This window comes from Alloiococcus otitis ATCC 51267 (genome assembly GCF_000315445.1).
Lineage (GTDB): Bacteria > Bacillota > Bacilli > Lactobacillales > Carnobacteriaceae_A > Alloiococcus > Alloiococcus otitis.
In genome coordinates, this window is the sequence record NZ_JH992958.1 from 194,180 (window position 1) to 251,850 (window position 57,671).

Below are 57,671 nucleotides of genomic sequence, written 5' to 3' on the forward strand. Positions count from 1 at the left end.
TTGCCGTCGGCTCCATCTTCACCATCGTCACCGTCTTGACCGTCTTTTACGAAGGTTCGGTTGGTTTCTTCATAAGTGACTTCCCCAGTGATTGGGTTGGTGAGTGGACTTTCTACGATAATCCATGAACCAGCATTACCATCACTATCAAAGCCGCTTTCCACAGTAACACGTGGAGTAAGGCCGTCTTCGCCATCTTGAATAAACTCACGTTGAATTTCACTATAAACAGGTTCGTTGTTTACTGGATCTACTACAAGTTCACCAGTTGTTGGGTCGATGACTGGGTATTCCACAATCACCCATTTGCCTGAGTTATCCAAGGCATCTGATCCATCTTCAAGACGAACACGTGGTGTAAGACCATCGCGACCATTTTCACCATTTTGACCATCTGGAATGAATCGAACGTCTTCTCTGTATCTAGGTTCCCCAGTGCTAGTTCTACCAATTGGAGAATAAATGGTGATCCATAAACCTGAAACATAAGGTCCATTGTATTTTCCTGGTTCGTTAATAACTTCCAGAGCATAACTTGGATCTGCTGGTCCTTGACCTCTGGCGGTTAGAATGACTGGATTTATTCCGTCTTCACCTGGGTCACCTTTGGCACCGTGGGAGACAGTTTCACGATCAAGTTCTTGACCCTCTCCATCTAGGATAACTACGTCAAAGCCTTGGGGTGTTCTATTCTCAATAACAACTTTGTGACCATCTTGGCCATCTGGAATAAATTCACTATCAATCAATTCGCCTTGGTTGCCTTCAAGATCAAGTTGATAGACAAAAACCCATGTGCCTTCTCGACCTTCTACTTCACCATCTACCAAGTCGATAGTAACTGAACGGCCATCTTTACCTCTTTCACCATTTGCACCATCTGGAATAAAACGATAACTTTCAATAAATTCTGGTTCGCCGGTAATAGTATAGTTACCAGTAGGGTTTTTAATGGTTACCCATGTACCAAGACGTGTGTCACCATTGTAATTGTCAGTCAAATAACTTCGAATATTATCGTCACTTGGATTTGATGGACCTTGGCCTCGGTCAGTCTCTACAACCGGAACAAGGGTCTGAGGGGTAGGAGCTGGCGGAACAGTAAAGGTGTGTCCATCGTTATAAATAAATTCAATGCTACCGTCTGGTCTTCTAATTGAATTGACAATTCTTGGTAGGGAGTATTCGACAATTTGGTCTTCTGACTCTTGGATAACTTCACGGGAGACTTCTTGGTAGTATTGGCCGCGGATATTGACAAAATCATCTGGGGTAAAGCCAGGAATTTGGTCTGGGTTAACGTGAACGTATAAAACTCGGACGCGTCCATTTTGACCAGGTCTAACTTCTCGAATACCTGTCCAACCGGGCCTATCTGATTCTACAAATTTAGTACCATATCCAGTATCCTCAACGGTCATTTCAAAAAGAGGGCCTTTTTCTTCTTCTTTATCTTCGCCTCCACCTTCGATTATATTATTGCCCTCACCGGATAGGGCTTCCACAGAATATACTAGGTATGATGTATGTCCAGCCTGCTGGCCTGTCTCATAATCAACATCATTTGACTGTACTTGCATACCAAATTCACCTTGAGGCCCTAGACGATCGGGATCAAATGTTCCATGGACTACCATAATATAGGTGTCAGAGTTATTGGTTGGCGCGTCAATCCAGTAGTCTCCATCTTCTGTCGCATTATCACTTGTTAAATAACTTTCGACATTAACTTGATCAGTAATATCCTCTGCTCCAACTGCAACTGGATCAAAAGCTCTACTTTCTGGTAATACCCTACCATCTGACACGCGGTAAACCCGTATGTCCAATGAATCCATATTGATAGCATTCGGAGCTCCGGGTTCTGTTCCTTCCGTAGCTGTGATATAAAAAACTCTGCCTTCTGTTCCAATATAATTGTTGTCAATGTTGAAATAGGCTGTTGCTCTAAATGTATTAGTTTTATCATCGACCCAGTTTATGACAGACGATGTAGATGCTGGTCCATTTCTTCTGACGTTTTGACGATAGTCTATAAAAGTATCCTCTCTGAAAACTTCGTCACCAATTCTATAATATAAAGGATACTCCCCAGTGTTCTGTGCTTCTCCTAAATCAATCCAGTGATTTAATGTGTGAGAAAATCGGACATTCGATTTTCTATCAACATAATCTGTGAAAGTATAACGGATGATATTGTTTTCACGATCATCTTCTATATAGGCAATGATATCGCCATTTCCATCAGTAATTGTTGGTCTAGGAGTGCCATATATTTGTTCGTGTAATCTACGTTCTCTAAAAGATAAGCCTGTGCGAGCATTTACATCAACCTGACCAATGGCAATTTCTGGAGCGTAATGCAAGTCAATATAGTCTCCACTAGTAACAGTTTCAGGAACTTGAACTGAAAGTGTGAAATAAATACTGTCACCACTAGTTGGTTGGATATAATTACCAGTCTTTTTAATTGGTATTCCCAAAAATCTAGCAACAGTGTATGAATCAGTTGGGACTTGTAAATTACCTTCAACTATTACCTCATTACTCACATCCCGGCCACTTTGGGGAGAAAGGTTGTCATTGGCAGCACGACTTAAGGTGTTAGCTGATCGAGTTGTGCCTGCGGTAGGTTGTGGGTTGGCAGCACGGTTAGAATATTGGCTTGAACTGTCAGCAGTAGAATCTTGTAACCGGCCATTTTCGAGCTTGTTCTCCACAAGTTTAATGGGGTTGAGTGTACCGTCTTCTTTTAGGTCAAAATCCCGTCGGTTGGTTACCCCTGCCGCGTTAATGGCTTCTAGTTGTAATCTGCCATTTGTTTGGAGAGGTTGGTTGAGCAAGAGGTGACCGTCTTGTCGGACAATATCTAATTCTTGATCGTCCAGGGTCGCTTTGACGAAGCCATCTGTGATGATTTCAGTCAGGCTTTTACCCTCTGGGTCTATGTAGTTTCTCAAGGAGAGTTCAGGTTTAACTGACCCTTCTTCACTACTATCCCCCGAATGGTCAGCTGGTTTGCTTTCATCTGTTTTGTCGCCGTCTAGGTCAGGTCTTGTAACAGCTTCTTGATCCGGTTGACCTAAGTCTTCTCGATTTTGACCTTCTCTGTTATCATCTTGGTCAGTCTGGTCTTCTTCCCATTGACCGGCTTCATCAACTTGACCCTCTTGATCATTTTGGTCAGCTTGGTCTTCCTCAGGGTCATCCTCGTCTGGATCCTCGGTCAGGGTTTCTTCCAGCTCGTTTTGGTCCAGCTCGTTTTGGCTAGGTGTATGGTCTGAGTCGTCCTCAGTTTCGATGTCTTGGCTTTCTTCTTCATGACCCTTGGCTTCTTCTGGCGCTTCCTCCGGTGATTGGCCTTCTACTTCTTGTAGAAGTTCCTGGTCGTCGTCAATGCCTTCGAGGAGTTCTTCGTCTAGATCAGGAAGTTCAGTACCGAATTTACTAGGAATTTCCCAAGTCTCCTGGTCTTCTACACCAGAACCTTCACTTAAGGCTGGGTTTTGGTCTGGGTCAAGTTCTTGACTTAGGGCCTGATTTTCGTCTGAAACTTCAGCCGCCTTAACATTGACAGCCTCCCGTCCAGCAAACAAAAAGCCTGCTGAAACAGCAACAGACGCTACCCCAATGGACAAGCGTTTGATGGAATAACGGTAGAATTTGTTCCCCATTTTCTCCCGTCTTAGTTTAAAGTTATTTTTACCAACCATTAAATCTCTCCTTTAATTTTGAGTCGTTTCATTGCGAATGATTCTAAGGACTGCTGTTTTGTTAACTTCATTAGATTTTACCCTAATCCCCCTGTCACAAATGTTCGGAAAAAGGTTATCCAATTGTTATCCTTACTCATTATTTGATTATATGACCCTTTTCCAAACATGTAACTAGTTTCACATTACTGGATTTATTGTATGACTAAATTAAATTTTTCTAGGCCAATAAGGTTCAATTAGTCCGATTTGATCTTCTAGCTGATATAAATAGAATTTATCAGACTAATACCCTAAAAAATCCAGTAAAATGCCACCAAGATCAACGATTTCCAATGATAAAACAAACTACGTTTTCTAATATATCATACTTATAAGAATCAATCCATGGTAAATTCCATTCTTTTCCTAAAACTATTATTAAAAAGCTGGTATTGAGAAGGCTATGGAATAATTGATAAGGCTTACTTGACTGAAACGCTAGGCTAGCCCATCCCCACAAAATCAATAAGATTTTCTTAAAGCCATTCAATTCTGTCTAGTCCTGGTGTATGATAATGGAACGTGAGATTGTTAATTATTACACTTAATTGAGATAGGAAGGTTCTAATGAAAAATCCTGATGGTAAAAAAGACCAACTCTATGAAGTCTGGGGCGATGTCATTGCCGTCAAGCCCCTCCTCTTTTCCTTGGCCTTGGCAACGGTAATGGGACTGGGCTTCTTTCTGGTCGCTCCAGCTAGTGACTCTCTCAAACTCTTGGCAGGGATCTTTGGTATCGTCCTGGCAACTGTCATCAACTCCCTCCTCTTCAAACCCAAACGGCAGATTGACCGAGTTAAGCCAGGCAAGGAGGAAGACTAGCTATGGACCTTGTACTTGTCGGCCAAATGCTGGCCATGGCAGTTTTCGGCGCTCTCCTTTACACCTTGCTTGGGGTCATCCCTGGTACCGATGAAACAGCTGTCCTGGCCCCGGTCACCCTGGTCTTGGCCCTGACCGGAATCCCGCCCCAAGTCCTCCTCTGCTTTTTTATCGCCGCCATTGTCTCCAAGATGATTACGGGCAATATTCCAGTCGGCGTGGTCGGCATCCCCTCAGGTGTCATGTCTGCTCCCATGATTCCAGCAGCCATGGACTTGAAACAGGAAGGTCTAACCGACACCAGCATCCGGAAAATGTCAGCTGGGTCCTTGGTGGGAACTGTTTTGGCCATCCCCCTCAGTTTTTTACTGGCCTCCTTTTTAGTCCCCTTTGGCCAAGCTATTTCAGACAATGCTACTTTGATCTTTATGATCGGAACCCTCTTTTTGGCCCTCATGTCCAAAAACAAGGTCATGTCCCTCCTAGCCATCCTGCCCCTGTCCATCCTCTTCCAAGGGCTCAACCAGCTCTATTGGGGCCTGGAAATTTTGCCAGAGGGGGAGGAAGTCTTTATTTCTTTCTTCCTGGCCATTACCATTGGCCCCTTGATGGTCAACCTCTTGGAACTCTTAAGTGGTGGGTCGGTTGCTGAGAAATTTAAGCGAGACACGTATCTAAAGACGACCATCAGCCAAACGGAGACCAAGTCCAGCCTCAACCCCCTTCAGATCTTGTCCAGAAGGGAATTGGCCTCCAGTGTTTTGGCCACCGTCTTAGGGGTTATCACCTTCTTCATGTCCCCCGTGGGGATGATGGTTTTTATCGGCGAAAGCCTGGCCCAGCGCGAAAAAGACCAGCTGGACCGGTCCAAGATGACAGTCACAGTCATGAATGCCTTAAACAATGCCTCTTATATTGCCGGCATCCTAATCCCCCTGCTGGCTATTGGGATTCCTTTAAGCGGGGTGGCGATTGGTCCGGGCAATGCCCTCTTTAACGCTCCCCCCGTCTACACCCTAGACAACAACCTCTACCATCAGTTGACTACTGGCGAATTTGTCCTGCCGGTTGTCTTAGGGGCTGGGGTGGCTATTGCCATCACCTACTTTATTACTGTCCGCTATGCCAAGGAAATTACCCTCTTTATTTTTTCAAAAATCCCCCATGAAGCCATATTAGGCCTCTTCCTTGCCCTTGTGGTAGTCCTGGCCTACATGGATGCTGGCTGGTTAAACGTCTTCGGTGTCTTATTGATCGCCAGCATTTCTGGAATCTTCAACCGCTGGGGCGTCAACTACGGTGTCCAATTCATGGTCCTCTATGCCTCCAGTGGCTTTATCGGCCTTTTGGTCTAGGGTTTAAAGAGTCAGTGGGGGTGGCAAATGATTGGCCTTCTAGCCTGGATGGTTGGACTGTAATATTTTCACTTTTTAGGGGAGGTCTGGTCCAGCTAAGAGGCGACAATGGCAGATGTTTGCCGGTAAACAGACGTAAGGCGACAATTCGGCTGCGGTAAAGGAGTTAGCTGGCCATAACGCGACAATTGCTGAGTAATAAAGGAGTTAGCTAACCATAACGCGACAATTGCTGAGCAATAAAGGAGTTATGAAGTCATAACGCGACAATTGACTCGCAATAAAGAAGTTATGAAGCCATAACGCGACAATTGACTCGCAATAAAGGAGTTAGGAAGCCACAACGCGACAATCGCCCAGAAATAAAGGAGTTAGGAAGCCATAACGCGACAATTGCTGAGCAATAAAGGAGTTATGAAGCCATAACGCGACAATTGCCCTGCAATAAAGGAGTTAGGAAGCCATAACGCGACAATCGCCCAGCAATAAAGGAGTTAGGAAGCCACAACGCGACAATCGCCCAGTAATAAAGGAGTTAGGAAGCCATAACGCGACAATTGCTGAGCAATAAAGGAGTTATGAAGCCACAACGTGACAATTGCCCAGAAATAAAGGAGTTAGCCGGCCGGGGCCACTTATGATAAAAGACTTGAGTGGCAGGCCCATTTCTCTCCCAGCCCCTGCGCCAATGTCCTAGCACAAAAGTGACTACACAATAAAAGCGACCCAGATACAAAAAAGGCCAGCTGAATCGTCAGCTGGCCTTTTTGTCTGGTCTTATTCTTCTAATTGACCTAATTGGGCTTGGTCTGGGCTTTCCTCTTCAGGGGGATTGGCTTGGGCTTGTTTTTCTTCTTTCAAGATGGTCTTGATATCAGCCAGGAGTTCTTCAGCAGTTGGGGCAGACTCTTCTTCTTTTTCCTCTTCGTGCTTGAACTGCCGGGTGATGGTGTTGACTCCCTTGATGATGATAAAGAGGACGATGGAGATTAGGAAAAAATTGATGATGGATTGTAAAAAGGCTCCCACTCCCAACTCGGCTGACCCAATGGAAATGGTCATGCCACTGATGTCCGAGTTACCTGAGAGAGCTGCAATAATCGGTCCAATCAGATCTTCAACGAGGGAGTTGACGATGGCGGTAAAAGCTGCCCCCATGACAACCCCAATGGCAAGGTCTAAAACATTCCCCTGCATGATAAACTCTTTAAATTCTTTAAACATGGTTGCGCTCCTTTGAATGGTCAAGTCTCATAGGTCTATTCTAGGATAAAAAACCGACCCAGGCAATGCGCTTGCCTTTGAAAAAACCTTGTTTCCAAGCCAAATGAAAAGAGAAGGGGTTAGCTTGTCTTTTGTCTGGTCTTTAAAATCGGCAGGCAGGCTCAAGCTCTTCCCCTTCCCACTTGCCTCGGTCAAGTCGGCACAGTCTAGGCAAAAGCTAATCAACTGGCAACTAAGAAGCAAGTCCCGCTTCCAAATCCAAGGACCTAAGCTAAGCCTGGTTCGCCTTGTGGACTTGGCCTTGTTCGACGTAAACCATGAGGATAGAAATGTCTGCTGGGTTGACCCCGCTGATCCGGCTAGCCTGGGCAATGGTTTCCGGCCGGATAAGGTCCAGTTTTTCAATGGCTTCGGTCGCCAAACCGTTGATTTGGGTGTAGTCGATCTGGTCTGGAATCCGCTTGTTCTCCATCCGCTTGATCTTATCCGCCTTGCGTTTGGCTTTTTCGATGTAGCCTTCATACTTGATGGAAATTTCAACCTGTTCTGCCTCGTAACGTCCCAGTTTTTCTGGAGCGGGGACAAATTCCATCAGGTCCTCGTAAGTCACATAAGGGCGTTTCAAAAAGTCATAAGCCTGCTTGCCGTCCTTGAGCTGGGGTTCGCCTTTTGCTTCCAAGTAGTCGTGGACATCGCTTGGGGTCAGTCGGGCTGACTTGAGCCGGGCCAGTTCTTTTTCCACGATAGCTTTTTTCTCCAAGAAGCGGTCATAGCGGTCCTGGGAAATCAAGCCAAGTTCATAACCCTTTTCGGTCAAGCGGAAGTCGGCATTGTCGTGGCGGAGGAGGAGCCGGTATTCCGCCCGGGAGGTTAAGAGACGGTAGGGTTCGTTGGTTCCCTTGGTGACCAGGTCGTCGATCATGACCCCGATATAGCTTTCGTCCCGCTTCATCACAAAAGGCTCTTGGCCTCTTATCTTGCGAACAGCGTTGATGCCGGCTACAATCCCTTGACCTCCTGCTTCTTCATAGCCACTGGTCCCGTTCATTTGGCCAGCCGTAAACAGACCGTCAACGAGCTTGGTTTCCAAGGAAGGGCGGAGTTGGTGAGGGGTGACGACATCGTACTCAATGGCGTAGCCGGTCCGCATCATCTCCACGTCTTCCAAGCCGGGGATGGTCTTGAGAACTTCCAGTTGCACGTCTTCTGGCAGGGAAGAAGACAAGCCTTGGACATAGATTTCGTCGGTGTCCAGGCCTTCTGGTTCCAGGAAAATTTGGTGGCGGGGCTTGTCTGAGAACCGGACCACCTTGTCTTCAATGGAAGGGCAGTAACGGGCCCCTACCCCGTCCACAATCCCGGTGAACATGGGGGCTCGTTCCAAGTTGTCCCGGATAATATCGTGGGAGTCAGAGTTGGTGTAGGTTAAAAAGCAAGGCTCTTGGTCTTCTAGGTAGTCTTCGTCCTTGCTTTCATAAGAAAAGTGGTTGGGGGTCTTGTGGCCTTCCTGGATTTCGGTCTCACCGTAGTGGATGGTCCGCTTGTTGATCCGCGGTGGGGTCCCTGTTTTAAACCGGTCCAGTTCAAAGCCTAGGTCCAAGAGGTTTTCAGAGAGTTTAATGGAGGCTAGGGTGTTGTTGGGGCCGGAGGAGTATTTCAAGTCGCCTACCACAATTTGCCCTCTTGAAGAGGTCCCGGCTGTTAAGACCACAGCTTGGGCAGTGTAGGAAGCACCTGAGTGGGTGACAACTCCTTTGACCACTCCGTCTTCGACAATGAGTTCGTTGACCACACTTTGTTTGAGGTCCAGGTTTTCTTGGCGCTCTAGGGTTTTTTTCATTTCATTGGAGTAAATATGCTTGTCGGCTTGGGCTCTTAGGGCACGGACTGCTGGGCCTTTTGCGGTGTTGAGCATCCGCATTTGGATATAGGCCTTGTCGATATTCCGCCCCATTTCCCCGCCTAAAGCGTCAATTTCTCGGACGACAATCCCCTTGGCAGGGCCACCTAAAGAGGGGTTGCAGGGCATGTGGGCCACCATGTCCAGGCTGATGGTTACCAGCAAGGTCTTAGCCCCTAAACGGGCAGCTGCCAAGGCTGCTTCTGACCCGGCATGACCTGCTCCTACTACAATGACATCGTACGATCCAGCTTGGTATCTTTCCATCAATGACTTCCTTTCTATTTCCAGGGTCAGTCTTGTGTTTCGTTTGAAAATCTTAGGCTTGCTTGGCAAAAAATGGCTTGGAAGGAGGCCGGTCTGGCAGTCAGCTTTCTCTTGACTTAAGTAAAATCAGCTGATACTTTTGGCCTTCAGCTAAAGGGTCAGGGGCGGTTTTTCCCCAACTGAACTAGCGGAATCATATTTCTTCTGCACAGCAAGCAGGTTCAGTTTTCACCCTTCAAACCAATCTAGCTCTTTCATTTGTTTCTGCCAGGCAAGCCAGTCCAGTCTATTTACCCAAGCAGAACTGGCTGAATAGTTGGGTAATCAATTCATCTTGGACACTGTCGCCGGTGATTTCCCCTAAATAGTCCCAGGCCCGGGTCATGTCGACCTGGACCAGGTCAACCGGCATACCTAAGTCAATGCCTTCAATCACCTCATCCAAGGCATCAACTGCCTTGTTGAGGAGGGAAATGTGGCGGGTGTTGGAGACATAAGTAGCGTCCCGGTCCCCTGTTTGGCCGGAGAAAAAGAGGTCAGCAATCTTGTCCTCTAAGTCAGTCAAGCCTAAGTCGGTCATGGCAGACGTTGTGATAAAGTCAGCATCCGGCAGGGCCTGGCTGAGCCGGTCTAAGTCCAAGTGTTGGTCAAGGTCAGACTTGTTCAAGATGACAATCCGCTTGTGGTCTTTGGTAGCTTCAATCAAGGCCAGGTCTTCATCGGTCAAGGCTTCATGTTGGTTAAAGACCAACAAGACCAAGTCAGCATCCTGGATGGCCTTGCGGGACCGCTCGACCCCGATTCGCTCCACCTGATCTTCCGTGTCCCGAATGCCAGCTGTGTCGATCAAGCGGAGGGGGACCCCCTTGACACTGACATACTCTTCGACAATGTCCCGGGTGGTCCCGGCTACATCCGTCACAATAGCCTTTTCTTCCCGCAAGAGTTTGTTAAGCAGGCTGGACTTGCCCACATTGGGCCGGCCGATAATGGCAGTAGCCAGGCCTTCTCTAAGAACCTTGCCTTGTTGGGCGGTTTCCAGGAGTGCCTTGACCTGGCTTTTGACAGACTGGGCCTTTTCCAAAAGCATTTGAGAGGTCATCTCTTCCACGTCATCGTATTCTGGGTAGTCAATGTTGACTTCCACCTGGGCCAGGGTATCCAGGATTTCCTGGCGTAAGTTGCGGATCAACTTGGACAGGTCCCCGTCCATCTGGTTGACCGCCACCTGCATGGCCTTGTCCGTCTTGGCCCGGATCATGTCCATGACTGCTTCAGCTTGGGAGAGGTCGACCCGGCCGTTGAGAAAGGCCCGCTTGGTAAATTCACCCGGTTCAGCTAAGCGGGCGCCATTGTTTAACACCAGCTGGAGGACCTTGTTCACGGCTAAAATGCCCCCGTGGCTATTGATTTCCACCACGTCTTCCTTGGTATAGGTTTTGGGGGCCTTCATCAGGGTCACCATGACTTCATCCACCACCTGGTCCGTTTTAGGGTCTACCACCCGGCCGTAGTGGATGGTGTGGCTGTCCTGGTCCGAAATTTTTTTGCTCCCCATCTGGTAAACCCGGTCTGCTATGGCAATGGCTTCTTCACCGGAAATCCGGACGATCCCAATCCCCCCTTCACCTGGTGGGGTTGAAATAGCCGCAATGGTATCAAAATCTAAAGACATCACTTTACCTCCTCAATGCACAAGAATGCTCGTCGCCTAGGTCAATAAAAAAAGCACTTCCCACCAATAGCGACCAAATCCAGCTGGTCAAGTTTTGATAGGACGTACTTTCACTACGTCGATCTTATTTAACTAATTCCTCAATCTCATTTCAGCAGGTATATTATATAGAAAGTTACTTGGCATTGCAAGGCTTTTGTTTTGAAAAGTAAAAACATCAGATAATCTTACAATTTTATCATATCGTTTACGTCTTTTACCTCTATTGCTTTCAGATCCTTTTAAATATATAATAAGTTTAAAATTATAAATTATTTTATTTAAATGATATAATTGATTTTATCATAAGTAAAATAATAAACAATTAATTAAAGCTGATATATACCGCAAGGGGGATTCAGATGAAAGAAAAGCTTTATAAGGAATTAGTAAAAGAGTTGTACCGAGATAATAAGTTCTATCTTCTTGGTACTCTTGCCGTGGCTTTTGGGACAGCAGCGATCAATGTGGCCCTCTCTTGGTTACTCCAGATGGCTATTGATATTGCTACGGGAGAAGCGTCTATGACTTTTATGCAAGTCCTTTACTTGGCACTTGCCTTTATCCTCTTAACAGTTGTTATCATGGCCCTAAATGCCTATTTTTTCCCCCGTTATATTAAAAGAGCGATGGTCAATTATAAGCAGTATTTGCTCCAAAAGCTTTTACGTAAAAACATAGCCGACTTTAGCCAACTGGGGAAATCGGTGTATTTATCCGCCCTAACCAATGATACCAAGGTCATTGAAGAGAAATACGTCCGGCAACAAATTGCCCTAATCACTGAAATCGTAACCTTCATTGGGGCTTTAGCTTTTATGCTGTACTTATCTGTATTAATGACCCTAGTCTCCATTGCTATCACCATGATTCCTGTAATATCTTCATTAATTACGGGCTCGCGCCTAGTTAAGATTGAGCAAGTTATTTCCAAGAAAAATTCGACTTTTGTGGGCATTATTTCAGACTTTATCAATGGCTTCCCCTTGGTTAAAAACTTTAAGGCCGAAAAACAAATTGCAAAACACTTGGGTCAAAGCAATGAAAATTTAGAAGAAAACAAAAAACAATTAGAGAACAGTCGATTAACCATTAGCTTATTTAGTCAGGGGTCTGGCATTTTTACCCAGTTAGCTGTCACCATGTTTGGAGCTTATTTAGTCCTGAATGACCAAGGCTTTACAGCTGGGATGATCATTTCCTTTGTGAATTTAATGAACTTTATCATTAGCCCAGTGGTCAACCTGCCGACTATGATCTCAGAAAGAAGGGCTGCCTTAGGACTAATCAAGAAGGCTGCCTCTTTCCTCGATCCAGGGGAGGCTGACCCAGATCAACAGATGACTCCACTACCCAGCCTGGAAGAATCGATTAAACTACAATCAGTTTCCTTTGCCTATCCTGGAGGGGATACAATCCTGAAAGATCTTGACTGGGAGTTTAAAAGGGGCAAGTCCTACGCCATCGTAGGGGCTTCTGGTTCAGGCAAATCAACCTTATTAAAATTACTGATGAAAAACCAGCAACCAGTATCTGGAAATATTTATTATGACCAAATTAACTTGAAGGATGCCAAACTAGATGCTTTATATGAAGAAGTCAGCCTGATAGACCAGGATGTTTTTATTTTTAATGCCAGCATTCTAGATAACTTGACAATGTTCCAAGACTTTGACGAGGACCAAATTCAAGAAGTGATTGACCAAGCTTCCCTCCGCAAGCTAGTTAATGATAAAGGACTCTCCTATTCCTGTGGGGAAAATGGGGTTAACCTATCCGGCGGTGAAAAGCAACGCATTGCCATCGGAAGAGCCTTATTGAAAAATTCCTCCATTTTTTTAACAGACGAAGCCACTTCTGCCTTAGACAAGGAAACGGCTTATCAAATTACAAATGATATTTTAAACTTAAGTGAAAAAACCAAAATTATGATCACCCACTCTTTGGCTAAAGGCCTATTAGAACAGTATGATGAAATTCTGGTCTTGAAGAATGGCAATATAGCCGAATCAGGCAGTTTTGCTGATTTAGTTGAAGCAAATGGCTACTTTAACTACCTGTATTCCATTGCTTAAGTTAAAATATGAGGGACCAACTTCCAAAAACAAGCAAGTAAGTTAAAAAATATTTGAATATTCTAAATAAATATAATATAATAATAATACAAAAATAAAAAAACGATTTTAATTTAAAACGTGATCGCTGAGAATGAGGTCGCTAACGCTTAAATTCGTCAAATTAACAAGAAAGTGGTGGACCCATGTCAACTTACATAAAAGCTTATTGGAAGGAAAACCTCCTTCTTTTATTCATCATTACTGTTGGGGCTGGAGCCCAGATTTTGGCTGGTATTTTAAATGCCCGTGCCCTCAACTCCTTGATCGCCTTTAATTGGACCCAGTTCTTCTGGTCCATGCTAGCTATTGTCCTCATGCTAGGCTTGTATGTCTTGTCTCTCCTCTTCCGGATTCCCTACGAAGCCAAGGTCATCCAGCTCATGGTCACCCAGATCCGGACAGATATTACAGAAAGTTTGCAAGACCTCACCTACCAGGAATTCCACCAACACGAAGCCTCTGCCTTTATCTCCTGGCTGAACAACGATATAACCACTATCGAATCAACTGGCTTTACCAACCTCTACGCCTGTATCACCATGATTATCGAAGCCCTTTTTGCAACTGTTTCTCTAATCTTCTTCCACTGGGGTATTGTTCTTTTCGCCTTCGCCATTTCCCTTTTAACTTATTTCCTGCCCATGCTGGTCAAAAAACGGGTCCAAGACTCTACCCTTGAGATGACTCAGGAACAGGAAAAATTTGTCGGAACAGTGACCAGTGTCTTGCAAGGTTTTGACACCCTTTTTTCTTATAACTTGGTCTCCCGTATCAGGGACCGGGTCTACCAAGCCTCCCAAGACTTGGCCGATAAAAAAGTTGACCAGCGGAAACAATTGACCTACAGTGCCATTCTTGGGGCTTCCGGGAACCTCTTAGGCCAGAGTGGTATCTTGGTTTTAACGGGTTACCTAGCCCTCCAACAAATTGTAACGATCGGGTCCATTAACGCCACCGAGGCCTTGAGTAATAAGATCTTTAACAGTGTGGGCAATATTACCAACACCATTTTGGAGATCAAAAGTGTTACCCCCATCTTTGAAAAATTCCAATCCCTCAAAAACACTGACCGGCCTCAATCCCAATCTTTTGAAGTGGCCAACAACACTATCTCCCTTAACCAATTGAACTATACTTATGACCAAGGTGACCAGCTCTGGGACCAGGGTGTTTCTTATGACTTCACCCAGAATGGGAAATACGCTATCCTTGGCCCAAGTGGGAGTGGGAAAAGTACCCTCTTTAATATCTTAAACGGCAAACTAACCGACTACCAAGGATCCTTAAGAATTTGTGGCAATGAGATCAAGGAAACTAGGGGAGAAGATATCCGGGAGGAAGTTATGTACCTAGACCAAACCCCTTATATTTTTGAAGGGACCATTTTGGATAATATTAGCCTGGGTGAGACCTTTAGTGAAGACCAAGTCTGGCAAGCCCTGGCAGAAGCCGGCCTAACAGACTATGTCAAAGGCTTGGCGAATGGCCTAGATACCCCAGTAGGCGAAGGCGGCCGGTCCCTATCCGGTGGGCAAAAGCAACGCCTGGCCTTGGCAAGGGGCTTTATCCGGCATAAAAATATTGTCTTGGTCGACGAGGGAACCTCCAGTCTGGACCAAGAAGCTGCCCTCAATATTGAAAGAAATCTTGTCACCAACCCCCAATTAACCGTCATCATGATCACCCACAATCTGAGGTCTGAAATTGAAGCCGAACTGGATGGAGTCTTGGACCTAGCTCAGTTTATCTAAAGACTTGGCTAGGATGGGCTAGGCTGGACTAGCCTTGTTTAGTGCCAAGTCAATTTGTCTAGGCCTAGGCTCGAATAAAAAGGCACCGCTTCAAAGACAAAACCATCAACCATCCTCCAGCAAACACACAAAAAAGCAAGCAGCTAGCTCAAGCTAACCTGCTTGCTTTTAATCGTTTATGGTTAGTTAAAATTCATCCTGGTCCAGGTAGGCCAAGGCATACTGGGCATAGAGTTCAGCACCTGTTTTTAAGGCATCCTCATCAATGTTAAAGTTCGGGTGGTGGTGAGGGTAGTTAGCACTTTTTTCTGGGTTCCGGCAGCCCACTGTCGCAAATGTACCGGGAACTTGTTGAGAGAAGTAGCCGAAGTCTTCACTGCCCATGGTTGCTGGGTTGTGGCGGAGGTTTTCTTCCCCGAAGGATTCGGTGACCACTTTTTGAGCCAGCTCGGCAGAAGCCCGGTCATTGTCGACAAACTCGACTAGGCGTTCATATTCAACGTCTGCTTGCCCGTCCCAGGCCTGGGCGATGGCTTGGGCATACTTGCGGATTCCTTCTTCTATCTTTTCCCGGGTTGGGTTGTCAAAGACCCGGACAGTGCCAACCAGGGTTGACTCGCCTGGGATAATGTTAAACCGGCTACCGGATTCAAATTGACCAAGGGAAACCACTGCAGGTTGGAGGGGGTTTACCGTCCGAGATACCACAGCTTGAACATTGGTAGCGAACTGGGCTCCCATGAGCAGGGCATCCTTACTGGCGTGAGGTTGGGCACCGTGGCCTCCGTCACCTTTAAACTTGACGGTAAACTTGTCCCCAGCTGCAAGGATTGGGCCCGGCTCAACTGATACCTTGTGGGTTTCGTCGGCTGACAAAATGTGGAGGCCAAAGACATTGTCGACCCCTTCTGTAACACCCTGACCAACCACTGTCTTAGCCCCTTGACCGATCTCTTCGGCTGGTTGGAAGATAAAGCGGACGGTCCCGTGAATCAAGTCCCGGTTAGCATTCAAGGCTCTCAAGGCTAAAAAGAGCATGGAGACGTGCCCATCGTGACCACAAGCATGCATCTTCCCTTCATTTTGAGACTTGTAGTCTACATCATTGGCTTCGTTGATTGCCAAGGCATCCATATCCCCCCGCAAGAGGACAGTCTTGCCGGGATGGTCGCCTTCAATTTCAGTTACCACACCAGTCGGGTCTAAGGTTCGGTAAGGGAGGCCTAATTCTTCTAACTTGTCGACGAAAAATTGGGTCGTCTCCACTTCCTCAAATGATAATTCGGGGTGTTGGTGTAAGTAACGTCTCATCTCAACCATGTCTGCTTCATGGTCTAGGATATAATCTTTGATTGCTTGCTGCATTCCATCACCTTCTAAAGTCTAAGTTACCTTCTATTATTAAACATTTCTCACCTAATTGCAATTGATACGGGCTTAATATGAGATAAATAGATAACTTGCCATTTTTTCGCCTGATTAACTGACAAAGACCCTGGAGCTAGTGTATAATTTAAGAGATGATTGTAATAGAAGGAGTTGACTTCATGTCTGTTCGTGACCTGACCTACATTGCCTTGTTCACAGCCCTCTTAGCAGTATCTTCCATCCTGGTGATCCCCCTCTGGCCGGTCCCGGTCACCCTCCAAGTTTTTTTCTTCCTCCTCATTCCAGCCTTGCTGGGAGCTTTAAAGGGAAGTCTAGCCATCTTGCTCTATATCGCACTGGGCTTACTGGGCCTCCCCGTCTTGGCAGGGGGGACAGGTGGTTTCCAGTCAATCTTTAGCCCTTCTTTTGGTTTTTTAATCGGTGGCCTAATCCAGGCCATCTACCTGGGGAAGAAACTCAGCGACCCCCTCGATTTTAAAGGAGTCCTCCTCCACATGGTGGTCGCCATCTTTATCCTCTACTTGTTCGGAGTTACCCACCAGTACTTTATCATGAACCGGGTTATGATGGTGGAAATTCCCTTTGGAGCGGTCATTGTGACCAATATCCTGACCTTCTTCCCCATCGACTTGCTCAAGGCCTTCCTAGCCACAGCCCTCTACCTCCGCCTCCGGTCCCTGGATTATTTTAAAAACCAGGCCTAAATGAGGTCAGCAAAAGCCCCCAGCTTACTTAATCTATTCAAAACAATCAGAAAAGCCAAACTAGGTCAAACTAGCTTGGCTTTTTTGCTGTCACATATAAACTATTTTGTCACTTACGACAAATCACCCTTGGCCAAATCCGCGCCAGACTATACTAAAGCTAGTCCAAATGAAGGGAGGTCATCCTTATGGAAGTCGGGTTAACAGGCATTAAAATTGATATTGATGTTGTCATTATTAAAGATTAAGTTTGACGGGGTCCAAAGTAGAAACCAGCCCTTGCCACCGAGAAGAAATTTTCCATTAGTTGAAAGTCATGGTCCGGAATAAGACTAGCCCCCTGCCACAAAGACTTAGCCGGAATTTTTTTCAAGAAAGGCTGCTAAACTGGCCGCCTCTTGGGTGTAGCCATTGGTCTTGAGGAAGTTTAACTGGGCCTGGCACTGGGCTAAATGGTCTGGGTCATGACCTTGCAAATAGCGGACCAGGGACTTGTAAAAGTGCATGACAACATGGTAATAGAGCTGTTCGGGACGGGTGACCAGGACTTTTTGGGTCTGGTCTAGGTAGTAGCTGGCCAGAGCCAGCTCGCCTTGGTCTAGCAAGACTTCGATAAAGTTCAGCAAGATGACACCGATGACCTCCCTCTCCCCCTTATTGTATTGGTCCAAGTTCTTGGACAAGATGGCCGAGACAAAGACCTGGTTACTCGGGATGTCATACAAGGAGACAAAATTAGCATAAATGGATAACTTATAAAGGTTCCAGTTTGGAAGGGAAAAGAGTTTTTCCTTAATCAGGTCTTTGCTGGTCTCAGAAATAGCCCGGCCTTGGTCTAAGTCATAGAGGCAACTTTCCCCTAGGGCAATTATGGTCTGGGCCTTTTCTGTATCAAGCTTGCGGTAGGCAGCCATAATTTTTTTGATCCCGGCCAGGTCTCCCTGGTAATGAAGGGTGATAAGAGCTTCCATGTCTTTTTTAAAGGAGTGGGGTGTTTGCAGGTAGTGGTTTAAAAAGTCATCTAAGGGAATGGCATGGCTGGCCAGCAGGTCAAAGAGGTCTGTGGCCGTAATCCGGTGTTGGTCTTTTTCGACCTTGGCATAGTAGGAGGTTGACAAGACGCCAGCAGCCATCTCACTCAAGGTCAGGCCCATATTGAGCCGGTATTCTTTTAATAAATCACCAATGGTCATGCTGACCCCTTCTTTCTCTTAAGCCAAACTGGCCTAGTAGCTTGACCTTGTGATGGTAGTCAAATTATACAATAAAAAAGTGGAGGAATAGTAATGAAAGAACTAGTAAAGGAATTCAAATTTCGAAATATAGTCATTATCCTGGTCTTGGCTAGTGTCAGCTTGGCTGAAATTGCCAGTAGTTTCACCCTGTCCAGAGCTGTCAATTCCATCGTTCAACCTGACTTGACCAAGTTTGTCCAGTCCATTCTTTTAACCCTCCTTATCTTTTTTATGTACTTGACCTTCACCTACTTCAGGATCGTCTACCAGGGGCAAACGGAAGAAAAAATGAAGGTCTCCTTAAGAGAGGGACTGGTCGACCGGCTCGTCAAAACAGACTACCAGACCTTCCACCAAAAGAAACCAGCTAGCTACTCCTCCTGGCTGATGAATGATGTCAGGCAGGTTGCCACTGACTCCATCAGCCCATTTTACGACCTCTTGGCTGGCATTATCTCCCTAGTCCTGAGCCTCCTCACCCTGCTCACCCTCCACTGGCTTTTAATCGCCTATACTCTCTTGTCCCTTGCCTTGATTTTACTCCTTCCAAGACTCTTTAAATCAACCATTGTCCAGGAAACAATCAAGCTCAGCCAGGGCCATGAAAGTTACTTAAGTAAGGTGACTGACTTTTTAGCTGCCTATGATACTCTCTTTTCTTACCGCCAGCTCCCCTTTATGAAAGACCAACTAGCTAACCAGGCCAAGGACTTGTCCGATAAGTCCTTCCACTACACCAAAGTCATGGCTTGGGTGGCGGTGGCAGGTGGCTTGGGCAATGTCTTGGGCCAGGTAGGGATTATCGCTCTGACCGGTTACCTAGCTTTGACCGGCCAGGTGACAGTGGGGTCCATTATGGTCACCACCAGCCTGGCAGGGAACATTTTTAACAGCTCAGGTAACCTGAGCCAGATGATCTCCCGGATCCAGTCCAGCCAGCCTATTTTCGAAAAATTCCAAAGGGTCCAGGCCAGTCCCAAAAGCAAGGAGCAAACACTGACCACCCAGCCCCTCACTGGGGGCTATAGCTTGGAAAATGTTCACTTTGCCTACGCGGACAAGCAGGTAATTGATAACTTCACAATGGACTTTCACCTGGCCAAGAACTATGCCATTGTTGGGGAAAGTGGCAGTGGCAAGTCCACTCTCTTGAACCTAATTGGTGGCAGGTTAGACCACTACCAAGGCTCGATCCGACTAGCTGGCAAGGAACTTAACCAGTCTACTTACCAGGAACTCTTTGACCAGGTCCTCTATATCGACCAAAATCCCCATATCTTTGACGGGACTATCCGGGAAAACTTGGAAATGGGCCAAACCTACTCCGATGAGGACCTTTACCAAGCCTTAGACCAAGTCCACTTGGCTGACTTGATAGCTGGGCATTCAGACGGCCTGGACTACTATATTGGTGAGGGCGGGAAAATGCTGTCCGGTGGGCAAAAGCAACGCCTGTCCATCGCCCGGTCCCTACTCAGGGACAAAAAAATCCTCCTCTTAGACGAGGTAACCTCCAGCTTAGACCAGGAAACTGCCATCAGCATCGAAAAGCTCCTCTTAAGTGACGAAGAAACCAGTGTGATCATGATCACCCACAATCTCCGGGACCAAGTGGCCGGCATGATTGACCACACCTTAGTGCTCAGCTAGTTGAAGCAAGGTGGCTAAGTCCCTAGAAAAAGCTAGTGGCTCCTAAGGCAAAGAGTATGAGCAGGTCTCTGCTCTTTCCCCCCAAGTCCACTTGACAAAGAACCAAAAAACAAAGCCCCAGTCCAAGCGCCATGAAAGCTACTTGGATTGGGGCTTTTTGCTTCTTGTTAGTATATTGATTTGTTTGCGGCAGACCTAGTTATCGATTTTTAACTTTCTAATGGCTAAATCATAGTCTTAACCTTGCTTTACTCACATAGTTTACCGGCTAAAGCAGTAATTCATAAGGGTTTTCCAGGTAGGAAACAATGCTAGCTAAGAACCGGGCTGCGGGTGCACCGTCAACGATTTGGTGGTCAAAGGTCAAGCTTAGGCCTAGCTGGCTGTGTCCGACAATATCTTTATCTTCGTTAAATTGCAATTCATTCCTGACTGTCCCGACCCCTAGGATACCAATTTCAGGTGTATTGATAATTGGGGTAAAGAAGTCGATTCCCTCACTGCCAATATTGGAGATGGAGAAGGTAGACCCACCGTATAAGTCGCCAGGCAAGTTGCCCTTTCGGACCCCTTCAGACAGGTAGCGAGTTCTTTCCCCAATGGCACTTAAGGACAGGGTCTGGGCATCCTTGATCACCGGCACAGACAAGCCTTCTTCAGCATCGACAGCAATGCCTAAGTGGATTTCGTCATACTGGGTATATTCCCCATCAAAGTACAAGCCATTCATTTCTGGGTGGTCTTTTAAGGCTAGAATAGTGGCTTTGGCAACCAGGCTAAGCAGGCTGATTTCGCCTTTGTCCAAGGAGCGACCAATTTTGTCCTTGACATCTTGCCGCATTGCCATTAATTCGGTCACATCCGCCTTGGTATGGAGGCTTACTTGGGCTGTGGTATTTAAGGAGGTCATCATCCGGGAAGCGATGGTCTTCCGCATGCCTTCTAAACCTTGACCATATTCTGCTTGAGCGGCTGGTGTGCTAACTCCTTCCCTAGCTGGTTGGTAAGCTTCAACGTCCCGTCTGGTAATCCGTCCGTTAGCACCGGTCCCATTTATTTGAGCGATATCGTAACCTTCTTCTTGGGCTAATTTACGGGCAACCGGTGTGATAAAAATCCGGTCTCCCCCAGAGCCAGGTGAACTTTGAGACTCACTTGCTTCTTTTCTTGACGGTTTTTGGCTGGCTTCCTGGTCAGCCTCTTTGTCAGATGCTTCTGCTTGGTCTGGGACACCAGCCTGGTCAGCTGAACCAGCTTGGCTAGCTTCCTCATCCCTTTCTTCATCGGCCTCTTCCTCAACCTCTTCACCCGGCTCACCGACATAAGCGATGGCTTCTTTGACCGGGACTTCATCCCCGACATCAGCCGTAATTTTAATGATTGTGCCGTCTTCAGGGGCCTCCACATCTGCTGTTAGTTTTTCGGAGCTTATCACAGCAACGACATCGCCTTCACTAACTTCATCCCCTTCCTCGACCAACCATTCATCGATCAAGCCTTCCTTCATGGTTAGGCCGAGGGTAGGCATTCTAACTTCTGTAGCCATAGCTTTTCCCCCTTAATGTTGTCTCAAATCGTCAATTAACTCGGCACCCTCTGTGATCACCTTGTTGGTATCTGGAATGTAGAGGGCTTCCAAGTTGCGGGCAAATGGAACGGGGGTGTTGGGCGCACAAACCGTCAACACTGGACCGTCTAGGTAGTCAAAGGCTTCCCTCATAATAACAGAGGCAATATCGGTTGCCGTATTGTTATGGGGGTTGTCTTCGTCTACCACGATCACCCGGCCAGTTTTTCGGGCTGAGGCAAGGACTGTTTCCTGGTCCCATGGGGCAACAGTGCGTAAGTCAATGATCTCAGTGGAAATCCCCTCTTCTTTCAATTCCTTAGCGGCTTCTTGGGCGACAAAAAGCATTTTACCAATCGTTACAAGGGTAAGGTCCTCCCCTTCTTCAACGACTTTGGCCTTGCCAATTTCAATGGTGTAGTAGTCATCCGGAACTTCTCCCTTAGACCCATACAAGGTCTTATCTTCAAAGAAAAAGCAGGGATTGTCATCTTCAATACAGGCCAAAAGAAGTCCCTTAGCATCATGGGGTGTGGCTGGGACGACAATGTTCAAGCCTGGGATATTGCCCAAAATCCCATAGTAGGACCCGGAGTGCTGGGCTGAAGCCGAAACCCCTGCCCCGTGAGCGGTTCGGACGGTTATAGGAACCTTCGCTTTCCCCCCAAACATATAGCGTAACTTGGTGGCTTGGCCGAGTATGGCATCAAGGCACCAGCCGATAAAGTCATTAAACATTAATTCGGGCACCGGTCTAAGCCCAGTCGCCGCCATCCCAACGGCAGCCGACATGTAACCGTGTTCAGAAATGGGTGTGTCGATCACCCGGTCAGCCCCATACTTGGGTCCCAAGCCCTTGAGGACACCGAAAGATCCACCCCAGGCATCTTCATTTTTTTCTTCTAAGTGTTCAACGCCTGACCCGCCGTAAATATCTTCACCCAGCAACAAAACGGTATCATCTTTTTCCATGGCCAAGTCTAGTGCATTGTTGACTGCTTGCATAAATGTCATTTCAGTCATTTTTACTACCCCTCCCAAACTGTGCTTAAGCTAATACGTCTTCATACAAGGCTTCTGGGTCTGGTTCTGGACTGTCTTCAGCGAATTGAACCGCTGCTTCAATATCCTTTTGCGATTCTTCCGCTAGACTGTCTAACTCTTCTTCACTTAAAAGGTCTTCTTGCAAGATATAGTCTCTAAATTTTTCGATTGGGTCGGTGTCGGCCAATTCCTTCTCTTTGCCATCTTGTTTTTTGTACTTTTGCTCATCCCCTACATAATGGCCATAATTGCGGTAGGTGACGCACTCGATGAAGGACGGTCCCTCACCATTGCGGGCATGTTCGATGGCTTCTTTGGCAGCCGTATAAACTTCGACCACATCCTTGCCATCGACCCGGGCGCTCGGCATATTATAAGCAATGGCCCGGTCCGCTATGGTATCGGAAGCGGAAGCATACCAGGATGGGGTGGACTGGGCAAAATAGTTGTTTTCACACACAAAGACCACAGGGGCATTCCAGATTTTAGCCATGTTCATGACTTCATGGAAGTTACCGATATTTGAGGCCCCATCACCGAAGAAGACAACCGTTACATTATCGTTTTTCAAATACTTATTCCGCATAGCAGCTCCCAGTCCGAGACCGAAACCACCGCCAACCATCCCGTTGGCCCCTAGCATCCCCTTGTCAATATCGGCGATGTGCATGGAGCCACCTTTGCCATTACAGAGGCCGTCTTTTTTACCATAAATTTCTGCCATCATCTGCTTGATATCGCAACCCTTGGCAATACAGTGGCCGTGGCCCCGGTGGTTGGAAGCAATGAAGTCCCCATCGTTAAGCAGGCTGCCAACCCCAGCGGCAATGGCTTCTTCTCCCGCATACAAGTGGACAAAGCCGATGATTTCGCCTTGGAGAAAGCGGCGGTGAACCTCATCTTCAAAGTTGCGAATGTCGTTCATTTTTTTAAAGAGCCATCTTGCCTGGTCCTGGGTAAAACTGACGGTTTCTTCATCGAGCTTGACATCACTTTCAGTTATGGCATGGGCTTGGGTCTGTCTGGCTTCTTGCTTGCTCATTTTTTCCATTTTCATTTCCTCCCTAGCTTAATGAGTTCGGTCCATCACTATCTTCTGACTCATCTCTCCGATAACTTCTGAAAGTGTCGGGTGGGCGACAATGACATTGGCCAACTCATGAACGGTGGCTTCACTAGCCACCAGGGTCAAGAGTTGGTGGATCATTTCACTTGCTCCTGCACCTACCACCACCCCTCCTAGTATCTCGCCAAATCGTTCATCCACTAACAATTTCACAAAGCCTTCTGTCTGACCAGAGGCTAGGGCCCGGCCATTCGAGGCAAAAGTTTGCCGGTAAAGTCGGGGCCTATAGCCTGCCTCCTGGGCTTCAGCTTCACTGAAACCAAAGCTGGCAATTTCTGGGTCAGTGTAAACACATCTTGGGATGAGTTTCTGGTTAAAGGCTTGGCTGGGCTGGCGGGTCAGGTGGTTGACCGCACACTTCCCTTCCTGACTGGCCACATGGGCGAGCTGGGCACTGTCTACCAAGTCCCCTATGGCATAGATGTGTGCCTTACTGGTTCGGTAATAGCTGTCCACTTGAACAAACTGACCATCCCTTGTCAGGGCTAAGCCCAGGTCTTGGGCCAGGTCTAAATTAGCCTGGCGACCCGTTGCCAAGAGGACTTGGTCAAATTCATAAGACTTTGACCCTGTTTGAACCGAGTCTTTTTGGACTTCTTGAATATCTGCCTTCACTTCCAGGTCAATACCCATCTCTTCCAGCTTGGCTTTAATGATTGCTCTAGCTTCCTCATCTTCACTCAGCAATATATCATCCGCTACTTCCAACAAGCTAACCTCGGCTCCTAGGGGTCGCATGGCAAAGTCCATCTCAACCCCTATCACACCACCTCCTATAATGACTAAATGGTCTGGGATTTCTTTTAAATCAAAGAAACGATCGGTCGTTAAATAATCAACCCCGTCCAAGCCCTTAAGACTTGGAATAAAAGGTCTGGATCCCGTAGCCAGTATAAGCTTTTGATAGAAAACTTCCCTATCTTCCACATAAATTTTGTCCTCCTTGACCTTGGCCTCTCCTTGGATATAGTCAATGTCATTGGCCTTAAAAATAGAATGAATCCCATTTTGCAGGCTTTGGACCACTTGATTCTTCCGCTCATATAAGCGGTTAAAGTCGATATTTTCTAATTGAGAATTGACACCGCTTTCATTTGCTTGATAAATAGTGTTCACCCAGTGGGCATATTGCAAATAAGTCTTTGAGGGAATGCAACCCACATTTAAACAAGCCCCACCGATCGCTTCCTTTTCGATGACAGCCACCTTCTGACCAGCCTGGGCTGCCTGCTCAGCAGCCACATAACCACCTGGACCAGCACCAATGATGACTAGATCATACTGTGTCATATTTCCACCTCGCTAAATGATTGCCTTTTGCTTGGGACTGCAAGATTGGCTAGGGTCTAATTCCGCCTCCAGCATGATAGGATAAAAATTTTTTATTCAGTCATGGAGCGTGCGAATTTGTATACGCTTCCAATTTTAGAAAAATTTCATTGGCTGAGTCTCCTTAGCCTATCAATTCCAAGGTCAATCGGATTTGGCATCCAGCAACTACAACTGATTATTTTTAAACGATACATAGTGGTCAAATTAAGCTTCAATAAAAGTCCGGACTCTTATTAATTTTTATTATATCAAGCCCTTATCATATTTCAACCATAATATTCGTTCTTTAAAATAGACTTCTGAGCAAGCTAAAAAACCAGTCTGCTAGTAAACAAACTGATTTTTTATTAAAGCATTTTGGGAAGTTGCAAAGCTTAGAAAGACGACAGGGATCAAATGAGACCAAGGTATAACGGCTAGCTTATACTGGAAGCAAGGAAAGTAAAACTTGGTAATAAAAATCATAATAAATAAAAAATGTTGCCGTATAAAACAGGCAAATCCCCAAAGTCAAGTACCGCTCGACTTTGGTCACTTTTATGAAAAAATAAAAAATAATCAGTTCAATAAAATTAACCACGACTAATGAAGGAATAATCCAAGATAAGATTCCTGTTAGTGCAATCAGGTAAATGTAATGCGGTTGGATACTGACTTCCTTTTGAATTTCCTCTTTACCCACTTTTGGCTTGTCATCTACAAAACATGAAAGATCACAATTAAAGGTTTTACATATAGTTAAGATATTATAGATGTCGGGGACCGTCTTATCCCCTTCCCAATTACAAACGGTTTGCCGAGTAACATTTATTTTTTCGGCAAATTCTTTTTGTGAACACTTGTTTTGCAGTCGAATATCTTTTATTTTTTTCCCAATCATGGACTATCCCCCTCACTGATAAGTAACCAAATGACACCCCTTTATACCATTACCACACTCTAAAGAGTAAGGATTGGGAAGTGGAACGATGAAGTTAAAATTATATTTTTAGACTCTAGCTTTCTTGGTCAAAGACAGATGGATGGTTCCGTTTTCATTTTTTGCTGATTAACTGGCAGTGGGCCTTATACTCATCCTAAAATCAATCGCAAAAATGCTTAAGAACCCATTTATGGCCCCTGTCAAAGAACTTTTACAAGAAGTAAACCCTTTTTATATTGCTATCATACACTGGAATAAGCAATAATGATAGTGTCAATATTACTGATTACGAAAAAGAAGACAAAATTACGAAACATATAAATTTTATATTGCAAACGAAATCAAATTGATCGAATCATTTGGAGGGAAAATTATGAAAAAACATATCGTTACAATGTTAGCAGCATGCACATTTATGACGGTTTACGCTACGAGTGTTGCAGCAGGATGTGGCAGCTATTACATCTATAAAACAAGTACTCCTAAATGTCGTAGCGAAAAATGCGGCATTTGGGACAGTAAAGCCTTAGTTCAATATCAATATTCTAAAAGAAAATGTGTCAAAAAGGACAATACTACTTATTGGCAATACAAGACTGATCGGGTTCATATTGATTGCGGCTGTTAAGTTTTCAGAATCCAATAGATGTTACCCAAGTCCCCCTTTATCTAAATAGACCTGTGGGTAGGTGAGAACAATGAAGCAAGTTATTATAAAGTATTTTCCGCTAATATTTATCTTACTATTTCTAAGTTCATGTCGTCAGGAAATGGATGAAGAAAGCATTAATGAAGAATTTTATCAAACAGAAAAAATTGAAAATAACGACTACCAAGTAGAGGAGGTCGATTTTAAGGCTTTAGGAATTGATCAGCTGTCCGGAATTGACTTTGATGATGAAAACCAAGAATTGTATTTAAGCAATCGAAGCAAGGCTACTGTATCGGTTTACGATCAAGATTTAAAAGCTATTAAAACTATCCAAAATGATAGGATGGAATTCCCGAGTTTACTTTGCAAAAGCAATGACTTTTTATACGTTTTAGATGATAACACTTCCCAAGTTTTCCAATTTACTGATTCAGCTGAATTGGTCAATATTATAAACTTACCTAGCAAAGAATCAGATTCCTATTATTTAGATATGACCGTCTGGGAAGGTAATATTTACTTAACCTTAAATACACCAAATTTTGAAGATTCCAAAATATTCAAAGTTCAGGTCAATACTGGACAAGTTCATTCCATTAAAGATAAATTTATCGGTTTTATGTATCAAGATTCAGCAAGTCTTTTATTTACAAACTCAATGGTGGCTTTTCAAGAATCAGACCAACTTGGTTTTAAAGGTGGGGAAAACCATATTTATAAACTAGAAGGGGAGAAATTGCTCAAGCAAGGTGACTTGCTTGAGGGTAGTTTCCCAGGGGATTTTCTGTTAAAGGATGATCTCTACTATGTTTATACAAGTGGTTGGTCCAGTATAGACCGATACAATAGTAATTTTGAATATCTTGATTCCATAGCTAGCTTTAATGAAAGTGATTTTGAAGCTATGTTAAAGGGTGGATCAGGTAAATACTTCATCCTGATGCCCAATGAACAAAAGTTATTTAAGGTATTGGAAAAATGACCCCTATCCTCTATGGCCTAGTCGTTAGAATTAGAGAAAAAAGCCACAATTACCGAGTTATACTTTTAACCGTTCTTTCAATAGCCATTTCCTTGTATTTTGTCATGATGTTTCTCAGCAAACTTGGGGAAACAAATCGTAAAATTGCTTACTATGAAAGCCACTACAACTTGTTTGACCAGATCGTTCAGCTTGATCGTATTGGAAGTTTAAAAGGAAAAAACGACAATTTTACCACTACAATCAATACAAGCGACTATATTTTATCCAACAATCAAAAGATAAAAAGCGACCTTCTGGCTAGTGATGTTAACTATAATCAATACTACCGCCTAGATTCAGTCAGTGAAAAGCAATGGAAGGAATGCTTTGATGGAAGCCCATCTGCAATTGTTTCGCGCGAACTTGCTCGAAAGTTAAAGTTAGACATTGGTGATCGTTTTCAACTGAATAACTCTAGCTATACAGTTAAAGCGATTAGCCAAGACCCCTTTTTAGAAAAAAAGCTCCTCGTCCCAATAGACTTGTATAATAGTCAAAAAAATCATTCGGTAGATCGTATTCTAATCACTATCAAGGCTAATGAAAATCTTGATAGGATTGCTTCTAGTGACAGTATATTAGCTAGGGACTCAATGGACCAAATGATCGCTAGAGAGATTAAGAGTTTAAACCAGTTTTTGCTTTTTCTGCTTGGATTTTTTTTAGTCTTTTTTCTCATAGCTATCATTAATATTAGTCTCGTCTTGACTTCCTTGATTCATCTAGATCAAAAGAACCGAATCGTTAGACAGGTCTGTGGCGAGTCCGATGGGCAATATATAGCTAGCACAATTGTGGAATTCACATTGATAGTATTGCTTTCTTATCATGTTGCGGTCATTTTATATTATATCCTGCTTCCCTTGGTACCAGAATTTTTCTACTTTAGCTTAAGCTTAGAAGTTTATGTAATTGAGCTTGCCTTTGCTACCATACTAGCTTTTGTCTTGGCAGTAATCTATGCACACAAACAATGTCAAGCTAATATAGTTATTGGCTTAAGAGGGTGACGATATGTACGATTTGTTTCATATCCAATTAAATGTTAAAAAACATTTGTTATTTTATTTCCTTTTTAGCTTAGAATTGATTCTTTGCTTTACCCTCATCTTGATCGGATTTGATGAAAACAAGGCCTATAAGGAACGCCAAGAACTTTATACCATTGAAAGCCAGAATGACTTATATAGCTTAACAGATGAAAGTCTGTTTATGACAGACTTAAGCCTCCATGACCATATCAATGACTTAAATGCTATGAATTTAATATACGGACATGTTTCTCATGGAGAATATATCAATGCTAGTGGACAAGTAGCTTCATTTAAAATTATCGAAGCGAGTGAATCGTTTTTCACAGATATATTAAAAATAAGTCCTGACAAGAATTCGGCCTATTTAAGTCAGAACTTGAACCAAAAAGTTAAGAGGAATAAAGGAATGTTAAATGATGGGATAAGACTGGAAAATGACACTCTTGTTCTAGATAATCTTAAATTAAACCTGGAAGATTTGCCAGCCAATAAAACAAGCTATAAACAAGCCATTCCGACTAATGTCTTTGAATTCGGCGACATTCAGATAAGGGAGTCAGTCTTTGTTCTGATGCAACCAACTATTGTGGGAAAAGCAGATCAAACTTTTTTAAAATTAAAAAATGTTCCTAATCAACCGAGTATAGAAAATAACTTAGCCGAACTTCTTAATAGAGAGGTCTATGTCACGGACTTACTAGCAGATTTTGAAAAAGGGAGCAACAGTCAAGCAGCTTTTGTACGCTTATTTGCTTGGATCTCAACAATAGCTATTCTTATTGTTATTTTTGGGACTTCCAGTATGTTCCTCATCTTTGTTAAGGAAAGAAAGGAAAAAAATAAAATTCAATATTTTTATGGAGCTTGTCTTTTTCGTTTGAGAATCCAACTTTTTCTTGAATTATTTTTTATCATGTGGGTCTCAATGATTGTCAGTCAAGTATGTGCAACCCTCTTTGAGTCGATTTTGTCTTCACCCTATTACCTTATTCGACCACAGATTAACTCTTTTATAGGATTAAGCATTTTTTGCCTGGTGGTTTCCTTCGGCATTACTATTTTTGCCAGTCGTGGCTTTGAGTGGGAAAAGATCTATTCATAGGGGGTATAAGATGAAAATAGTAGAACTAAAAGGGCTAACCAAGACTGTTCAAGACGGAGAGAAGAAAATAGATGTCTTAAAAGGCGTAGATTTATCTCTAACGGATGGACAGAGCCTTGCCATAGTCGGCAAATCTGGTTCGGGCAAAACAACTCTGTTAAATATCATCTCTCTCCTGGACACAGAATATAGTGGAGAATATAACTTTTTAGGCGAAAGTCTATCCGGTAAACAAGCCAAAAAGCTATTCAAAACCAGGACTAACCATATAGCGAATATATTTCAAAATTTTCAATTAATCAATGATTTAAATGTCTTACAAAATATTGAAATGCCTTTAGGCTACAGGGGGATCAAAAAGAAGGAAAGGGAAAAGATTGCAAGTCAAGCCCTTGCTTCAGTAGGACTTGAAGGAAGAGAAGCTAGTAGGGTCACAACTTTATCCGGCGGTGAACAACAAAGGATAGCGATAGCTAGGGCCATCGCTTCCAAACCTAAACTCCTCTTAGCTGATGAACCCACAGGAAACTTAGATGAAAGAACAGCTAAGGGGATTATTGATCTCTTATTAGAATTAAATCGTGATAGCCATATGTCAATGATCATCGTTACTCATGATATAGATATTGCAAGTCAATGTAACAAATTATATACATTGGAAGAAGGCATCCTCTATGAATAAGCATAGAAAAGTAATTATTATTTTGCTAGTGTCCGTTATTGTAATACTTCTATCGTGGAATACTTGCCATCAATCAGATTATAAGAACCAAGTTTCATCTTTCTCACAAGTCAATATTCATTTAGTAGAAAATAAAGAGTCAGTCCAAATCTAAGTGTAAATTCTACAATATAGTAACAGATATTATAAGGTGGCTTTTTTCCAGAGGGAGGCAGGTTTTAAAGGGTCAAGCTTTCCGTAAAAATGGATAATTCTGAGGTCCCCCAATTCTCATGCAGGTTCAGTAAGACCGAGCCGGCTAGCCCATTGTCGCCTTTCAGCTGCAAAACTTCCTTATTTTGATTTATTGTCCAGTTTCAACTGCAAAACTTCCCTATTTTGTTCTATTGTCAGCCAGTTTTTTCGCTTCATTCTAAAATATTTTGCAGACTTCTTTAGGTTTCTTTCATCTTCTTGTTTAAAATTACCAAGGAGAGCCAAAAGGACAGGGGAAAGAGGGCCAGGCCAAACAGTACTGCTAAGGTTACCAAACCGGCAGTGGGCAAGCTTGCTAGTCTGATCATAAAACCAGGTCCGAGAAGGTCTAACAAAGTCGTCCCTAAAACCAGGAGGATGGCTAGGAAGATTAACAAGATGACAAAGCCATTTTCCAGGAATAGGTAAAGAAAGGGCATGGACAAGAGGATATAGGCTAGGGAGAAGACCAAGAGGACTGCAAAAATAACCAGCATTTCTAACCAGGTAAATAAACCGGCAAGGAGGTTAAAGCCGGCAAAGAGTAAAAAGAAGAAGACAATGAGTCCAAGAGAGAAAATACCGGACGATAAAAAGCGGGCTAGGACAGTCTGCCTGACTGACAAGTCGGTCGTAATATGGAGAAATTCCAAGAAACCCGATTCTTGGTCTTGGACATAGACATGGGTTTGGGTGTTCATCAAAATAAAGAGTAGGAAGATATTCAGTAAAAAGAATAGGTCGGTAAATACCAGGGCTGAGATGAGGATATAGGCCAAAATAAAAAGTAAGATCCGACCCTGGCCCAGCTTATTTTTCATTAACAATAGGTCTTTGATAAGGAGTCCTTTCATGTGAAACCGCCCTCATAAAATAGTTTTTAAATAGGCCTTTAACTCTTCCACCGTCTGAAAGTCGCTGGTCGTGCGCTTAGCCAAGATAGTCCCGGCTTTCATGACCAGCAGTTTGTCACTGATGGACAGGACATCTTCTAGGATATGACTGGTTAAAATGGCGACGGCTTGGCGGTCAGTGACATAATTTTGAACGACACCCAAGACTTCTTCCCGGACAAAGGGGTCAAGGTCACTGGTGATTTCATCCAAAAGCAAGTAGTCAGCTTGGTGGGAGAGGGCAAGGCTAATGTTCAATTTCTTGATCATCCCTTTGGAAAACTGTTTGAGCTTTTTCTGCCGCGGGAGGCCAAAATAGTCAAGGTAGTGGTGAAAGGTCTGGCTCTCCCAATGGTGAAAGAGGGAGGGGAAGATCTTTTGGTAGTCCGAAAGGGTCAAATCATTAAGTAACTTGTTTTGGTCAAAGACAAAGGCCAAGTCTTCCTTGGCTAAGGGGCTGACCCTACCTGAGTCTACTGGTACTTGGCCGGCCAAGACCTTTAACAAGCTGGTCTTGCCTGATCCATTTGGGCCAATAACCCCCACAATCTCTCCCTTGGTCAGGGCAAGGTTGATATTGGAGAGCTGGAAGTCGTCATATTGTTTATAAACTGCGTCTAAAAGCTGGTTTGAATCAGTCACCTTTCTTTTCCTTCCTTATAAAGTATTCACTGACAATAGTGGCTCCGATCAAGATCAAGACTGAAGCTCTGACAAGCCCTTCATGGACAGGGAAAATCAAGAAGGCGAGGACGACAAGGGCCATGAAAAAGATGACAATTCTTAAGACGGTACTCTGCTTCACAGGCAAACACCCCTCCCCAGTTAAGACTAGTTATCCCTTTCAGCCAAGGCAACTGCTAGACAAGCGAGGCCTATAGCAATATTCATAGTGGAATGAGACCCAGTGAAGGCCATGATAAAATTCAATAGAGCAACAATATACAAGCTAACAAGTAAAACTTTATTTCCTTTCATCCAGCCTCAGCTCCTTCGTCCTAGTCTCACTATTAAGTTAGCACAAAAATTAGCTTACTTCCATTATCTGTCTATTTGTCGGTTCATTGACTGCCTGCTTGTTTCGATTAAGAGACCTTCCTCAAGTTTGGGCAGGTCTCTTGCATTATAAATTTTGGGCTCGACTAGACCGCAATTGGGGCTTTGATGCCCTTGTGGGGGTGGTAGTTTTCCAGCTGGATATCGTCCATGTCAAAGTCAAAAATGCTGGTCTTGTCAGGGTTTAAGACCAAGCTGGGTAGAGGGCGTGGGTCTCGGCTCAGCTGGGTCTTAACCTGGTCGAAGTGGTTGCTGTAGATGTGGGCATCCCCTAAGGTATGGACAAAATCGCCAACTGCTAGGCCACACTCCTGGGCAATCAGGTGGGTTAAGAGGGCGTAGCTGGCAATGTTAAAGGGAACGCCTAAGAAGATGTCAGCACTCCGCTGGTAGAGTTGGCAGCTCAAACGGCCCTTGTCGACATAAAACTGGAAGAGGGTGTGGCAAGGTGGCAGGGCCATCTGGTCAACTTCAGCTGGGTTCCAGGCTGAGACGATATGCCGTCTAGACTCCGGCTTAGTCTTGATACTTTCGATGACCCGGCTGATCTGGTCGACTACTTGGCCGTCAGCCCCCCGCCAAGACCGCCATTGGGCCCCGTAGACACTGCCCAGGCTGCCATACTGGTCGGCAAAGTCTGGGTCTGTTTGGACTTTTTGGGTGAACTTGTCCATTTCAGCCTGGTAGACCTGGTTAAATTCCGGGTCTACCGCAGCTCGCCGGCCAAAGTCTGTCATGTCAGGTCCAGTATAATCGGTTGACTGGACATAATTTTCAAAGGCCCACTCATCCCAGATATGGTTGCCATGGTCTAAGAGGTATTTAATATTGGTGTCCCCTTTTAAGAACCAAAGGAGTTCAGACTTGACTAGGCCAAAAGCCACCCGCTTGGTGGTCAAGAGGGGGAAGCCCTGGGACAGGTCAAACCGCATTTGGTGGCCAAAGATAGACCGGACTCCTGTTTTGGTCCGGTCTCCCCGGTCACTGCCTTCTTCCATAACTTTTTGCATTAGATTTAAATATTCTGCTTCCATCTGCCTACCCCCTATTTACTGTCAATCCATACTATACCGTAAATGCCCTCATCATGCCAAGGGGGCTGCCTAGCTAATTTCCAAACTTTTGAACCCCTTAGTCTATCAAGAAGGCCACTGACTCATAAGGGCCCATGGTGAAGTCTTCTTGTAAAGTTCGGTCGCCTGAATTTGAGATCAAAACTTTGGCTGATTGGTCGACCAAGTCAGGGTCTAAGCTGATGTTCGCCTGGCCTGGGTAGAAGTGGTTGAGGACCAAAAGTTTTTGCCCTTGGTAGATTCTCAAGTAGGCAAAAATTCGGTCGTGGTCCAGTTGAATTCCTTGGTAGTCGCCATGACTGATCACTTTATAGTCTTTCCGCAGGCTAATCAGTTTCTGGTAGTAGGCAAAAATTTTCTGGCTGGGGTCCGGAACCTGGGTATTAACTTCCTTGTAGTTAGGAGCCAAGTTAAGCCAAGGCTGGCCGGTGGTAAAGCCAGCCTGGTCTCCCCCAGTCCACTGCATAGGGGTCCGGCCATTGTCCCTGGACTTGTCCTGGATAATTCCCAGGGCCTGGTCTGGGTTAAGTCCCCTATCTAAGAGGGCCTTGTAGGCATTGTGGGATTCCACGTCCTGGTAGTCGTCAATTGAGTCAAAGTTGGGATTGGTCATGCCTATTTCTTCCCCCTGGTAGATATAAGGGGTCCCCCGGAGGAGGTGGATGGTGGTCGCTAGCATGGTAGCTGTCTCATATGGGTAGTTTTTAGGGTCTCCAAACCGGCTATTGGCCCGGGGCTGGTCGTGGTTGTTCCAAAAGAGGGCATTCCAACCCCCACCCTGGGTCAAGCCCACCTGCCAATCGTTCAGGACCCTTTTTAGCTCTTGGAAGTCAAAGTCCATCTGGGTCCACTTGTCTCCGTTTTTGTAGTCGACCTTCAAGTGGTGGAAGCTAAAGACCATGTCCAGCTCCTGGTAGTCGGGGTTGGAGTACTTAATGCTGTCTTCAATAGTGGTTGAAGACATCTCCCCGACTGTCACAAGGTCGTCACGTCGGCCAAAGCTCTCTTGGTTTAATTCTCGGATCCATTCATGGACAATGGGGGTATCCGTATATTCTTTTTTCCCCACCCCATCTTCAGCATCCTTGAGGTCAAGGTCCTTGCCAATCACATTTAAAACATCAAAGCGGAAACCCTTGACTCCCTTGTCAATCCAAAAGTTGACCACATCATAAAGGGCTTGTCGGACATTGGGATTGTGCCAGTTTAAGTCAGCCTGGCTCTTGTCATAAAGGCAGAGATAGTAATCATCACTTCCGGGAAAGGGTGCCCAGGCCGGTCCGCCAAACTTGGACTCCCAATTGGTGGGTAAGCTACCGTCTTCCTTGGCTGGACGGATGTAAAAGAAGTCTTGGTAGTAGGGGTCCCCTTCTGCTGCCTTTTGGAACCAGTCATGGTCTGTTGAAACATGGTTTAAAACCATGTCAAACATGAGGCCAATTCCCAAGTCGCCTGCTTTTAGGACCAATTCGTCCAGGTCCTGCCAGGTCCCGTAGTCAGGGTCAATGGACTTGTAGTCGGAAATATCATAGCCATTGTCTTTTTGGGGCGACTTGTAGAAGGGGTTGAGCCAAAGCAAGTCAATGCCCAGGTCAGCTAAATAGGGCAGGCGCTGGGTTACTCCCTTTAAGTCCCCCTTGCCATTTCCCGTCGTATCTTGCCAAGACTTGGGGTAGGCCTGGTAGACCACCAAATCTTCAAACGCTTTCACCACTTATCATCCTTTCTGCTAAAAAAGTCCCTGGCACAAGGCTGGACCAGAGACCGGGTATTTCCTTAACGACCAAGTTTTGGAATCGGGATCCCTTCAATTTTTTGCTTGGTTAAGAAACCTGTTTTTTCGAAAATATACACGCAAACAATGGGGACGACAAAGGCAATGGCCATACCAATAGCAAAAGAAACAAAGGAACCAGTGGCAGCTGATAGGATACCTGGCAGGCCACCAACACCAATTGAATTAGCTGCGGTGGAAGAGAGGACCGACCACAAGCCAGCAAAAGCCGACCCAATCATCCCAGCCACCAGTGGATAGACATACTTGATGTTGATCCCAAAGAGGGCTGGTTCGGTAACTCCTAGGTAGGCAGAAATAGCTGCCGGCAGGGAGACAGAAGCTTCCTGCTTGTCATTACGGTTCTTGAAGTAAATGGCCAAGACTGCTGAGCCTTGAGCAATATTGGAGAAGGCAATCATAGGCCAGAGGATGGTCTGGCCATATTCAGCCACCAATTGGAGGTCGATGGCATTGGTCATGTGGTGGAGGCCGGTAACCACAAGTGGGGCGTACAAGCCACCAAACAGAAAACCAAAGAGCCAGTTAAGAGACCCGCTAAGACCCCACTGGACAATTTGGGCCAACCAGGTGCCCAGGGTCCAACCGATGGGCCCAATGACGGCGTGGGCAATAAAGACGGTTGGGACCAAGGCCAAGAGGGGGACAAAGATCATGGAAATAGCTTCTGGGATCACCCGTCTGAAAAAACGTTCTAAGTAGACTAGGATAAAGCCAGCCATCATAGCCGGAATAACTTGGGCTTGGTAGCCAATCTTGTCTAAGGTAAAGAAGCCAAAGTCCCAAACTTCCACCTCCCCAGCCAGGATTTCAGTTACCCCATAAGCATTTAAAAGCTGTGGGGAAACCAGGGTAATCCCTAAGACAATCCCTAAAATCTGGGTCGTCCCCATCTTCCGGGTAATAGCCCAGGTAATCCCAACTGGCAGGAAGTGGAAAATTGCTTCACCCGGTAGCCACAAGAAGTCAAATACACCGGCCCAGAACTGGGAGCTTTCAGCGATGGTTTGACCCCCCAAAAAGTCCATCTGAATTTCTCCGATAATATTGCGGAAACCTAAGATCAAACCACCAATGACGATGGCTGGAATCAAGGGAGAGAAAATCTCTGCCAGGTTGGCCATCAATTGTTGGAGCCAGTTCATATTGGACTTCCCAGCTTGTTTGACATCATCTTTTGAGGCTTCTTCCACCCCTGAAATTTTAGCAAATTCATTGTAGAACTCAGACACATTATTACCAATAATGACCTGGAATTGGCCAGCTTGGGTAAAAGATCCCTTGACCGACTCCAGATCTTCAATTTTATCAATATCCGCCTTGTCACTGTCCACTAATACAAACCGCATCCGGGTCGCACAGTGGGTGACTGCACTAATGTTGTCACTGCCACCAATTAATTCAAGCAGAGCCTTTGCATCCTGGCTAAAATCTGCCATTTAAACCCCTCCTATAAGCTTTCCACTGTATCTTTCTTTCTTCAGGCAACAGCCTTAGTGCCTTAAATATACTGAAAATGTAAGCCTTTTACAAGTTATATCTTATAGATTTTTGTAATAACTTACTTTGAAGCTGGGCTTGGTTTTTAAGTCTATCTGGGCAGGGTTTAAGGCAAGGCTGCCGACCACTTAATCTGACTTATCTTCGGGTTTTTACAGGAGGTTAGGGAAGCTGGTTTTAGCAGGCGAGTCCTTGCATCGGTCTTGACTTTTTAGCAGGAGGTACACGAAGGCTAGCCTTACTTGCTAAGCTCTAGCAGGTGGCTTGACTTTTAGAGGGTTACCAAAACCAGGTCAAATTGCCAAGCCCTGCATATGGCTTGACCTTTGCCGGGCAACTGGTAAGCTAAATGTAAAAGTCTGAACAAAGTTTAGGAGGATACTTCATGTCTCAAGTCATTGAATTGGTCCCTAATTTTAGCGAAGGGGTTAACGAAGATATCATTTCTGGCCTCGTCAGGCTTGCCCAGTCCACACCAGGAGCCAGCCTCTTGGACTACTCGGCAGATAGCAACCACAACCGGACAGTCCTCAGCTTGGTGGGTAGTCCAGAAGCGATTAAGGAAGTGGCCTTTAACCTGATCCAATACGCCAAAAACCACATTGACCTAACCCAGCACAAGGGAGCTCACCCGCGCATGGGGGCAACCGATGTCTGTCCCTTAATCCCCCTCAAGGATACCAGTATCGAAGAATGTGTTGACCTGGCCCAAAAAATTGCCAAACGGGTTGGAGAAGAATTAGATATTCCGATTTTCTTATATGAAGCAGCAGCCACAGCTCCCCACCGGAAAAATATTGCCAAGATTCGCAAAGGTGAGTTTGAAGGTATGGCCGATAAGATCAAAGAAGACAAGTGGCAGCCAGACTACGGCCCAGACCAAGTCCACCCAAGAGCAGGAGCAACTGCTATTGGAGCCCGCATGCCCCTAGTGGCCTTTAATGTCAACCTGGATACCGACAATATTGACCTGGCCAAGCGAATTGCCAAGATCGTCCGTGGGTCTTCTGGTGGCTTCAAGTACTGTAAGGCCATCGGGGTGATGTTAGAAGACCGGCAAGTCGCCCAAGTTTCTATGAATATGGTCAACTACAAAAAAACCCCTCTCTACCGGGTTTTTGAAACCATCCGTTTCGAAGCCAAGCACTACGGGGTTGGTATCCTAGGAACAGAAATTGTGGGCCTAACCCCGGCTGAGGCCCTCATTGATTCAGCGAACTATTACCTACAAACAGAAGACTTTAACCCTGATCACCAAGTTATTGAAAATCAGTTATTAAATGACCTATAGAAGGATTAATATCTAGGAGTCTAAGCGGTTCAAAGCCTTGTCAATTCTCAAAACTTGTCCACTCAATTTAACCAAAAAAAGCTCTCATCTCGAGAGCTTTTTTAATCTTAATTAACCGGATGCTTCATGGTAAAGTTTTAGGAAGTCGCCAACCAAGTAGAGGGAGCCAAAGATAATGATAATTTCATCTGCTTTTGCTTGCTGGTTTATGTAGTCTAAGATGGCTTGGAGGCTGGCCACACTGGAGGCCTGATAGCCCTTGTCAGTCAAAGATTGAACGGCCTGGTCGACATCAAAACCGCGAGTCAAATCGGGTGAAATCAAGTAAAATTTATCAGCTGTTTCCCCCAGGAGGTCAAACATTTTGGCGAAGTCTTTTTCGACCATCATTCCGGCAAAATAGGTGATTTTTTTGCCGGGGAAAAAGTGGTCAATTGACTGTCTAAGAGCCTTGACCCCGATTTCGTTGTGGGCCCCATCAAGAACAACCACTGGCTGGTCAGATAGCTTTTGCATCCGGCCTGGCCAGTGGGTCGTCTTCAAGCCTTCTAATATGTCTAAATCTGTCAAATCAGGGTAAGATTGTTGGACAATCTTCAAGGCTTCATAAGCCAAGGCAGTATTTATCAGCTGGTGGTTGCCAATCATTTGAGTCTCTAAAACCAAGTCCCCACCGTATTTAAAGGACTGGTAATCAAGGGTTTGATGAACAATGTCAAACTTGTCGGGATGGACAATGGTTAAATTACTGTCCATTTCCTTGGACACCTCTTTAACAATAGCCAATAAATGGTCGGCAAGAGGGCCCACCACCACCGGACAGTCTTTCTTAATAATCCCTGCCTTGTGCCGGGTAATTTCTTCCAGGGTATTACCCAAGACATGGGTGTGGTCATAGCCAATAGAGGTAATGACTGAGACCAGTGGGGAAGGCACCACATTGGTCGCATCGATTTTACCCCCTACACCAGTTTCTAAAACTAAAAAGTTTACCCCCGCTTGCTTAAAGTATAGGAAGGCAAGGGCAGTTAAGATTTCAAAAGAATAGTATTTTTCACCCAAGCTGTCTTCCAAGCGCTGAACGATGGGGGCAATTTGACCGGTCAAAGCCATTAAGTCTTGGTCAGATATGTAGCAGTCATTAATCCGGATCCGTTCATTGACCCGCTCCAGGTGGGGGCTGGTGTAAAGCCCTGTTTTATAACCAGCCCGGGCCAAGCTGTGGGCAATATATGCACAAGTCGTCCCCTTGCCATTGGTGCCAGCAACGTGGATGACCGGCAAGTCTGCTTCCGGATTGCCTAGCTCTTTGAGTAAAAGTCGCATCCGGTTCAAATTTTTCTTGTCTCCGGTCCCCCGGGTAGTGTTGATGAGACTGATGGTTTCTTTCCAATTCATCTGCAAAGCTCCTAAAAAAGCAGTTATTAGCCAATAACTGCTTTGTATTTTTTATTCTAGTCTACTCCTAAACCTGTTTAGGCTCCACTACTAAGTACCGGTGGGGTTCCTTGCCTTCGGAGTGGGTCTGAACCTCACTGTAGCGGCTAAGCTGGCGGTGGATCTGCTTACGTTCATGGGCCGGCATGGGTTCTAAAATAACGGACTGGTTGGTGTTGATGACCTGCTGGGCCGTTTTCTTAGCCAGGTGCTCCACTGTTCCCTTACGGCGGCTACGGTAGTTTTCGGCATCCACATGGGCGTGGAGTTTATTGTCAGCCCGCTGGTGGAGCTGGATTTGGGCCAGGGTTTGCAAGCCGTTTAAAACCTTCCCATGACGGCCGATCACCAAACCGGCATCCTGGGTATCAATATCATACTTGATAAATTGTTGGTCCTGGATGGTTTCGATGGTGACATCATCGACCCCCATATGACCAATAATGCTAAGGAGGTAGTCTTTGACAAAGCTAATCGCCTCTTGGTCTTCCTGGTTTTCCTGGATGGGAACCTGGCTGAAGGCATCTTGGCGTGACCGGGTATTTCGCGGTCCCTTGTCTGCTTGCCCTTCCACTTGATTTTCTGAATCCTGGTCTTGGGCCTGGTTAGCTAGTGGTTTTGCTGAAGCAGGGCTGGCTTGGCCAGAAGTAGTTTGGGCTAACTGGCTTGAGTCAGCTTGGTCAGAACCTGCTTGGTCAAAGTCTGCTTCACTGGCTTGAGACTGGCTTGACTCAGCCTGGTCACCTGTGTCTTGTTCAGGGCCTTCAAGGTCAGCTTGAAACTGGCTTGAACTAGGGGCATCCTTTGTGTCACCTGCTTCCTCATCCAAGCTAGCACTGGCATCTTGGAGGGGGGAGTTTTTAGGAACCGTTTCTTCGAGGACTTGGTCAACTTGAGACTTTCCCTTGCGTTTTACTGTGACGACAGCATCCTTGGCTCCAAAGCCCAAAAATCCTTTGGTAGCCGGAGTATTGACTTGTATCTCTGCTTCAGAACGGGTGATGCCAAGCTCTTTTAGCCCTTTTTCAATTGCTTCTTCTTCTGTCTTTGCCTGGGCAGTGTACTTCTCAATCATTTCATTTCCTCCATCCATCACCATATGTTGGCAATCTTTCACAAGCTTTGTCTAAGTCCTGTATACCCTTTTAGTTTACCAAATTTTGACAAAAAGTTTAAATGTTTATTTTTTTACATTTCTGCCTTCTTTTTTGGCCTTGCGAATGGCTCTCTTCCGCCGCTGGGCTTTTTCTTTCTCTGCTCGCTCAGCTTCTTCCTGTTCCCGCTTCCGTTTGAAGGGGTTGTTCAAAACTAAGGTCTGGCCGACCCCAAAAATGTTGGAGACGGTGAAGTACAAAGCAAGACCACTGGAGAGGCGGAAAGTAATCAAGATAATAAAGAGGGGCATAATAAAGCTCATCACCTTACCGCCTGCTCCTTCTCGGCCGTACTGCATCAAGAGGGAGTTGATCAAGGTAAAAAGACCGGCCAAAATTGGAAAGATGTAATAAGGGTCTGGCTCCCCTAGGTTAACCCACAGAAAAGACTCGGTTGCCAGTTGTGGAGTCCGGCTAACGGCTTGGTAGACGGCAATGAAGATGGGCATTTGAACCAGTAGGGGTAGGCAGCCCATGAGGGGGTTAACGTCATTTTCTTCATAGAGCTTTTGCTGCTCTTCTTGTAGTTTCTGCTTGGTTTCTGAATCTCGGGCTGAATACTTCTCCTGGAGGGCCTTCATTTGGGGTTGGAGGTCATTCATCTGGTTCATATTCTTGTTTTGGAGGTGGGTTAAAGGCAGGATTAAAATGCGAGAAAGAATGGTAATGACAATAATCCCAATCCCGTAGTTGCCCCCAAACAACTCTGAGACCCAAATGATAAAGCGGGAGAAGTTGTATAGGATAAATCCTTCCCAAAAACCTTCGCTATTGGGGCCAATGGGTTCTAAGTTCTGCCGGGCTTCCTGGCCACATGCAGTTAATAGGACGACCAATGACACAATAGCCAAAGTTAAGATTAATCGCTTGTGTTTCTTTAATTGGTTAATCATGCTATTCCTCTCTTTTTTATATTATAGCCTTATGTAGGTGAATCTTGAAGTAGATGGGCCAATTTAAAGACATGTTTTAACGACTTGATGCACTGGTCCACACTCATGTCCTTGGCAGGCGGCCGGGCAATGACCACAAAGTCGACCGAATCCTTGATCAAGCCTGCTTGGTCTAATTCAAAGACTGCCTGACGCATCTTCCGTTTAATCCGGTTGCGAATGACAGCATTGCCAATTTTTTTCCCAACGGATACCCCCAAGCGGAAGTGGTCTTGGTCCGGCTTGGCCAAGACGTAGACAACAAATTGACGGTTGGCGAATGACTTGCCCTTTTGGAACACCCCTTGGAAGTCTTTGTCAGACTTAACCCGGTACGCTTTTTTCATGAGATTCGCCCTCCTATCTTCTAATGCAGTCCATTGCCCAGTCTCCTAGTTTAAAAAAATAGGCGACCTTCATCCCATCCTTGGATGTCGTCGCCTATCGCAGCTTATCTTATGCTTTAAGCCAATATTCAACTTAGTAGCTTAAACGTTTTCTACCCTTGCGGCGTCTGTTTTTTAAAATTTTACGGCCGTTTTTCGTACTCATGCGTTTACGGAAACCGTGATTCTTTTTCCCTTTTCGTTTTTTGGGGTTAAATGTAAGTCCTTGAGCCATTGAAAACACCTCCTGAATCAATTTTGCTTTTAAAAAGCCTCAATCATTTCTTATTCAATAGATAGACTGACTCTACAAGTTTATGTAATGTTTACTGGAATGTCAAGGAAATTTTACAAAAGTCAGGTCAAAAATTGACTCTTCTTAAACAATTTTATCCACAAGCTTGCGGAAAAAATTTTGTCGGTAAGGTCTAACCACAGGATTTTCCAGTTTTTATCCACAAGTCCTCAAGGAGGGATAGAAGTTTGTGATTAACTTTCCATTTCTGTGGATAAGACTTTATTTACTGCTATAATAAGCTTTTTAACCTCTTAATTATCCACAGTTCTTGAGGAAATCCGAAAACATTTTAGTTTATACACAGAAATTCAGATCGTGTGGATAAGTTTTTCTCCACACTTGTGACTTTCTTTATCCACTTTTTTTAAAATCTGTGGAAAACTCCAAGCGATCGTGGTAAAATTTGGTGTATATTATTTTTTGTCAGGAGGAAGAAGATTGACCGACAAGCAAGAATTATGGTCTTTTATCCGAGACAAGTTTCAAGATTCTCTCGCCAAAATTAGCTTTGATGCCTGGATAAACTCAGCCGACTTGATCGACATCAGCCAAGACACAGTAACCATTCAAGTCCAGTCCACCTTGCACAAGGACTATTGGGAAAACAATTTAACCAATCAAACAGTCCAGTACCTCTATGAGTATTTTGGCAAGGAAATGACCCCCCGATTTGTTACCGAAGATGAAAACCAAGCCCAAATGGACCAAAGTCAGCTTGAGAGCCAAAAGCAAGACAGCCGCCCTCCTGCCTTTAAGCCAAGCTCTTTAAATGACAAATACACCTTTGAGACTTTTGTCATAGGCAAGGGCAACCAGATGGCCCACGCCGCAGCATTAGTGGTTTCCGAAGAGCCTGGGACTATCTACAACCCCCTCTTTTTCTACGGGGGCGTGGGTTTGGGCAAAACCCACCTCATGCATGCTATTGGCCACCAATACCTCCAGCTCAACCCCCAAGCCAATGTTAAGTATGTCACCTCAGAAAATTTTGCCAACGACTTTATTAACTCTATCCAGGACCGGACCCAGGAGAGTTTCCGCCAAGAATACCGGAATGTGGACTTGCTTTTGGTTGATGACATCCAGTTCTTTGCCGACAAGGAAGGGACCCAGGAAGAGTTTTTCCACACCTTTAACGAGCTCTATGACAAGCGTAAGCAAATTGTTTTGACTAGTGACCGCTTGCCCAACGAAATTCCCAAGCTTCAGGAACGTCTGGTCTCCCGCTTTGCCTGGGGTCTGTCTGTTGACATTACTCCCCCTGACTTGGAGACCCGGATTGCCATCTTAAGGAAGAAGGCCAATGCTGAACGACTGGAAATCCCAGACGAAACTCTTAGCTATATTGCAGGGCAAATTGACTCCAACATCAGAGAGCTGGAAGGGGCCCTGGTCCGGGTCCAGGCCTTTTCTGCCATCCAACAAAGCGATATCACCACCAGCCTGGCAGCGGACGCCTTGAAAAGTATGGTTAAAGTAGACAAGAAAGAAAACTTGTCCATCCCCACCATCCAGCAAAAGGTCTGCAAGCACTTTGGCATTACCCTGGCGGAGATGAAGGGGAAAAAACGGACCAAACACATTGTCATTCCCCGGCAAGTAGCCATGTACCTATCCCGGGAATACACCACTAGCTCCCTGCCCAAAATCGGTAAGGAATTTGGCGGCAAGGACCATACCACTGTCATCCATGCCCACGAAAAAATTCAAAAATTGATGAAAGAAGACCCCGATCTCAAACAGGATATCGCTGACTTGGAAAAACAATTGTAGAAGTCTTGTGGATAAGTCCTCAGCTTATCCACATACTTTGCCACACTTTATCCACATGTGGATTGGTTCAAAGGCGAACTTCAGTAAACTTTTCCCCATTATCCACAGGTCCTACTACTAATACTAATTATTTAATATATAAATGAAGACCAGGGGCTGGCCAGTCATTAAATGAATAAAGGCAAAGCCTAGATTCATCTATGGTATACTTAAAAAGAAAAAGAAGTTTGGAGGGATTTTTTTGAAATTTTCAGTAAAACGGACGGAATTTCTAAAAGTATTAAAAAATGTGCAGATTGCAGTGTCTTCTAAAAGTACCATCGCTATCTTGACCGGGATTAAATTAGAAGCGGATAACCAGGGTTTAACCTTAACCGGATCTAACTCGGATATCTCAGTTGAAAGTTACTTATCTGTGACCGATGAAGGGGCGGATTTGGTTATTGATGAGCCGGGGCAGATTGTCTTGCAACCAGCCCGGTTATTTGCCAATATCGTCCAAAAATTACCGGACACCCACTTTAAGGTAAACGTTAGCCAAGGCCAGCAAACCCAAATCACCTCAGCTTCAGCCTCCTTTACTATCAACGGCATTGACGCCATGTCCTACCCCCACTTGCCAGATATCGACCTGGAGGAATCCTTTACCCTGCCGGTTGACCTCTTTAAAAACATGATCAACCAGACTGTCATCGCAGTCTCCAACCATGAAAGTCGGCCCATCCTAACTGGGGTTAACCTATCTCTCAAAGAGGGCCGACTCAAGGCAGTGGCAACCGACAGCCACCGTTTGTCGCAACGGTCCATCCAATTAGAGTCAGCGCCTGATATTTCCTTTGACATTGTGATACCAGGTAAGTCTTTGACTGAACTGACTAAGTTGATGGATGCAGATGAAGAAGTCCGGGTAGCCATCAGCGACAACCAAATCTTATTTGCCCTCTCGACCAGCCAGTTTTACTCTCGGCTCCTAGAAGGTAAGTATCCTGATACCGACCGCTTGATCCCAGGCGACACCCCAACGGAAATCACCTTGGACACCAAGGAATTACAGGGGGCTGTTGACCGGGCTTCCCTCCTCTCCCATGAAGGGAAAAACAATGTGGTCCAACTCACAGTGACTGCTGACAAGTTGGAAATCGAAGGCCAGTCAGCTGAAGTGGGCCATGTCCAAGAAGAAATTGACTTTGGCCACTTCCAAGGCCAAGACTTAACCATTTCTTTCAACCCAGACTACTTAAAAGAGGCCTTGGCTACCTTTGGCCAAGGAGAAATTAAGTTGAAATTAGTTTCGACCTTGCGACCCTTTGTCATCGTCCCAAGTGAGGACCAAGGAGACTTTATCCAACTTATTACTCCAATCCGAACAGCCTAAGTCCATTAACCAAGCCTTCAGGCGGGATCTCCAAGAGATCCCGCCTTTTTTATGGTTTATTGTCCTTTTTAACCTTTGCGAGGGGTAAAAGTTAGCTAGGCGGTAAAAAGGCCAAAATGGATAAATATCGCCCCATTTATGGCTTTTTAAGGGGAATTATGGTATAATGATAAAGGATGACGAAAGTGTGGCGTGGTTTTTCCACGTCTTTATTTTAGCCTGAATATAAGGAGTGAACCCTGTGGCTTTTGAGACTGTTACAATTGATGGGGACTACATAACCCTAGCCCAGCTCTTAAAATTTACCGATATTATCAGCAGTGGTGGCATGGCCAAGCCTTTTTTAGCGGAATACCAGGTCTTTTTAAATGGGGACTTGGAAGACCGACGTGGCAAGAAGGTCTATCCGGGGGACCTTGTCGAAATTCCGGCTATCCAGGCTAGCTTTCAAATTGAGTCGACCCAGCAAGTGTGATCCCGATGATCTTGGAAGACCTCGAATTAAAGGGCTTTCGCAACTACCAGGAGGCCAACTTGCAGTTTTCCCCCGGGGTTAATGTCTTCCTTGGTGCAAATGCCCAAGGGAAAACCAATCTTTTGGAAAGCATCTATTTCCTGGGACTGGCCCGGAGCCACCGGACGGCCAAGGACAAGGAATTAATCAAGTGGGATGAAGCCTTTACCCGGGTCAAGGGCTTGGTCCGGACAAGCCACAACTCTTATCCCTTAGAGATTTCGGTGTCCAAAACAGGTAAACAGGCCAAAATGAACCACCTGGACCAAAACAAGTTAAGTCACTACATTGGGAACTTGAATATTATCCTTTTTGCGCCGGAAGACTTGGAACTGGTCAAGGGACCTCCTGCTACAAGGCGGCGGTTTATTGACATTGAATTGGGTCAGATGAACCCCATCTACCTCCACCAAGTCGTTGAATACCAAAGGATCCTCAAGCAGCGCAACCAATACTTGAAACTGTCTAACCAGCCTAAAAAATTTGACCAGCTTTACCTGGAAATTTTGACGGACCAATTGGCCCAGGCAGGCAGTCAAGTGATTTATGACCGCCAGCAATTTTCCAAGGACCTGGAGGCCTTGGCCCAGCCCATCCAGGCCAATATTTCCCAAGCTAAGGAAGAGTTGAAAATCCAGTATGAAACTAGCGTCCAAGATGACAATCTGAGTCAAAAGGAGTCCATCTACTCTAATCTTTTAGACTTGTATGACCAAAACCAGGACAAGGAATTCCGCCGGCAGACCACGGTGGTAGGCCCCCACCGAGATGATTTAGCCTTTTACGTCAATGGACACAATGTCCAAACTTATGGGTCCCAGGGCCAGCAGCGGACCACTAGCTTGTCGGTCAAATTGGCCGAGATTGACTTGATGAAGGACAAAACCTCAGAATACCCTGTCTTGCTTTTAGACGATGTTCTTAGCGAATTGGACGACAATCGTCAAACCCATTTGCTCAAAACCATTGAAAATAAAGTCCAAGTTTTTTTAACAACAACCAGTCTAGAAGGTGTCAAAATTGAACTTTTAAACCAACCTGAAATTTACTTTGTGTCCAGCGGTCAAGTGACTGTTGACAGTGACCGTGGACAGAACAAGAGAAGCGATTGACACTAGTGTCCAGGCAGACCATAGAAGGAGTGTGACGTGTAATGGCTGAAGACAGACCATTAACACCGGATGAGTTAGCAGAACTGAAAAAAACATATGATGCTAGTCAAATCCAAGTCTTAGAAGGCTTAGAAGCGGTAAGAGTACGGCCCGGTATGTACATTGGGTCAACCAGCAAGGAAGGCCTCCACCATTTGGTATGGGAGATCGTGGACAATGCTATTGACGAAGCTATGGCTGGTTATGCCGATAAGATTTCTGTTTCCATTTTGGAAGGCGATGTGATCCAAGTGGCAGATAACGGCCGGGGCATCCCGGTTGATATCCAGGAAAAAACAGGCCGGCCAGCTGTTGAAACTGTCTTTACAGTCCTCCACGCTGGTGGGAAATTTGGTGGCGGTGGCTACAAGGTTTCTGGTGGTCTGCACGGTGTTGGGTCTTCAGTGGTCAATGCCCTGTCAGAATACCTCCAGGTCCAGGTCCACCGAGATGGCAAAATTTACCAACAAGTCTACAAGCGAGGTCTGGTTGATTCTGACTTGGAAGTGGTGGGGGAGACCGACCACACTGGGACTATTGTTACCTTTAAGGCAGACAGTTTAATCTTTAAAGATACTACTTCTTATGACTTCGATACTTTAGCTACCCGGATTCGGGAGTTGGCCTTCTTAAACCGAGGCTTGAATATTTCCATCGAAGACAAGCGGCAAGCAGATGGCCAGTCCTTGAACTACCACTTTGAAGGTGGGATATCGAGTTATGTTGACCACTTAAATTCCAAGCGGGAGGTCCTTTATGAGACCCCAATTTTCTTGGAAGGGGAAGAAGAGGGAATTTCTGTTGAGATTGCCCTCCAGCATACCGACAGCTTCCATACCAACTTGATGAGTTTTGCCAATAATATCCACACCTATGAGGGCGGGATGCATATTTCCGGTTTCAAGACAGCCCTCACCCGGGCGGTCAACGACTATGCCCGGAAGAATAACTTGCTCCGGGAGTCAGAGGATAACTTTACCGGCGATGACGTTCGGGAAGGTTTGACAGTGGTCTTGTCAATCAAGCACCCGGACCCCCAATTTGAAGGGCAAACCAAGACCAAGCTGGGGAACTCTGAAGTCAGAGGGATTATCGACCGGCTCTTTAGCCAGCACTTTGAACGCTATCTCATGGAAAATCCCAAGGTAGGTAAGCGGATTGTCGACAAGGCCCTTCTGGCTTCCAAGGCCCGTCAGGCAGCCAAGAGAGCCCGGGAAGTCACCCGGAAGAAATCAGGCCTGGAAATCAGCAACCTACCGGGTAAATTGGCGGACTGTTCTTCTAAAGACCCTGAAGAATCTGAACTCTTTATTGTAGAGGGGGATTCAGCTGGTGGGTCGGCTAAGCAAGGCCGGTCCCGGATCTTTCAAGCGATCTTACCGATTAGGGGTAAGATTTTGAATGTCGAAAAAGCTAGCATTGACCGCATCTTAGCCAATGAAGAAATCCGGTCCCTCTTTACAGCCATGGGAACTGGTTTTGGGGAAGAATTTAATGTTGAAGAAGCCCGTTACAATAAACTGATTATCATGACGGATGCGGATGTCGACGGAGCCCACATCCGGACCCTGGTCTTGACCCTTCTTTACCGGTATATGCGGCCTCTCATTGAAGCAGGTTTCGTCTACATTGCCCAGCCACCCCTCTACCAGGTCAAGCAAGGCAAGAAGGTTAAATACTTGGATAGTGACCGGGAACTGGACTCCTACTTGAAAGAAATTCCTGACTCACCCAAGCCTTCTGTCCAACGCTACAAAGGCTTAGGAGAAATGGATGCTGAGCAGTTGTGGGAAACCACCATGAACCCAGAACACCGCCGCTTACTTCGGGTAGACGTAGACGACGCCATTGAGGCTGACACTATTTTTGACATGTTGATGGGTGAGGATGTCAAACCCCGGCGCGACTTTATCAAAGAAAATGCCCGTTACGTGGAAAATATCGATATCTAGCCTTGTCCAAAGCTGTTAAAGGAGGAAATTGTTTTTGGAAGAGAGAGATAGCCGTTTAGAACAGATTAAGCTGTCCAAGGAGATGAAAAACTCATTCTTAGACTATGCCATGAGTGTCATCGTCTCCCGGGCCCTACCCGATGTCCGGGACGGCTTGAAGCCGGTTCACCGAAGAATCCTGTACGGAATGAATGAACTGGGCTTAACCCCGGACAAGTCTTATAAAAAGTCTGCCCGTATTGTAGGGGATGTTATGGGGAAATACCACCCCCACGGTGACACTGCTATTTATGACTCCATGGTCAGAATGGCCCAGGACTTTTCTTACCGAGTTCCCTTAGTGGACGGCCATGGGAACTTTGGCTCCGTTGATGGAGACGGAGCTGCTGCCATGCGGTATACCGAAGCCCGGATGTCCAAGATGGCCTTGGAACTCCTGCGAGACATCAACAAGGATACCATTGACTACCACGATAACTATGATGGGACTGAGTCGGAACCCGATATCCTTCCTGCCCGCTTCCCCAACCTCTTAGTCAACGGGGCTTCGGGGATTGCTGTTGGGATGGCAACCAATATCCCACCCCACAATCTTAAGGAAGTCATTGATGCCTGCGTCCTCTTGATGGAAAATGAGGATGTGACTGTGGCTGACCTTATGGAAGTCTTACCAGGACCTGACTTTCCGACTGGGGCTTCCCTTATTGGTGTTTCTGGCGTCCGCAAGGCTTATGAGACCGGTCGTGGGTCCATTAAATTACGGGCCAAGTCCCGGATCGATGTCGACCAAAAAGGTAAGGAAAGAATTATTATCGACGAAATTCCTTACATGGTCAACAAGGCCAAATTGGTCGAAAAGATTGCGGAACTGGCTCGAGACAAGAAAATTGAGGGCATTACCGATTTAAATGATGAATCCGACCGGGAAGGCTTGCGGATTGTGATCGATGTGCGACGGGATACTTCTGCTGGTATATTACTTAACAAGCTTTACAAGATGACTCAATTGCAGGTTTCTTTTGGCTTTAACATGCTGGCTATCGTCGATGGGGTCCCCAAAACCTTGGGACTCAAAGACATCCTGACCCACTACTTAGACCACCAAAAAACGGTTATCCGCAGGCGGACAGAGTTTGCCAAGAACAAGGCTGAATCGCGGGCCCACATCTTAGAAGGGCTTCGGACTGCCTTAGACCATATCGATGCCATTATTACCATTATCCGTCAGTCCCAGCGGGCTGAAGAGGCCAAAAGCCAATTGATGGCTTCCTATGACCTGTCTGACCGGCAAGCCCAGGCTATTTTGGACATGCGGATGGTACGGTTGACTGGTTTGGAAAGAGAGAAAATTGAAGATGAATACGCCGAACTCTTAGAAAAAATCGAGGACTTGCGTGATATCTTGGCCCGGCCAGAACGGATCAAGCAAATTATCAAAGAAGAAATGATCGAAATTGCTGAAAAACACGGCCAAGACCGCCTAACCGATATCCGGGTCGGGGAAGAGTTGAGTATTGAAGATGAAGACCTGATCGAAGAAGAAGATATCATCATTACCCTGTCCCGAAAAGGCTATATCAAGCGGATGCCGGCTGGAGAATTCAAGGCCCAAAACAGAGGTGGCCGCGGGGTTAAAGGAATGACCACCAATGATGGGGACTTTGTCGAACAGCTGACTTTCTGTTCTAGCCATGACCAAATCCTCTTCTTTACCAACCAAGGCAAGGTTTACAAGATCAAGGCCTACGAAATTCCTGAATATGGCCGCAATGCCAAGGGAATTCCTGCCATCAACTTCTTAAATATTGATAAAGATGAATACATCCAAGCCATGGTCAACTTGAGTGACCAGGCTGACGATCAAGACCAATTCTTCTTTGCGACAAGGTTTGGCCGGGTTAAGCGGACAGCCCAGGCTGAATTTCAAAATATCAGAAGTAGCGGGCTCAATGCGATCAAGCTGAATGAAGGCGATGAATTGGTTAACGTGGTCCCAACCCATAATGACCAGGCCATTATCCTGGCCAGCCAGCAAGGTTATGCAGTCTACTTCGATGAAAAAGATATCCGCAGCATGGGTCGAGGGGCTGCTGGCGTCCGTGGCATCCGTTTAGGTGATGACGACAGAGTGGTTGCCATGGAAGTATTAGAGCCGGGCCAAGATGTATTGGTTATTAGCGAAAAAGGTTACGGTAAACGGACCTCTCAAGAGGAATACACCCTCCACAAACGAGGAGGCAAGGGGGTTAAAACCCTTCATATTACTGATAAGAATGGTCCCTTGGTGGGGCTAAAAACGGTGTCGGGTGGTGAAGACGTCATGATTGTTACCGACCAAGGTATCATGATCCGGATTGAAGCCGACAGTATCTCCCAAACCTCCCGCCTCACTCAAGGAGTTCGTTTAATCCGACTTGAAGAAGATAGCCGTGTGTCAACGGTAGCCCTCATTGACATTGATCCAGAGCTTGATGGTCAATTTGACCAAACTAATGGGGAGTAAGCTTAAACCCTAGTATTCGAAAAGATTATTTACCGAGCTGTCAAACTTTTACTAGAGGTTTGACAGCTTTTTGACTAGGCTTACCAAGAATCAGGCTGGTGATAAGCCAGTCAAAAACGGTCAAAAACAGTTAATATTTAGACTGCACTGGACAATACCTGGACAGACCATTCTGTAAAAGTCCTTGTATGACGCCATTCTATCTGTCTAATTATTACCAAAATTGTTAAAACTAGTCATATTTTGTCAAAACGAGCTTTAGTTGCTTAATTAGCCTTAAAAACGAGAAAATGGCAAAAAAGTTTTGAATCCAGACTAGTCCTGTGGTATAATCTTCTGAGTGAGTAATAAAATTAAACATTACTCTCCTTGCTCAATCCAATGAATTGAGCCAAAAGACCAAAAGGAGGTGTCAGTCAAATGAATCAGACAGCAAAATATGAAATTCTATATATTATTCGTCCTGACCTAGATGAAGATAGTAAAAAGGCCTTAATTGACCGTTATAACACTATCTTGTCAGACAATGGAGCTGAAATTTCTGAATCTAAAGACTGGGCTAAGCGCCGTTTTGCATATGAAATCCAAGGTTACAAAGAAGGAACTTACCACTTGGTAACCTTCACTACTGACCAAGTCGATGCAATTAACGAGTTTGAACGCCTAGTCCGCATCAATGATGATGTATTACGTCACATGGTTGTCCGTCTAGATACAAAATAATTGTTTCACGTGGAACAATTATCCCTAGAGAGGAGTAAGTGGATTGATCAATAATGTTACTTTAGTTGGAAGATTAACCCGTGATGCTGAACTCAGATATACAGGTAACGGGACAGCAGTGACATCTTTTACCATTGCTGCAGACCGCCCCTTTAAAAATAGCCAGGGAAACCGGGACGCAGACTTTATTAACTGTGTTGCTTGGCGTAGGACTGCCGAAACTGTCGCCAGTTTTACGAAAAAAGGTTCCTTGGTAGGGGTTGTTGGTCGGATCCAGACCCGTAATTATGAAAATAATGAAGGGCGGACGGTTTACGTTACTGAAGTAGTTGTTGAAAGCTTCCAAATGTTGGAGCCGAAATCAGTTACTGATAGCCGTCGTTCCCAAAGCGACCAAACTGGGGGCAACTACCAAGGTCAAAATCAATCTTTCAACACTCAAAACTCTAATGCCTTCAATCAAAATCAGGGACAAAACAACAATTCATTTGGTCAAGGCGACAATCCATTTGACCAAAATGATTCCCAAGATGAAGATCCCTTTGAAGCTGATGATGATTCAATCCATATTAGTGACGACGATTTACCTTTTTAAGATTTGATTCAAGCTAAGAAAAGGAGGCGGATAAAATGGCTGGACGTCGCGGAGGAAGAAGACGTAGAAAAGTTGACTTTTTTGCTGCTAACCACATTGACTACATCGACTACAAAGATGTAGACCTACTCAAACGTTTCATTTCAGAACGAGGAAAAATCTTACCTCGTCGAGTTACTGGAACTTACGCAAAAAACCAACGTAAATTAACGAAAGCAATTAAACGTGCACGTTTTATGGGCTTACTGCCTTACGTTGCGGAAGACAACTAGTCTTTCCGACTTAAGTGCATTGACGTTTAATAAAAGCAATAGACTGCCAAGACTTATGAGGTTTGGCAGTCTTTTTTATAGTTAATGCTTGGACTAGCGAGAGGTCCGAAAGATGGGGTGAAAGCAGTCAGACTCTAGCTTTTACCGGCCTGAGACTAGCCTCAAATTCCTAGCTTGTTTGGCCCATCCATGTTAAAATGGAATAGTTAAAAGCTAAATTAAAGGAGTACATATGGAAAATTCTAACCACAGCGACCGAATGCCGGTTTTATTCGGCTCAAAATCGTTAAAAACAATTATTACGATTACTTTCGTCGCGCATATTATCTTAACCTTACTAAGCTTCCTTGGGAGTGTTTGGCAAGGTCTTATAATGGTGGTCGTCTTTTTAATTGCCTGGGGTTTTGGTTTCCGTTTTGTTGACCAATATCACGAAGAACTAGACGAGTACATTATGAACCTGTCCTTCCGCATCAAACGGGGGGAGCAAGAAGCCATTATCAAAATGCCCATGGGGATTATCCTTTACAATGATGACCTTGAAATTGAGTGGATCAACCCCTATATGCAAAACTATGTCAATGATGTCGATAACTTGATTGGCAAGTCCATTGGGGTGGTACATGAATCCATCTTGGATAAGATTGTGTCAGACAAGGAATTAGACCAGTATGGTTTGATCGATTGGGGCGAAAAAACCTACCATTATGAGATCCAAAAAGGCTTGAAGGCCGTTTACCTCTTGGACGTAACCGAATACGTTGCCGTCAAGAAGGAATATGAACACTACAAGCCGGTTATAGGCTGGCTCTTCTTGGACAACTATGATGAAGCTGTGAAAGACCTGGATGACCGGGAAGTCTCGGCCTTGGATAGTTTGCTAACGACTTACTTGTCTCGTTGGGCTAAAAACAATGGTATTTTTTACAAAAAAACATCCAGCGACCGCTTTTTGATTATCCTAAGCTACAGTGAGTTGAAAGAGGTCGAAGAAAACAAATTTAACATCATCGACTACATCCGAGAAAGAACCTCTAAGCGGAATGTGCCGCTAACCATTTCCATTGGGATGGCTTACGGGGAAGAGTCCTTTAACAACCTGGCTGACCTGGCCCAGAAAAACCTTGACCTTGCCCTGGGCCGGGGTGGGGACCAAGCTGTTGTCAAAGAAGTGGGTTATGAACCCCGTTACTACGGTGGTAAAACCAACCCAACTGAGAAACGGACCCGGGTTCGGTCACGGATGATTTCCCAAGCCTTGCAAGAATTGATCATCGAAGCCAATAGCGTCTATATAATGGGCCATGCCAACCCTGATATGGATGCCATCGGGTCTTCCTTTGGGATCGCCCGGATTGCCATGATGTTGGAACAAGAAGCCCAAGTGGTCATTAACCCCAATGACCTGGCCAATGATGTGCAAAAACTAATCAAGGAAACGGAAAAATACTCAGAAACCTATGATAATATTGTGACACCCAAAGAAGCAGCTGAGCGGATCACGGAAGAAGATATTGTCATCTTAGTGGACCATCACAAGCCAACTTTATCCATTGCACCGGAATTATTGAATAAGACCAAGCGGAATGTGGTGATCGACCACCACCGCCGTGGGGAAGAATTTACCGAAAACCCTCTCTTGGTTTACATCGAACCCTATGCTTCTTCCACTGCTGAATTGATCACTGAATTCTTTGAATATGTCCCAGTGGAAGGCAACCCCATCAACAAGATTGAAGCGACTGCCCTCCTGGGTGGGATTATCGTTGACACCAACAACTTCAGCCTCCGGACTGGGTCCAGAACCTTTAACTCCGCTTCCTATCTCCAGTCAGTTGGGGCTAATATTACCTTGATCCAAAGACTCTTGAAAGAAGACAAGGAAACTTACCTGGAACGCAGTGAACTCTTTAAGACCATTGAATTTGCCAAGCATGGTTGTGCTATTGCGGTTGGTAGCGATGACCAGATTCACCATCCGGTTACGGCAGCCCAGACGGCGGATGAAATGTTGAATATGACTGACGTGGAAGCTTCCTTTGTGATTACCAAGCGGGCAGAAAACACAGTCGGCATCTCAGCAAGAAGTTTGGGTAAAATCAATGTTCAACTTATAATGGAAGAAATGGGTGGTGGTGGACACCTATCCAATGCGGCCACCCAAATCGATAGCCAAACCATCCAAGAAGTCAAAGACAACCTGATCGATATTATTAATTCCTTAGATGATTAAGGCTGGGTCTCTAGAAGAGTCAGGCCCTGCTTGAATAGACAAGAGGAGGATTTGCTCATGGAAGTTATTTTACTAGAAGATGTCAAAGGTACCGGCAAAAAAGGTGAAATTCAAAATGTCTCGGACGGTTATGCAAGGAACTTTTTGATCAAAAAGGGCTTGGCCAAAGAAGCAACATCTGGTGCTAAAAAACAATTGAAGGCCCAGAAAAAAGCCCGTCAGCGGGAAGAAAAAGAAGCTTATGAAGAGGCCAAGAAGGAAAAAGAAATCCTAGAAAACAATCCGATAGAAATAGAAGAAAAAGCTGCTGAAGATGGTCGGCTCTTTGGGTCTATTACCACCAAGCAAATTGCCGAACATGTCCATGACCAATTAGGGATCGAATTGGATAAACGTAAGATCAACCAAAAAGTTCAAATGCGGTCCATTGGTAGCCAAGAAGTGGAAGTGAAGCTCCACAAAGATGTTACAGCAAGCTTAATGGTCCGGGTGAATGCCAAGTAAGTTTTGGCTGACTTGGTGATAGATTGAGAGGCTGAAGCAAGCAAGATTGTTTCAGCCTTTTAAGATAGCAAAAATAAATGTTTCACGTGGAACATTTGAGATCGTTTCTTGAAAAAACCAGGAAAGGAAGAAGACCTTGGCAACAAATATTCATGAAGACCGCCTGCCACCACAAAATATTGAAGCGGAGCAATCTGTCTTAGGGTCCGTCCTCTTAAATGCGGAAGCCTTGGTGGCGGCCATGGAATATGTGGATGAAGATGATTTTTACCGGCGGGCCCATCAGTTAATTTTTAAGGCCATGATAGACCTCTATGAAGACAACCAAGCCATTGATGTCATTACCATCAGAGACAAGCTTGAAGCCAATGGTCAGCTGGAAGATATCGGGGGTGCCTCTTACCTAGCTGAGATTGCTGGGGTCACCCCAACCGCAGCTAATGTTTCCTACTATGCTAAGATTGTGGAAGACCGGTCCCTTTTGCGAAACTTGATTGCGACGGCTAATGAGATTGCCCAGTCTGGTTATGAGGACCATGACGATGTACCGGAAGTTTTGAACAAGGCTGAGCAGAAGATCTTACAAGTTTCTGAAAATCGGAACCGGACCGGCTTTGCCAGTATTTCTGAAATCCTCCACCAAACCATCGAGCACATTGATGAACTCCACCAAAGGGATGAGGAGATCACTGGGATTTCCACCGGCTACCCCTACCTGGACAGGATGACTTCGGGCCTCCATGAAGATGAGTTGGTCATTGTCGCAGCCAGACCGGGTGTAGGGAAAACGGCCTTTGCCTTGAATGTTGCCCAAAATATTGGAACAGCCACCGATGAAACCATTGCGATTTTTTCCCTAGAGATGGGGGCTGAACAGTTGGTCAACCGGATGTTATGTGCTGAAGGCAGTATTGATGCCACTAACCTCCGCAATGGCAAGTTAACGCCGGAAGAATATGACCGTTTGTTTGTGGCCATGGGGAGCTTGTCTGAAGCTGATATCTATATTGATGACACTCCCGGCATCCGGACAGCTGAAATCCGGGCCAAGTGCCGCCGCCTGGTCCAAGAGAAGGGAAGCCTGGGCTTGATCGTCATTGACTACCTGCAATTGATTGAGGGAGCCTCCAACTATGAATCCAGACAGCAGCAGGTGTCTGATATTTCCCGGCAGCTGAAGAAGCTTTCTAAGGAACTTTCTGTCCCTGTGATTGCCCTGTCGCAACTGTCCCGGAGTGTGGAACAGAGACAGGACAAGCGGCCCATCCTCAGTGACTTGCGGGAGTCAGGGTCGATTGAACAGGATGCCGATATTGTGGCCTTCCTTTACCGGGAGGACTACTACCAAAATGAAGAAGATATCGATGAGGACTTTGTCGATAATAGCGTGGAAGTCATTATCGAAAAAAACCGGTCAGGAGCCCGGGGAACAGTTAAGTTGAACTTTAAGAAGGAGTTCAATAAGTTTACCTCGATTTCTTACCGGTCTGAAGACGAAGCCCCAGCCAACTTTGCCTAATTTTTAGGACCAGGGCTGGTTGATAGCTTGAGACAAAATTGTGGGCTAAGCTAGCCTATGACCCTGGTGAGATTTTCACCAGGGTCTTTTTTTTATCAGTAAGGGTGTTGTCGGCGACCATGCCAGTATTTTTCCTAGGC

Annotated in this window: 46 protein-coding genes and 1 pseudogene; 24 read left to right on the top strand and 23 right to left on the bottom strand. The window is 45.4% G+C overall.

What is annotated here, in order from left to right:
• On the bottom strand, nt 1–3,713 hold a 3,713-nt coding region (locus HMPREF9698_RS08955), incomplete at its 3' end, for an Ig-like domain-containing protein (RefSeq protein ID WP_003777356.1).
• Nucleotides 3,714–4,322: 609 nt separating this feature from the next.
• On the opposite strand from HMPREF9698_RS08955, the gene HMPREF9698_RS03480 reads away from it, so the two are divergent.
• Together HMPREF9698_RS03480 and HMPREF9698_RS03485 are read left to right on the top strand one after the other, a co-directional pair.
• The gene (locus tag HMPREF9698_RS03480) at nt 4,323–4,577 is read left to right on the top strand and encodes a hypothetical protein (RefSeq protein ID WP_003777357.1); all 255 of its coding nucleotides are present in this window, start codon (nt 4,323–4,325) and stop codon (nt 4,575–4,577) included.
• Nucleotides 4,578–4,579: 2 nt separating this feature from the next.
• Nucleotides 4,580–5,932, top strand: coding sequence for a tripartite tricarboxylate transporter permease (locus tag HMPREF9698_RS03485; protein WP_003777358.1), 1,353 nt, complete (start codon nt 4,580–4,582; stop codon nt 5,930–5,932).
• 777 nt (nt 5,933–6,709) lie between these two features.
• Here the strand turns inward: HMPREF9698_RS03485 and mscL are convergent.
• The 3 genes from mscL to mnmE form a co-directional block, all read right to left on the bottom strand.
• Nucleotides 6,710–7,156 carry a large conductance mechanosensitive channel protein MscL gene (gene mscL / locus HMPREF9698_RS03490; protein ID WP_003777359.1) on the bottom strand — a complete coding sequence of 149 codons (447 nt, stop codon included), beginning with the start codon at nt 7,154–7,156 and terminating at the stop codon, nt 6,710–6,712.
• A 271-nt stretch (nt 7,157–7,427) separates the two neighbouring features.
• A complete protein-coding gene (gene mnmG, locus HMPREF9698_RS03500; protein WP_003777360.1) occupies nt 7,428–9,323 on the bottom strand; it encodes a tRNA uridine-5-carboxymethylaminomethyl(34) synthesis enzyme MnmG in 1,896 nt (631 codons plus the stop codon).
• A 286-nt stretch (nt 9,324–9,609) separates the two neighbouring features.
• The gene (gene mnmE / locus HMPREF9698_RS03505) at nt 9,610–10,998 is read right to left on the bottom strand and encodes a tRNA uridine-5-carboxymethylaminomethyl(34) synthesis GTPase MnmE (RefSeq protein ID WP_003777361.1); all 1,389 of its coding nucleotides are present in this window, start codon (nt 10,996–10,998) and stop codon (nt 9,610–9,612) included.
• 401 nt (nt 10,999–11,399) lie between these two features.
• Between mnmE and HMPREF9698_RS03510 the strand changes: the two genes are divergently transcribed.
• The gene (locus tag HMPREF9698_RS03510) at nt 11,400–13,112 is read left to right on the top strand and encodes an ABC transporter ATP-binding protein (protein ID WP_003777362.1); all 1,713 of its coding nucleotides are present in this window, start codon (nt 11,400–11,402) and stop codon (nt 13,110–13,112) included.
• A gap of 185 nt (nt 13,113–13,297) precedes the next feature.
• Complete coding sequence (locus tag HMPREF9698_RS03515; protein ID WP_003777363.1) at nt 13,298–14,905, top strand: ABC transporter ATP-binding protein; 1,608 nt, start codon at nt 13,298–13,300, stop codon at nt 14,903–14,905.
• Nucleotides 14,906–15,091: 186 nt separating this feature from the next.
• Here HMPREF9698_RS03515 and HMPREF9698_RS03520 read toward each other — a convergent pair whose 3' ends face one another.
• Nucleotides 15,092–16,270 (bottom strand): amidohydrolase, encoded by a 1,179-nt coding sequence (locus HMPREF9698_RS03520; RefSeq protein ID WP_003777364.1) that lies wholly within the window; start codon nt 16,268–16,270, stop codon nt 15,092–15,094.
• 182 nt (nt 16,271–16,452) lie between these two features.
• Here HMPREF9698_RS03520 and HMPREF9698_RS03525 point away from each other — a divergent pair, with 182 nt between their 5' ends.
• Complete coding sequence (locus HMPREF9698_RS03525) at nt 16,453–16,998, top strand: biotin transporter BioY (protein ID WP_003777365.1); 546 nt, start codon at nt 16,453–16,455, stop codon at nt 16,996–16,998.
• Between the two features lie 353 nt (nt 16,999–17,351).
• Here HMPREF9698_RS03525 and HMPREF9698_RS03530 read toward each other — a convergent pair whose 3' ends face one another.
• Nucleotides 17,352–18,191, bottom strand: a complete 840-nt coding sequence (locus tag HMPREF9698_RS03530) for a helix-turn-helix domain-containing protein (RefSeq protein ID WP_003777366.1) — start codon at nt 18,189–18,191, stop codon at nt 17,352–17,354.
• 93 nt (nt 18,192–18,284) lie between these two features.
• On the opposite strand from HMPREF9698_RS03530, the gene HMPREF9698_RS03535 reads away from it, so the two are divergent.
• Nucleotides 18,285–19,883, top strand: coding sequence for an ABC transporter ATP-binding protein (locus HMPREF9698_RS03535; protein ID WP_003777367.1), 1,599 nt, complete (start codon nt 18,285–18,287; stop codon nt 19,881–19,883).
• A gap of 268 nt (nt 19,884–20,151) precedes the next feature.
• Here the strand turns inward: HMPREF9698_RS03535 and HMPREF9698_RS03540 are convergent, their stop codons facing one another.
• From HMPREF9698_RS03540 to HMPREF9698_RS08415, 5 genes are all read right to left on the bottom strand, one after another.
• Nucleotides 20,152–21,429 carry a dihydrolipoamide acetyltransferase family protein gene (locus HMPREF9698_RS03540; protein ID WP_003777368.1) on the bottom strand — a complete coding sequence of 426 codons (1,278 nt, stop codon included), beginning with the start codon at nt 21,427–21,429 and terminating at the stop codon, nt 20,152–20,154.
• A gap of 12 nt (nt 21,430–21,441) precedes the next feature.
• A complete protein-coding gene (locus HMPREF9698_RS03545; protein ID WP_003777369.1) occupies nt 21,442–22,473 on the bottom strand; it encodes an alpha-ketoacid dehydrogenase subunit beta in 1,032 nt (343 codons plus the stop codon).
• 25 nt (nt 22,474–22,498) lie between these two features.
• On the bottom strand, nt 22,499–23,545 hold the full coding sequence (locus tag HMPREF9698_RS08790; protein ID WP_003777370.1) for a thiamine pyrophosphate-dependent dehydrogenase E1 component subunit alpha: 1,047 nt from the start codon (nt 23,543–23,545) through the stop codon (nt 22,499–22,501).
• Nucleotides 23,546–23,563: 18 nt separating this feature from the next.
• Nucleotides 23,564–24,910: a dihydrolipoyl dehydrogenase gene (gene lpdA / locus HMPREF9698_RS08795; protein WP_003777371.1), complete on the bottom strand. Its 1,347-nt coding sequence runs from the start codon at nt 24,908–24,910 to the stop codon at nt 23,564–23,566.
• Between the two features lie 463 nt (nt 24,911–25,373).
• Nucleotides 25,374–25,832, bottom strand: a complete 459-nt coding sequence (locus HMPREF9698_RS08415) for a helix-turn-helix transcriptional regulator (RefSeq protein WP_003777372.1) — start codon at nt 25,830–25,832, stop codon at nt 25,374–25,376.
• A gap of 415 nt (nt 25,833–26,247) precedes the next feature.
• On the opposite strand from HMPREF9698_RS08415, the gene HMPREF9698_RS03565 reads away from it, so the two are divergent.
• From HMPREF9698_RS03565 to HMPREF9698_RS03585, 5 genes are all read left to right on the top strand, one after another.
• Nucleotides 26,248–26,502, top strand: a complete 255-nt coding sequence (locus HMPREF9698_RS03565) for a hypothetical protein (RefSeq protein WP_003777373.1) — start codon at nt 26,248–26,250, stop codon at nt 26,500–26,502.
• 70 nt (nt 26,503–26,572) lie between these two features.
• On the top strand, nt 26,573–27,508 hold the full coding sequence (locus tag HMPREF9698_RS03570; RefSeq protein ID WP_003777374.1) for a YncE family protein: 936 nt from the start codon (nt 26,573–26,575) through the stop codon (nt 27,506–27,508).
• Nucleotides 27,505–28,560 (top strand): ABC transporter permease, encoded by a 1,056-nt coding sequence (locus HMPREF9698_RS03575; protein WP_003777375.1) that lies wholly within the window; start codon nt 27,505–27,507, stop codon nt 28,558–28,560. Before HMPREF9698_RS03570 ends, HMPREF9698_RS03575 begins: the two co-directional genes overlap by 4 nt.
• Before the next feature lie 4 nt (nt 28,561–28,564).
• Nucleotides 28,565–29,686: an ABC transporter permease family protein gene (locus HMPREF9698_RS03580; RefSeq protein WP_003777376.1), complete on the top strand. Its 1,122-nt coding sequence runs from the start codon at nt 28,565–28,567 to the stop codon at nt 29,684–29,686.
• A 10-nt stretch (nt 29,687–29,696) separates the two neighbouring features.
• Complete coding sequence (locus tag HMPREF9698_RS03585) at nt 29,697–30,368, top strand: ABC transporter ATP-binding protein (protein ID WP_003777377.1); 672 nt, start codon at nt 29,697–29,699, stop codon at nt 30,366–30,368.
• 434 nt (nt 30,369–30,802) lie between these two features.
• Here HMPREF9698_RS03585 and HMPREF9698_RS03590 read toward each other — a convergent pair whose 3' ends face one another.
• The 7 genes and pseudogenes from HMPREF9698_RS03590 to treP all read right to left on the bottom strand — a co-directional run bounded on the left by HMPREF9698_RS03590 (nt 30,803) and on the right by treP (nt 36,858).
• Complete coding sequence (locus tag HMPREF9698_RS03590) at nt 30,803–31,456, bottom strand: ABC-2 transporter permease (RefSeq protein WP_003777379.1); 654 nt, start codon at nt 31,454–31,456, stop codon at nt 30,803–30,805.
• A gap of 12 nt (nt 31,457–31,468) precedes the next feature.
• Nucleotides 31,469–32,050: pseudogene (locus HMPREF9698_RS03595) on the bottom strand (ATP-binding cassette domain-containing protein); the annotation flags it as partial.
• Nucleotides 32,051–32,129: 79 nt separating this feature from the next.
• Complete coding sequence (locus HMPREF9698_RS08800) at nt 32,130–32,300, bottom strand: hypothetical protein (protein ID WP_003777381.1); 171 nt, start codon at nt 32,298–32,300, stop codon at nt 32,130–32,132.
• Between the two features lie 26 nt (nt 32,301–32,326).
• A complete protein-coding gene (locus HMPREF9698_RS08805; protein WP_003777382.1) occupies nt 32,327–32,473 on the bottom strand; it encodes a hypothetical protein in 147 nt (48 codons plus the stop codon).
• A gap of 164 nt (nt 32,474–32,637) precedes the next feature.
• Nucleotides 32,638–33,585 carry a thymidylate synthase gene (locus HMPREF9698_RS03600; protein ID WP_003777383.1) on the bottom strand — a complete coding sequence of 316 codons (948 nt, stop codon included), beginning with the start codon at nt 33,583–33,585 and terminating at the stop codon, nt 32,638–32,640.
• A gap of 97 nt (nt 33,586–33,682) precedes the next feature.
• Nucleotides 33,683–35,335 carry an alpha,alpha-phosphotrehalase gene (gene treC, locus HMPREF9698_RS03605; protein ID WP_003777384.1) on the bottom strand — a complete coding sequence of 551 codons (1,653 nt, stop codon included), beginning with the start codon at nt 35,333–35,335 and terminating at the stop codon, nt 33,683–33,685.
• Between the two features lie 65 nt (nt 35,336–35,400).
• Complete coding sequence (gene treP / locus HMPREF9698_RS03610; protein ID WP_003777385.1) at nt 35,401–36,858, bottom strand: PTS system trehalose-specific EIIBC component; 1,458 nt, start codon at nt 36,856–36,858, stop codon at nt 35,401–35,403.
• A 446-nt stretch (nt 36,859–37,304) separates the two neighbouring features.
• Between treP and ftcD the strand changes: the two genes are divergently transcribed.
• The gene (ftcD, locus tag HMPREF9698_RS03615; RefSeq protein WP_003777386.1) at nt 37,305–38,210 is read left to right on the top strand and encodes a glutamate formimidoyltransferase; all 906 of its coding nucleotides are present in this window, start codon (nt 37,305–37,307) and stop codon (nt 38,208–38,210) included.
• 111 nt (nt 38,211–38,321) lie between these two features.
• Here ftcD and HMPREF9698_RS03620 read toward each other — a convergent pair whose 3' ends face one another.
• The 5 genes from HMPREF9698_RS03620 to rpmH form a co-directional block, all read right to left on the bottom strand.
• Nucleotides 38,322–39,608: a bifunctional folylpolyglutamate synthase/dihydrofolate synthase gene (locus tag HMPREF9698_RS03620; protein ID WP_003777387.1), complete on the bottom strand. Its 1,287-nt coding sequence runs from the start codon at nt 39,606–39,608 to the stop codon at nt 38,322–38,324.
• A 67-nt stretch (nt 39,609–39,675) separates the two neighbouring features.
• Nucleotides 39,676–40,722: an RNA-binding cell elongation regulator Jag/EloR gene (gene jag, locus HMPREF9698_RS08420; RefSeq protein WP_003777389.1), complete on the bottom strand. Its 1,047-nt coding sequence runs from the start codon at nt 40,720–40,722 to the stop codon at nt 39,676–39,678.
• 105 nt (nt 40,723–40,827) lie between these two features.
• The gene (yidC, locus tag HMPREF9698_RS03630; protein WP_003777391.1) at nt 40,828–41,694 is read right to left on the bottom strand and encodes a membrane protein insertase YidC; all 867 of its coding nucleotides are present in this window, start codon (nt 41,692–41,694) and stop codon (nt 40,828–40,830) included.
• A 29-nt stretch (nt 41,695–41,723) separates the two neighbouring features.
• A complete protein-coding gene (rnpA, locus tag HMPREF9698_RS03635) occupies nt 41,724–42,080 on the bottom strand; it encodes a ribonuclease P protein component (RefSeq protein ID WP_003777393.1) in 357 nt (118 codons plus the stop codon).
• Between the two features lie 133 nt (nt 42,081–42,213).
• On the bottom strand, nt 42,214–42,354 hold the full coding sequence (gene rpmH, locus HMPREF9698_RS03640; RefSeq protein WP_003777395.1) for a 50S ribosomal protein L34: 141 nt from the start codon (nt 42,352–42,354) through the stop codon (nt 42,214–42,216).
• 501 nt (nt 42,355–42,855) lie between these two features.
• Here rpmH and dnaA point away from each other — a divergent pair.
• The 12 genes from dnaA to dnaB all read left to right on the top strand — a co-directional run bounded on the left by dnaA (nt 42,856) and on the right by dnaB (nt 57,531).
• Complete coding sequence (gene dnaA, locus HMPREF9698_RS03645; RefSeq protein ID WP_003777397.1) at nt 42,856–44,190, top strand: chromosomal replication initiator protein DnaA; 1,335 nt, start codon at nt 42,856–42,858, stop codon at nt 44,188–44,190.
• A 241-nt stretch (nt 44,191–44,431) separates the two neighbouring features.
• Nucleotides 44,432–45,565: a DNA polymerase III subunit beta gene (gene dnaN / locus HMPREF9698_RS03650; protein ID WP_003777400.1), complete on the top strand. Its 1,134-nt coding sequence runs from the start codon at nt 44,432–44,434 to the stop codon at nt 45,563–45,565.
• A 241-nt stretch (nt 45,566–45,806) separates the two neighbouring features.
• A complete protein-coding gene (gene yaaA, locus HMPREF9698_RS03655) occupies nt 45,807–46,040 on the top strand; it encodes a S4 domain-containing protein YaaA (RefSeq protein WP_003777403.1) in 234 nt (77 codons plus the stop codon).
• A 5-nt stretch (nt 46,041–46,045) separates the two neighbouring features.
• Complete coding sequence (gene recF, locus HMPREF9698_RS03660) at nt 46,046–47,191, top strand: DNA replication/repair protein RecF (RefSeq protein WP_040292447.1); 1,146 nt, start codon at nt 46,046–46,048, stop codon at nt 47,189–47,191.
• Nucleotides 47,192–47,232: 41 nt separating this feature from the next.
• Complete coding sequence (gene gyrB / locus HMPREF9698_RS03665; protein ID WP_003777406.1) at nt 47,233–49,182, top strand: DNA topoisomerase (ATP-hydrolyzing) subunit B; 1,950 nt, start codon at nt 47,233–47,235, stop codon at nt 49,180–49,182.
• Nucleotides 49,183–49,216: 34 nt separating this feature from the next.
• Complete coding sequence (gene gyrA / locus HMPREF9698_RS03670) at nt 49,217–51,685, top strand: DNA gyrase subunit A (RefSeq protein ID WP_003777409.1); 2,469 nt, start codon at nt 49,217–49,219, stop codon at nt 51,683–51,685.
• 420 nt (nt 51,686–52,105) lie between these two features.
• Nucleotides 52,106–52,408, top strand: a complete 303-nt coding sequence (rpsF, locus tag HMPREF9698_RS03675) for a 30S ribosomal protein S6 (RefSeq protein ID WP_003777412.1) — start codon at nt 52,106–52,108, stop codon at nt 52,406–52,408.
• 43 nt (nt 52,409–52,451) lie between these two features.
• A complete protein-coding gene (ssb, locus tag HMPREF9698_RS03680) occupies nt 52,452–53,003 on the top strand; it encodes a single-stranded DNA-binding protein (protein WP_003777414.1) in 552 nt (183 codons plus the stop codon).
• A 35-nt stretch (nt 53,004–53,038) separates the two neighbouring features.
• A complete protein-coding gene (rpsR, locus tag HMPREF9698_RS03685; protein ID WP_003777416.1) occupies nt 53,039–53,275 on the top strand; it encodes a 30S ribosomal protein S18 in 237 nt (78 codons plus the stop codon).
• A gap of 232 nt (nt 53,276–53,507) precedes the next feature.
• Nucleotides 53,508–55,508: a DHH family phosphoesterase gene (locus HMPREF9698_RS03690; protein ID WP_003777418.1), complete on the top strand. Its 2,001-nt coding sequence runs from the start codon at nt 53,508–53,510 to the stop codon at nt 55,506–55,508.
• Between the two features lie 57 nt (nt 55,509–55,565).
• Entirely contained in the window at nt 55,566–56,012 is a 447-nt protein-coding gene (gene rplI / locus HMPREF9698_RS03695) for a 50S ribosomal protein L9 (protein ID WP_003777420.1), read from the top strand.
• Nucleotides 56,013–56,148: 136 nt separating this feature from the next.
• Nucleotides 56,149–57,531 carry a replicative DNA helicase gene (dnaB, locus tag HMPREF9698_RS03700; RefSeq protein ID WP_003777422.1) on the top strand — a complete coding sequence of 461 codons (1,383 nt, stop codon included), beginning with the start codon at nt 56,149–56,151 and terminating at the stop codon, nt 57,529–57,531.
• Nucleotides 57,532–57,671: the final 140 nt, after the last annotated feature.

Bases quoted from the DNA above. Each gene is read 5' to 3' on its own strand.
- HMPREF9698_RS03480 (WP_003777357.1), top strand. From the start codon at position 4,323: ATGAAAAATCCTGATGGTAAAAAAGACCAACTCTATGAAGTCTGGGGC.
- HMPREF9698_RS03485 (WP_003777358.1), top strand. From the start codon at position 4,580: ATGGACCTTGTACTTGTCGGCCAAATGCTGGCCATGGCAGTTTTCGGC.
- mscL (WP_003777359.1), bottom strand. From the start codon at position 7,156: ATGTTTAAAGAATTTAAAGAGTTTATCATGCAGGGGAATGTTTTAGAC.
- mnmG (WP_003777360.1), bottom strand. From the start codon at position 9,323: ATGGAAAGATACCAAGCTGGATCGTACGATGTCATTGTAGTAGGAGCA.
- mnmE (WP_003777361.1), bottom strand. From the start codon at position 10,998: ATGTCTTTAGATTTTGATACCATTGCGGCTATTTCAACCCCACCAGGT.
- HMPREF9698_RS03510 (WP_003777362.1), top strand. From the start codon at position 11,400: ATGAAAGAAAAGCTTTATAAGGAATTAGTAAAAGAGTTGTACCGAGAT.
- HMPREF9698_RS03515 (WP_003777363.1), top strand. From the start codon at position 13,298: ATGTCAACTTACATAAAAGCTTATTGGAAGGAAAACCTCCTTCTTTTA.
- HMPREF9698_RS03520 (WP_003777364.1), bottom strand. From the start codon at position 16,270: ATGCAGCAAGCAATCAAAGATTATATCCTAGACCATGAAGCAGACATG.
- HMPREF9698_RS03525 (WP_003777365.1), top strand. From the start codon at position 16,453: ATGTCTGTTCGTGACCTGACCTACATTGCCTTGTTCACAGCCCTCTTA.
- HMPREF9698_RS03530 (WP_003777366.1), bottom strand. From the start codon at position 18,191: ATGACCATTGGTGATTTATTAAAAGAATACCGGCTCAATATGGGCCTG.
- HMPREF9698_RS03535 (WP_003777367.1), top strand. From the start codon at position 18,285: ATGAAAGAACTAGTAAAGGAATTCAAATTTCGAAATATAGTCATTATC.
- HMPREF9698_RS03540 (WP_003777368.1), bottom strand. From the start codon at position 21,429: ATGGCTACAGAAGTTAGAATGCCTACCCTCGGCCTAACCATGAAGGAA.
- HMPREF9698_RS03545 (WP_003777369.1), bottom strand. From the start codon at position 22,473: ATGACTGAAATGACATTTATGCAAGCAGTCAACAATGCACTAGACTTG.
- HMPREF9698_RS08790 (WP_003777370.1), bottom strand. From the start codon at position 23,545: ATGGAAAAAATGAGCAAGCAAGAAGCCAGACAGACCCAAGCCCATGCC.
- lpdA (WP_003777371.1), bottom strand. From the start codon at position 24,910: ATGACACAGTATGATCTAGTCATCATTGGTGCTGGTCCAGGTGGTTAT.
- HMPREF9698_RS08415 (WP_003777372.1), bottom strand. From the start codon at position 25,832: ATGATTGGGAAAAAAATAAAAGATATTCGACTGCAAAACAAGTGTTCA.
- HMPREF9698_RS03565 (WP_003777373.1), top strand. From the start codon at position 26,248: ATGAAAAAACATATCGTTACAATGTTAGCAGCATGCACATTTATGACG.
- HMPREF9698_RS03570 (WP_003777374.1), top strand. From the start codon at position 26,573: ATGAAGCAAGTTATTATAAAGTATTTTCCGCTAATATTTATCTTACTA.
- HMPREF9698_RS03575 (WP_003777375.1), top strand. From the start codon at position 27,505: ATGACCCCTATCCTCTATGGCCTAGTCGTTAGAATTAGAGAAAAAAGC.
- HMPREF9698_RS03580 (WP_003777376.1), top strand. From the start codon at position 28,565: ATGTACGATTTGTTTCATATCCAATTAAATGTTAAAAAACATTTGTTA.
- HMPREF9698_RS03585 (WP_003777377.1), top strand. From the start codon at position 29,697: ATGAAAATAGTAGAACTAAAAGGGCTAACCAAGACTGTTCAAGACGGA.
- HMPREF9698_RS03590 (WP_003777379.1), bottom strand. From the start codon at position 31,456: ATGAAAGGACTCCTTATCAAAGACCTATTGTTAATGAAAAATAAGCTG.
- HMPREF9698_RS08805 (WP_003777382.1), bottom strand. From the start codon at position 32,473: ATGAAAGGAAATAAAGTTTTACTTGTTAGCTTGTATATTGTTGCTCTA.
- HMPREF9698_RS03600 (WP_003777383.1), bottom strand. From the start codon at position 33,585: ATGGAAGCAGAATATTTAAATCTAATGCAAAAAGTTATGGAAGAAGGC.
- treP (WP_003777385.1), bottom strand. From the start codon at position 36,858: ATGGCAGATTTTAGCCAGGATGCAAAGGCTCTGCTTGAATTAATTGGT.
- ftcD (WP_003777386.1), top strand. From the start codon at position 37,305: ATGTCTCAAGTCATTGAATTGGTCCCTAATTTTAGCGAAGGGGTTAAC.
- HMPREF9698_RS03620 (WP_003777387.1), bottom strand. From the start codon at position 39,608: ATGAATTGGAAAGAAACCATCAGTCTCATCAACACTACCCGGGGGACC.
- jag (WP_003777389.1), bottom strand. From the start codon at position 40,722: ATGATTGAGAAGTACACTGCCCAGGCAAAGACAGAAGAAGAAGCAATT.
- yidC (WP_003777391.1), bottom strand. From the start codon at position 41,694: ATGATTAACCAATTAAAGAAACACAAGCGATTAATCTTAACTTTGGCT.
- rnpA (WP_003777393.1), bottom strand. From the start codon at position 42,080: ATGAAAAAAGCGTACCGGGTTAAGTCTGACAAAGACTTCCAAGGGGTG.
- rpmH (WP_003777395.1), bottom strand. From the start codon at position 42,354: ATGGCTCAAGGACTTACATTTAACCCCAAAAAACGAAAAGGGAAAAAG.
- recF (WP_040292447.1), top strand. From the start codon at position 46,046: ATGATCTTGGAAGACCTCGAATTAAAGGGCTTTCGCAACTACCAGGAG.
- gyrB (WP_003777406.1), top strand. From the start codon at position 47,233: ATGGCTGAAGACAGACCATTAACACCGGATGAGTTAGCAGAACTGAAA.
- rpsF (WP_003777412.1), top strand. From the start codon at position 52,106: ATGAATCAGACAGCAAAATATGAAATTCTATATATTATTCGTCCTGAC.
- rpsR (WP_003777416.1), top strand. From the start codon at position 53,039: ATGGCTGGACGTCGCGGAGGAAGAAGACGTAGAAAAGTTGACTTTTTT.
- HMPREF9698_RS03690 (WP_003777418.1), top strand. From the start codon at position 53,508: ATGGAAAATTCTAACCACAGCGACCGAATGCCGGTTTTATTCGGCTCA.
- rplI (WP_003777420.1), top strand. From the start codon at position 55,566: ATGGAAGTTATTTTACTAGAAGATGTCAAAGGTACCGGCAAAAAAGGT.